This window comes from Maribacter sp. R86514 (assembly GCF_044597005.1).
Taxonomy (GTDB): domain Bacteria; phylum Bacteroidota; class Bacteroidia; order Flavobacteriales; family Flavobacteriaceae; genus Maribacter.
In genome coordinates this window covers 1,160,931-1,218,601 of record NZ_CP138999.1, presented here as the reverse complement: position 1 = coordinate 1,218,601, position 57,671 = coordinate 1,160,931, and the positions used below count along the sequence as shown (strand labels likewise).

The 57,671-nt window shown below is 34.3% G+C and carries 59 protein-coding genes and 2 pseudogenes (2 of these 61 cut by a window edge); 36 read left to right on the top strand and 25 right to left on the bottom strand.

What is annotated here, in order from left to right:
- The 4 genes from SJY30_RS05530 to SJY30_RS05515 all read left to right on the top strand — a co-directional run.
- On the top strand, positions 1–439 hold the end of the coding sequence (locus SJY30_RS05530; RefSeq protein ID WP_396634596.1) for a DNA topoisomerase IV subunit B. The gene continues 1,427 nt to the left of window position 1, outside the view; only the last 439 of its 1,866 coding nucleotides appear in the window; its start codon lies beyond the left edge, outside the window; the stop codon is at positions 437–439.
- A 25-nt stretch (positions 440–464) separates the two neighbouring features.
- Positions 465–3,125 carry a DNA gyrase/topoisomerase IV subunit A gene (locus SJY30_RS05525; protein WP_396634595.1) on the top strand — a complete coding sequence of 887 codons (2,661 nt, stop codon included), beginning with the start codon at positions 465–467 and terminating at the stop codon, positions 3,123–3,125.
- Positions 3,126–3,133: 8 nt separating this feature from the next.
- A complete protein-coding gene (mscL, locus tag SJY30_RS05520) occupies positions 3,134–3,565 on the top strand; it encodes a large-conductance mechanosensitive channel protein MscL (RefSeq protein WP_396634594.1) in 432 nt (143 codons plus the stop codon).
- Positions 3,566–3,668: 103 nt separating this feature from the next.
- Positions 3,669–4,625, top strand: a complete 957-nt coding sequence (locus SJY30_RS05515; protein ID WP_396634593.1) for a sterol desaturase family protein — start codon at positions 3,669–3,671, stop codon at positions 4,623–4,625.
- A 113-nt stretch (positions 4,626–4,738) separates the two neighbouring features.
- On the opposite strand, the gene SJY30_RS05510 is transcribed toward SJY30_RS05515, so the two are convergent.
- The 3 genes from SJY30_RS05510 to SJY30_RS05500 form a co-directional block, all read right to left on the bottom strand.
- Positions 4,739–5,548 (bottom strand): TerC family protein, encoded by an 810-nt coding sequence (locus SJY30_RS05510; RefSeq protein ID WP_396634592.1) that lies wholly within the window; start codon positions 5,546–5,548, stop codon positions 4,739–4,741.
- Positions 5,549–5,550: 2 nt separating this feature from the next.
- On the bottom strand, positions 5,551–5,928 hold the full coding sequence (locus SJY30_RS05505) for a hypothetical protein (protein WP_396634591.1): 378 nt from the start codon (positions 5,926–5,928) through the stop codon (positions 5,551–5,553).
- A 69-nt stretch (positions 5,929–5,997) separates the two neighbouring features.
- On the bottom strand, positions 5,998–6,354 hold the full coding sequence (locus SJY30_RS05500; RefSeq protein WP_396634590.1) for a helix-turn-helix domain-containing protein: 357 nt from the start codon (positions 6,352–6,354) through the stop codon (positions 5,998–6,000).
- A gap of 261 nt (positions 6,355–6,615) precedes the next feature.
- Between SJY30_RS05500 and SJY30_RS05495 the strand changes: the two genes are divergently transcribed.
- The 3 genes from SJY30_RS05495 to SJY30_RS05485 all read left to right on the top strand — a co-directional run bounded on the left by SJY30_RS05495 (position 6,616) and on the right by SJY30_RS05485 (position 8,922).
- The gene (locus SJY30_RS05495; protein ID WP_396634589.1) at positions 6,616–7,716 is read left to right on the top strand and encodes a M14 metallopeptidase family protein; all 1,101 of its coding nucleotides are present in this window, start codon (positions 6,616–6,618) and stop codon (positions 7,714–7,716) included.
- Positions 7,717–7,835: 119 nt separating this feature from the next.
- The gene (locus SJY30_RS05490) at positions 7,836–8,315 is read left to right on the top strand and encodes an Lrp/AsnC family transcriptional regulator (RefSeq protein WP_027066901.1); all 480 of its coding nucleotides are present in this window, start codon (positions 7,836–7,838) and stop codon (positions 8,313–8,315) included.
- A gap of 85 nt (positions 8,316–8,400) precedes the next feature.
- Positions 8,401–8,922: a DinB family protein gene (locus SJY30_RS05485; protein ID WP_396634588.1), complete on the top strand. Its 522-nt coding sequence runs from the start codon at positions 8,401–8,403 to the stop codon at positions 8,920–8,922.
- Here SJY30_RS05485 and SJY30_RS05480 read toward each other — a convergent pair.
- The gene (locus tag SJY30_RS05480; RefSeq protein WP_396634587.1) at positions 8,919–9,248 is read right to left on the bottom strand and encodes a hypothetical protein; all 330 of its coding nucleotides are present in this window, start codon (positions 9,246–9,248) and stop codon (positions 8,919–8,921) included. The two genes, SJY30_RS05485 and SJY30_RS05480, sit on opposite strands and share 4 nt — an antisense overlap.
- Positions 9,249–9,356: 108 nt before the next feature.
- Positions 9,357–10,418, bottom strand: coding sequence for a 3-dehydroquinate synthase (gene aroB / locus SJY30_RS05475; RefSeq protein WP_396634586.1), 1,062 nt, complete (start codon positions 10,416–10,418; stop codon positions 9,357–9,359).
- 110 nt (positions 10,419–10,528) lie between these two features.
- On the opposite strand from aroB, the gene SJY30_RS05470 reads away from it, so the two are divergent.
- A complete protein-coding gene (locus tag SJY30_RS05470; protein ID WP_396634585.1) occupies positions 10,529–11,695 on the top strand; it encodes a proline dehydrogenase family protein in 1,167 nt (388 codons plus the stop codon).
- Positions 11,696–11,702: 7 nt separating this feature from the next.
- On the opposite strand, the gene SJY30_RS05465 is transcribed toward SJY30_RS05470, so the two are convergent.
- The 6 genes from SJY30_RS05465 to SJY30_RS05440 form a co-directional block, all read right to left on the bottom strand.
- Positions 11,703–12,092 (bottom strand): DUF4258 domain-containing protein, encoded by a 390-nt coding sequence (locus SJY30_RS05465; RefSeq protein WP_396634584.1) that lies wholly within the window; start codon positions 12,090–12,092, stop codon positions 11,703–11,705.
- A 70-nt stretch (positions 12,093–12,162) separates the two neighbouring features.
- Positions 12,163–13,362, bottom strand: a complete 1,200-nt coding sequence (locus SJY30_RS05460) for an alanine dehydrogenase (protein ID WP_036154187.1) — start codon at positions 13,360–13,362, stop codon at positions 12,163–12,165.
- Between the two features lie 97 nt (positions 13,363–13,459).
- Positions 13,460–14,071: a hypothetical protein gene (locus SJY30_RS05455; RefSeq protein WP_396634583.1), complete on the bottom strand. Its 612-nt coding sequence runs from the start codon at positions 14,069–14,071 to the stop codon at positions 13,460–13,462.
- 149 nt (positions 14,072–14,220) lie between these two features.
- Entirely contained in the window at positions 14,221–14,352 is a 132-nt protein-coding gene (locus SJY30_RS05450) for a hypothetical protein (RefSeq protein WP_396634582.1), read from the bottom strand.
- A 229-nt stretch (positions 14,353–14,581) separates the two neighbouring features.
- Positions 14,582–14,995 (bottom strand): tRNA (adenosine(37)-N6)-threonylcarbamoyltransferase complex ATPase subunit type 1 TsaE, encoded by a 414-nt coding sequence (gene tsaE, locus SJY30_RS05445; protein ID WP_396634581.1) that lies wholly within the window; start codon positions 14,993–14,995, stop codon positions 14,582–14,584.
- Between the two features lie 10 nt (positions 14,996–15,005).
- Positions 15,006–16,550, bottom strand: coding sequence for a PglZ domain-containing protein (locus SJY30_RS05440; protein ID WP_396634580.1), 1,545 nt, complete (start codon positions 16,548–16,550; stop codon positions 15,006–15,008).
- Between the two features lie 86 nt (positions 16,551–16,636).
- Here SJY30_RS05440 and SJY30_RS05435 point away from each other — a divergent pair, with 86 nt between their 5' ends.
- The 20 genes and pseudogenes from SJY30_RS05435 (at position 16,637) to hisIE (ending at position 36,095) form a co-directional block, all read left to right on the top strand.
- Positions 16,637–17,866: an HD domain-containing protein gene (locus tag SJY30_RS05435; protein WP_396634579.1), complete on the top strand. Its 1,230-nt coding sequence runs from the start codon at positions 16,637–16,639 to the stop codon at positions 17,864–17,866.
- 23 nt (positions 17,867–17,889) lie between these two features.
- Positions 17,890–18,907: pseudogene (gene lpxD / locus SJY30_RS05430) on the top strand (UDP-3-O-(3-hydroxymyristoyl)glucosamine N-acyltransferase).
- 2 nt (positions 18,908–18,909) lie between these two features.
- Positions 18,910–20,310: a bifunctional UDP-3-O-[3-hydroxymyristoyl] N-acetylglucosamine deacetylase/3-hydroxyacyl-ACP dehydratase gene (locus SJY30_RS05425; RefSeq protein ID WP_396634578.1), complete on the top strand. Its 1,401-nt coding sequence runs from the start codon at positions 18,910–18,912 to the stop codon at positions 20,308–20,310.
- 1 nt (position 20,311) lies between these two features.
- Positions 20,312–21,097 (top strand): acyl-ACP--UDP-N-acetylglucosamine O-acyltransferase, encoded by a 786-nt coding sequence (gene lpxA / locus SJY30_RS05420; RefSeq protein WP_036154201.1) that lies wholly within the window; start codon positions 20,312–20,314, stop codon positions 21,095–21,097.
- A 43-nt stretch (positions 21,098–21,140) separates the two neighbouring features.
- The gene (efp, locus tag SJY30_RS05415; protein WP_396634577.1) at positions 21,141–21,707 is read left to right on the top strand and encodes an elongation factor P; all 567 of its coding nucleotides are present in this window, start codon (positions 21,141–21,143) and stop codon (positions 21,705–21,707) included.
- A 41-nt stretch (positions 21,708–21,748) separates the two neighbouring features.
- Complete coding sequence (locus SJY30_RS05410; RefSeq protein ID WP_396634576.1) at positions 21,749–22,684, top strand: UDP-3-O-(3-hydroxymyristoyl)glucosamine N-acyltransferase; 936 nt, start codon at positions 21,749–21,751, stop codon at positions 22,682–22,684.
- A gap of 72 nt (positions 22,685–22,756) precedes the next feature.
- Positions 22,757–23,629 carry a succinate--CoA ligase subunit alpha gene (gene sucD, locus SJY30_RS05405; protein WP_396634575.1) on the top strand — a complete coding sequence of 291 codons (873 nt, stop codon included), beginning with the start codon at positions 22,757–22,759 and terminating at the stop codon, positions 23,627–23,629.
- A gap of 106 nt (positions 23,630–23,735) precedes the next feature.
- A complete protein-coding gene (gene fabG, locus SJY30_RS05400) occupies positions 23,736–24,485 on the top strand; it encodes a 3-oxoacyl-[acyl-carrier-protein] reductase (RefSeq protein ID WP_396634574.1) in 750 nt (249 codons plus the stop codon).
- Positions 24,486–24,552: 67 nt separating this feature from the next.
- Positions 24,553–26,580: a VWA domain-containing protein gene (locus SJY30_RS05395; RefSeq protein WP_396634573.1), complete on the top strand. Its 2,028-nt coding sequence runs from the start codon at positions 24,553–24,555 to the stop codon at positions 26,578–26,580.
- 10 nt (positions 26,581–26,590) lie between these two features.
- Positions 26,591–27,406: a prohibitin family protein gene (locus SJY30_RS05390; protein WP_396634572.1), complete on the top strand. Its 816-nt coding sequence runs from the start codon at positions 26,591–26,593 to the stop codon at positions 27,404–27,406.
- A gap of 235 nt (positions 27,407–27,641) precedes the next feature.
- On the top strand, positions 27,642–28,499 hold the full coding sequence (hisG, locus tag SJY30_RS05385) for an ATP phosphoribosyltransferase (RefSeq protein ID WP_396634571.1): 858 nt from the start codon (positions 27,642–27,644) through the stop codon (positions 28,497–28,499).
- 24 nt (positions 28,500–28,523) lie between these two features.
- Complete coding sequence (hisD, locus tag SJY30_RS05380; RefSeq protein WP_396634570.1) at positions 28,524–29,807, top strand: histidinol dehydrogenase; 1,284 nt, start codon at positions 28,524–28,526, stop codon at positions 29,805–29,807.
- Positions 29,808–29,850: 43 nt separating this feature from the next.
- Positions 29,851–30,897, top strand: a complete 1,047-nt coding sequence (hisC, locus tag SJY30_RS05375; protein ID WP_396634569.1) for a histidinol-phosphate transaminase — start codon at positions 29,851–29,853, stop codon at positions 30,895–30,897.
- A gap of 1 nt (position 30,898) precedes the next feature.
- A complete protein-coding gene (gene hisB, locus SJY30_RS05370; protein ID WP_396634568.1) occupies positions 30,899–32,041 on the top strand; it encodes a bifunctional histidinol-phosphatase/imidazoleglycerol-phosphate dehydratase HisB in 1,143 nt (380 codons plus the stop codon).
- 84 nt (positions 32,042–32,125) lie between these two features.
- Positions 32,126–32,707, top strand: a complete 582-nt coding sequence (gene hisH / locus SJY30_RS05365; protein ID WP_396634567.1) for an imidazole glycerol phosphate synthase subunit HisH — start codon at positions 32,126–32,128, stop codon at positions 32,705–32,707.
- 52 nt (positions 32,708–32,759) lie between these two features.
- A complete protein-coding gene (locus SJY30_RS05360; RefSeq protein WP_396634566.1) occupies positions 32,760–33,110 on the top strand; it encodes a four helix bundle protein in 351 nt (116 codons plus the stop codon).
- 116 nt (positions 33,111–33,226) lie between these two features.
- The gene (hisA, locus tag SJY30_RS05355; RefSeq protein ID WP_396634565.1) at positions 33,227–33,958 is read left to right on the top strand and encodes a 1-(5-phosphoribosyl)-5-[(5-phosphoribosylamino)methylideneamino]imidazole-4-carboxamide isomerase; all 732 of its coding nucleotides are present in this window, start codon (positions 33,227–33,229) and stop codon (positions 33,956–33,958) included.
- Positions 33,951–34,523: a DinB family protein gene (locus SJY30_RS05350; protein WP_396634564.1), complete on the top strand. Its 573-nt coding sequence runs from the start codon at positions 33,951–33,953 to the stop codon at positions 34,521–34,523. The genes hisA and SJY30_RS05350 overlap by 8 nt, the downstream gene beginning before the upstream one ends.
- 66 nt (positions 34,524–34,589) lie before the next feature.
- Positions 34,590–35,345, top strand: coding sequence for an imidazole glycerol phosphate synthase subunit HisF (gene hisF, locus SJY30_RS05345; protein WP_396634563.1), 756 nt, complete (start codon positions 34,590–34,592; stop codon positions 35,343–35,345).
- 141 nt (positions 35,346–35,486) lie between these two features.
- Positions 35,487–36,095, top strand: coding sequence for a bifunctional phosphoribosyl-AMP cyclohydrolase/phosphoribosyl-ATP diphosphatase HisIE (gene hisIE, locus SJY30_RS05340; RefSeq protein ID WP_209435184.1), 609 nt, complete (start codon positions 35,487–35,489; stop codon positions 36,093–36,095).
- Between the two features lie 188 nt (positions 36,096–36,283).
- Here hisIE and SJY30_RS05335 read toward each other — a convergent pair whose 3' ends face one another.
- The 3 genes from SJY30_RS05335 to SJY30_RS05325 form a co-directional block, all read right to left on the bottom strand.
- Positions 36,284–36,697: a GNAT family N-acetyltransferase gene (locus tag SJY30_RS05335; RefSeq protein WP_396634562.1), complete on the bottom strand. Its 414-nt coding sequence runs from the start codon at positions 36,695–36,697 to the stop codon at positions 36,284–36,286.
- A gap of 45 nt (positions 36,698–36,742) precedes the next feature.
- On the bottom strand, positions 36,743–36,931 hold the full coding sequence (locus SJY30_RS05330) for a hypothetical protein (protein ID WP_396634561.1): 189 nt from the start codon (positions 36,929–36,931) through the stop codon (positions 36,743–36,745).
- Positions 36,932–36,997: 66 nt separating this feature from the next.
- Positions 36,998–37,318, bottom strand: coding sequence for a winged helix-turn-helix transcriptional regulator (locus SJY30_RS05325; protein WP_396634560.1), 321 nt, complete (start codon positions 37,316–37,318; stop codon positions 36,998–37,000).
- Between the two features lie 118 nt (positions 37,319–37,436).
- On the opposite strand from SJY30_RS05325, the pseudogene SJY30_RS05320 reads away from it, so the two are divergent.
- Together SJY30_RS05320 and SJY30_RS05315 are read left to right on the top strand one after the other, a co-directional pair.
- Positions 37,437–37,949, top strand: a pseudogene (locus SJY30_RS05320) (VOC family protein).
- A gap of 194 nt (positions 37,950–38,143) precedes the next feature.
- Positions 38,144–39,109, top strand: coding sequence for a hypothetical protein (locus SJY30_RS05315; protein WP_396634559.1), 966 nt, complete (start codon positions 38,144–38,146; stop codon positions 39,107–39,109).
- Positions 39,110–39,144: 35 nt separating this feature from the next.
- Here the strand turns inward: SJY30_RS05315 and SJY30_RS05310 are convergent, their stop codons facing one another.
- On the bottom strand, positions 39,145–39,333 hold the full coding sequence (locus tag SJY30_RS05310) for a hypothetical protein (RefSeq protein WP_396634558.1): 189 nt from the start codon (positions 39,331–39,333) through the stop codon (positions 39,145–39,147).
- Positions 39,334–39,485: 152 nt separating this feature from the next.
- Here SJY30_RS05310 and SJY30_RS05305 point away from each other — a divergent pair, with 152 nt between their 5' ends.
- Both SJY30_RS05305 and SJY30_RS05300 read left to right on the top strand, forming a co-directional pair.
- Positions 39,486–41,894: a TonB-dependent receptor domain-containing protein gene (locus SJY30_RS05305; protein ID WP_396634557.1), complete on the top strand. Its 2,409-nt coding sequence runs from the start codon at positions 39,486–39,488 to the stop codon at positions 41,892–41,894.
- A 4-nt stretch (positions 41,895–41,898) separates the two neighbouring features.
- Positions 41,899–42,744, top strand: coding sequence for a DUF4249 family protein (locus SJY30_RS05300; RefSeq protein ID WP_396634556.1), 846 nt, complete (start codon positions 41,899–41,901; stop codon positions 42,742–42,744).
- 220 nt (positions 42,745–42,964) lie between these two features.
- Here the strand turns inward: SJY30_RS05300 and SJY30_RS05295 are convergent, their stop codons facing one another.
- Both SJY30_RS05295 and SJY30_RS05290 read right to left on the bottom strand, forming a co-directional pair.
- Positions 42,965–43,234 carry a hypothetical protein gene (locus SJY30_RS05295; RefSeq protein ID WP_396634555.1) on the bottom strand — a complete coding sequence of 90 codons (270 nt, stop codon included), beginning with the start codon at positions 43,232–43,234 and terminating at the stop codon, positions 42,965–42,967.
- A gap of 497 nt (positions 43,235–43,731) precedes the next feature.
- On the bottom strand, positions 43,732–44,517 hold the full coding sequence (locus tag SJY30_RS05290) for a transglutaminase domain-containing protein (RefSeq protein ID WP_396634554.1): 786 nt from the start codon (positions 44,515–44,517) through the stop codon (positions 43,732–43,734).
- A 36-nt stretch (positions 44,518–44,553) separates the two neighbouring features.
- On the opposite strand from SJY30_RS05290, the gene SJY30_RS05285 reads away from it, so the two are divergent.
- Positions 44,554–45,609, top strand: a complete 1,056-nt coding sequence (locus tag SJY30_RS05285) for an IS110 family transposase (RefSeq protein ID WP_396632131.1) — start codon at positions 44,554–44,556, stop codon at positions 45,607–45,609.
- Between the two features lie 279 nt (positions 45,610–45,888).
- Here SJY30_RS05285 and SJY30_RS05280 read toward each other — a convergent pair whose 3' ends face one another.
- The 6 genes from SJY30_RS05280 to SJY30_RS05255 form a co-directional block, all read right to left on the bottom strand.
- Entirely contained in the window at positions 45,889–46,815 is a 927-nt protein-coding gene (locus SJY30_RS05280; RefSeq protein ID WP_396634553.1) for a hypothetical protein, read from the bottom strand.
- A 48-nt stretch (positions 46,816–46,863) separates the two neighbouring features.
- The gene (locus tag SJY30_RS05275) at positions 46,864–47,721 is read right to left on the bottom strand and encodes an IS3 family transposase (RefSeq protein ID WP_396632138.1); all 858 of its coding nucleotides are present in this window, start codon (positions 47,719–47,721) and stop codon (positions 46,864–46,866) included.
- On the bottom strand, positions 47,721–48,092 hold the full coding sequence (locus tag SJY30_RS05270; RefSeq protein WP_024479941.1) for a transposase: 372 nt from the start codon (positions 48,090–48,092) through the stop codon (positions 47,721–47,723). The genes SJY30_RS05275 and SJY30_RS05270 overlap by 1 nt, the downstream gene beginning before the upstream one ends.
- 252 nt (positions 48,093–48,344) lie before the next feature.
- The gene (locus SJY30_RS05265; protein ID WP_396634552.1) at positions 48,345–48,866 is read right to left on the bottom strand and encodes a hypothetical protein; all 522 of its coding nucleotides are present in this window, start codon (positions 48,864–48,866) and stop codon (positions 48,345–48,347) included.
- A 222-nt stretch (positions 48,867–49,088) separates the two neighbouring features.
- Positions 49,089–49,844 carry a hypothetical protein gene (locus SJY30_RS05260; protein WP_396634551.1) on the bottom strand — a complete coding sequence of 252 codons (756 nt, stop codon included), beginning with the start codon at positions 49,842–49,844 and terminating at the stop codon, positions 49,089–49,091.
- A gap of 679 nt (positions 49,845–50,523) precedes the next feature.
- Positions 50,524–51,264, bottom strand: coding sequence for a DUF1853 family protein (locus SJY30_RS05255; RefSeq protein ID WP_396634550.1), 741 nt, complete (start codon positions 51,262–51,264; stop codon positions 50,524–50,526).
- Positions 51,265–51,884: 620 nt separating this feature from the next.
- On the opposite strand from SJY30_RS05255, the gene SJY30_RS05250 reads away from it, so the two are divergent.
- Positions 51,885–53,045, top strand: a complete 1,161-nt coding sequence (locus SJY30_RS05250) for a VWA domain-containing protein (protein WP_396634549.1) — start codon at positions 51,885–51,887, stop codon at positions 53,043–53,045.
- A gap of 15 nt (positions 53,046–53,060) precedes the next feature.
- Positions 53,061–54,530, top strand: a complete 1,470-nt coding sequence (locus SJY30_RS05245; RefSeq protein ID WP_396634548.1) for a magnesium chelatase — start codon at positions 53,061–53,063, stop codon at positions 54,528–54,530.
- Positions 54,531–54,598: 68 nt separating this feature from the next.
- Here SJY30_RS05245 and SJY30_RS05240 read toward each other — a convergent pair whose 3' ends face one another.
- Positions 54,599–55,954 carry a kelch repeat-containing protein gene (locus SJY30_RS05240; protein ID WP_396634547.1) on the bottom strand — a complete coding sequence of 452 codons (1,356 nt, stop codon included), beginning with the start codon at positions 55,952–55,954 and terminating at the stop codon, positions 54,599–54,601.
- A gap of 272 nt (positions 55,955–56,226) precedes the next feature.
- On the opposite strand from SJY30_RS05240, the gene SJY30_RS05235 reads away from it, so the two are divergent.
- Positions 56,227–57,405 carry a hypothetical protein gene (locus tag SJY30_RS05235; protein ID WP_396634546.1) on the top strand — a complete coding sequence of 393 codons (1,179 nt, stop codon included), beginning with the start codon at positions 56,227–56,229 and terminating at the stop codon, positions 57,403–57,405.
- Between the two features lie 101 nt (positions 57,406–57,506).
- Here SJY30_RS05235 and SJY30_RS05230 read toward each other — a convergent pair whose 3' ends face one another.
- Positions 57,507–57,671: the 3' end of an ATP-binding protein gene (locus tag SJY30_RS05230; protein WP_396634545.1), read on the bottom strand. 1,332 nt of this gene lie beyond the right edge of the window; only the last 165 of its 1,497 coding nucleotides appear in the window; its start codon lies off the right edge, out of view — the gene reads right to left on this strand; the stop codon is at positions 57,507–57,509.

Genomic DNA, 57,671 nt, shown 5'->3' with positions numbered 1-57,671 from the left:
CAATAATATCATAATCGCAACCGATGCCGATGTTGATGGTATGCATATTCGTTTGCTATTAATAACCTTCTTTTTGCAGTTTTTTCCAGAACTGATCAAAGAGAATCATTTGTACATTTTGCAAACTCCATTATTTAGGGTTAGAAATAAAAAAGAGACTATTTATTGCTATAGCGATGAAGAGCGACAAATGGCAATAAACAAGCTAAGCGGCAAACCTGAAATAACCCGATTTAAAGGGTTGGGTGAAATATCGCCAGATGAGTTTAGACATTTCATTGGTGATGATATTAGATTAGAACCAATTATGCTTGACAAGGCGATGTCTATTGAAGAGTTATTAAGTTTTTATATGGGTAAAAACACCCCTGATAGACAAAAATTTATAATCAATAACCTTAAAGTGGAGGTTGATTTGATAGAAGATAAAGTAGTATAAATTAAGTTAATACGATTGCTTCTGAATGGAAGAAAATGACGATTTGAACGAGGAAATTAACGACAACCTTTCCGAAGAGAATAATGAGAATACAGAATCTTCTGAGGCACTGACAAGAGTCTCTGGTATGTATAAGGACTGGTTCTTAGATTACGCATCTTACGTAATTTTAGAGCGAGCGGTACCTGCCATTGAAGACGGATTCAAACCTGTACAACGTCGTATCATGCATTCGTTGAAGGAACTTGATGATGGTAGATACAATAAAGTTGCCAATGTAGTTGGTCATACCATGCAGTATCACCCTCATGGAGATGCTAGTATTGCTGATGCCATGGTGCAAATTGGTCAAAAAGACCTGTTAATTGATACTCAAGGTAACTGGGGTAACATTTTAACGGGAGATAGGGCGGCTGCATCAAGATATATTGAAGCGAGATTATCAAAATTTGCCTTAGAGGTTATTTTTAGCCCCAAAATTACAGAATGGCAGGCTTCATATGATGGTAGAAAGAAGGAGCCGGTAAACTTGCCGGTTAAATTCCCTCTGTTATTGGCTCAAGGGGCAGAAGGTATTGCTGTTGGTTTATCTACTAAGGTACTTGCTCATAATTTCGTTGAGCTAATTGATGCTTCTATTAAGCATCTAAAAGGGCAGCGATTTAAAATCTATCCTGATTTTCCTACAGCTGGTATTATAGATGTTACTAATTATAATGATGGACTTAGAGGTGGTAAAATTAGAGTCCGTGCAAAGATATCTCAGTTAGATAAGAATACGCTAGTAATCAATGAAATACCTTATGGTACCAATACTGGTAGTTTAATAGATTCAATTTTAAAAGCCAATGACAAGGGCAAGATAAAAATCAAGAAAATAGAGGACAATACTGCTGCCGATGTTGAGATTTTAATACATCTTCCATCGGGTATTTCACCTGATAGAACTATTGATGCCTTGTATGCTTTTACCGCTTGTGAATCTTCTATATCTCCTCTTGGGTGTATTATAGAAGACAATAAGCCTTTATTTATCGGGGTAACCGAAATGCTCAAGCGATCTACCGATTCAACGGTAGATCTGTTGAAACAAGAGCTGGAAATTCAACTTAAAGAGTTAGAAGAGCAATGGCATTTTGCATCTTTAGAGCGTATTTTTATTGAAAATCGTATTTATCGTGATATCGAGGAAGAGGAAACTTGGGAAGGGGTAATAAATGCTATTGATAAAGGTTTGGCTCCTTTTACGAAACACTTAAAACGTGCGGTAACTGTAGAGGATATTACTAGACTTACAGAAATTCGTATTAAAAGGATATCTAAGTTCGATTTAGATAAGGCTCAGCAGCATTTAGAAAGTCTTCAAGAACGAATTGCGGAAGTAAAGCATCATTTGGCCAATCTTATTGACTTTGCAATAAATTATTTTAAGAATCTTAAGGATACTTATGGTAAGGATAGAGGTCGTATGACTGAAATTCGTGTTTTCGATGATATTGAAGCTACAAAAGTTGCTATCAGGAATACGAAACTTTATGTAAATAGGGAAGAAGGTTTTGTGGGTACTTCACTGAAGAAAGATGAGTATGTGACCGATTGTAGTGATATTGATGATATTATTATGATTACCAATTCAGGTAAGATGATGGTGTCTAAAGTAGATTCTAAAATATTTGTGGGTAAAGGTATTATCCATGTCGCTGTATTTAAGAAAAAAGACAAGCGTACTACTTATAACTTAATTTACAAAGATGGTAAGGGTGGCGCTACATACATTAAACGTTTTAATGTTACAAGCATAACTAGGGATCGGGAGTATGATTTAACTACGGGTAAACCGGGGTCTCAAGTATTGTATTTTTCCGCTAATCCAAATGGTGAAGCTGAGGTCATTACGGTTTTACTACGTCAAGTCGGTAGTATTAAAAAATTAAAATGGGATATCGACTTTTCTGATGTCCTTATCAAAGGAAGGGCTTCAAAAGGAAATATTGTTACCAAATATTCTGTTAAGCGTATAGAATTAAAGGAAAAAGGGGTTTCTACCCTTAAGCCAAGAAAAATTTGGTTCGATGATGTTGTACGAAGGTTGAATGTAGATGGAAGAGGTGAATTATTAGGAGAATTTAAGGGGGATGATCTAATCTTGGTTATAAATCAAAAAGGGGTTGCAAAAACCTTTCTGCCAGTACTTACTTCTCATTTTGATGATGAAATGATCGTATTGGAGAAATGGATACCTGAAAAGCCTATTTCAGCTATTTATTGGGAAGGTGAAAAAGAACGATATTACATCAAGAGGTTCTTGATCGAAAACGAAAACAAAGAAGAATTGTTTATTTCAGAACATCCAAAATCATATTTGGAGCTTGTTTCTACCGATTGGAAACCAATGGTTGAAGTTGAATTTCCTAAGCCAAGAGGCAAGGAGGCAAAAGAAAATGAATCTGTTGATGTTGAAGGTTTTATATCGATTAAGGGAATAAAAGCTTTAGGTAATCAATTTATTACAGAGAAGGTCAAGAATATAAATCTTCTTGATCCCCTACCTTATGAGCCAGAGGTTCCTGAAGAGGTTGAGAATATTGAAGTGGTAGATGAAGAATCTGTAGCGTCTGGTGATGATGAAGGAAAGTCCAAAGATCAAGATGCCGGGTCAGCAGATGAACCAACATTATTTGATTAGTCCGTATTATGAAAAAGTTTTTCGAAGAGTTTAAGAACTTTGCCATAAAAGGCAATATGATAGATTTGGCGGTAGGTATTATTATTGGTACTGCATTCAATAAAGTGGTTAGCACAATTGTTTCGGCTATTATTATGCCACCACTTTCTTTATTGACCGATGATGTTAATCTTTCAAATAAAAAGTGGGTTCTTAGGGAAGCTGCAGAATCCATAGAAGAGGTTGCTATAGGTTATGGTGAGCTTATTGAATCATTAATAGATTTTGGTATTATAGCGTTTACCATATTCGTTATGGTCAAATTTATAAATAGATTTAAAGAGAAATCAGAAGATCCTTCCAATAAAGAAGTGGAAACTCCTAAAAACATTGTTTTATTATCTAATATGGAGAAATTGCTGCAAGAACAAAATGCTATACTTAAAAAGAAAAATAATTAATTTGTTTAATTATTGAGAAGTCTTATTGTAAAATAGAATGTTAAGATTAGACAAATTTTAAGAATAATTGCTTTTATAACTACCTTTACAAAAATTTCGATTAATGGATTTCACTAACCCCCTGGTGTATGGCGCACCAGCCTTTATTGCCTTTATTTTATTAGAATTGACCTACAGCAAAACTCATGGAGATGATGATCTTTATGATTGGAAAGATTTTGCGGCAAGTAGTGCAATGGGAATTGGATCAGCTATTATTGGTCCTTTGCTTAAAGTAATTTTATTAGTTGTTCTTTTTGAATATGCTTATGAGTTGTTTAATCCAATGGTAGACGGTGTAAGAAATAATATCATGGGTTATGAATCTTTTGGATACGCTTGGTACGTTTGGTTACTTTGCCAATTGGCGGATGATTTTACATATTATTGGTTTCATAGGGCTAATCATGAGATTAGAATTCTTTGGGCGGCACATATTGTACATCATTCATCTGACAACTTTAATTTAGGTACCGCTATTCGTAATGGATGGTTCACGTTACTTTACAAGCCCTTTTTCTATGTTTGGATGCCTATTATTGGTTTCCCGGTAGAAATGGTTGTAGTGTGTTTGGCTATTGAGTCGTTCTGGCAATTTCAACTGCATTCGCAGTACGTTCCTAAAATGGGATTCATTGAGAAAATATTTAATACGCATACCATGCACCAGGTGCACCATGCTCAAAATGTGGAGTATTTAGATAAAAACCATGGTGGATTCTTAAATTTCTTTGATAAGATTTTTGGTACTTGGAAAGAATATGATGAAAATATTGATGTGAAATTTGGTGTTATACATGCTCCAAACTCTAATAATCCCATTGTTATTCTAACTCATGAGTTTAAGGATATTTGGGCAGATACAAAGAAGTCTAAAAAGCTTAGTCATAAGTTGATGTACATTTTCGGACCTCCGGGATGGAGTCATGATGGAAGTACAATGACAGTTAAACAGCAACAGCGCTTGTTTAAAGAGCAAAAAGAAGCTAATCCAGGTGTTTCCTTTGATAGACCTAATTAAAGCAATATAAAAGACTAAAACGGTTTATCTGTTTTCGGTTCTTCAAAGTATAAATAAAAATCCCGATTGAGCATAAGCTTAATCGGGATTCTTTTGTTAGAATTGTAAAATATTTAATCTTCTACTTCGGTAACTGGTTTTTTATTCTTTTTCATTCGTAGGTCAAAGAACTCAACCATTAAAGAGAATGCTATTGAGAAATACAGATAACCTTTTGGTATGGTACCAACTTCGTTGCCAAATACTACCAAGTGACATAAATGTGCTGATTCTGCTATTAACATAAAGCCAATCAGTATTAAGAACGATAGCCCAAGAATTTGTATGGAAGGGTGTCTGTTAACGAACTCACCCACAGGGTTGGCAAATAGCATCATAATAACTACAGAGATAACTACTGCTACAATCATTAATACTAGTGCATCATTTGGGTTAGGTGATATTCCGTTAGTCATCCCTATTGCCGTTAGTATAGAGTCAAATGAAAACACAATGTTTATTACCGTTATTTGGAGTATAGCATTGGTTAATGATGTTGATCTAGCCTTTTTAACTTCACGTTCATCGTGACCTTTATCTTCAACTTTTTCATGAATTTCCTTAGTACTCTTGTAGAGTAGAAACAATCCACCCAAAAAAAGGATAATACCTTGTCCGCTTATTCCGCCAGTGATCCAGTTACTATCAAATACCCAAAACGGCTTTTTCATTGAAGTAAGTAGTGTTATTCCGAATAGTAATATTATACGCATAACCATTGCCAATACAAGACCTATATTGGTTGCTTTTTTTCGTTGTGCAGGATCTAGTTTCCCTGCGGCTATGGAAATGAAAATGATATTGTCTATTCCTAAAACAATTTCAAGAAAGGTTAAGGTAAGTAATGCAATCCAGGCATCTGGATTAGTGAAAATTTCGAACATGGTTAGTTGGTTTTAATTGCGGTTCCGGTTTTTACTATTAGTTTTTTATTGGGGTCTTTTACGGCGCTTTTGTATTGAAATGTGTATGAAGAATCTGTAGTGCTGATAATTTTGTAGTGTATAGCTGTCTTACCATTTATATCCTGCAAGACGAATTCACAATCGTTGAACCAACGTACGGTTGCGCTGTCAACTTTATTTTCATAATAGTCTATACTGTAATCTTCTGTCCTTATAAATTTCCCTTCCTTTAAGGTGTCATTAATTTCATAATTAAACTTGAAAGCGCCTGTTTTATACTTTTCACAATCACGTTCAGGTTCATAACACGAGCCTAATATTAAACATAATGCAAGGGTCGAAAATATATTTTTCATCATGCTGCAAAATAATGAAAATAGGGGTGATGTAATTAAAAAATAAGAGAATACTTCATCTTTTGCTTACAATCAAATTTCAGAATATGTCTTAAAAGTGCCATCAGTAAAAAATATAACAATGCGATCAACCTTCTTGTCGGTCGTTACTTTTTGTAGTGGTTCTTTGGGTGTGTCTTGTGTTACATTATTTCTTTGCGTAGATTTTGGATATGTGCCTTTGCCGTAAAGAAGCCATTGTAAATCTACCTCGGTAAAAGCATCGTCTACTTTCATAATAAACTCCAAGCTTGGTTTGTTTCTTCCGTTTAATAAATGAGAAATACTAGATCGCTGCACGTTAATTAAATCTGCAAATGCAGCTGAAGAAAGTTCGTTGTGCACTAAAATTGTCTTTAATCTAGTAAGGAAAGAAGTGGGGTCTAGCATGTTTACAAAGTTAATATATTCTATAATCTAGAATTGTTAATTTGGCTAATAATTATCCTTTAAATATAGATTATTAATTAAGTTTTTCTTTAAATTTAATTTTTCAAATTACTGATTTAATGTGTTTTATGTGTTTATTGGTCATATTGGTTAAAATTGTAAATTCTGTTCTATTGTAAACCAGCGTTGTTATATCATTGAATGTTTACAATTGTAAACAACACCTGTAGTATTTTTGTATTTTATAAAAGTTGAATGTTAATGGAGGAATTGAATTATAACAATGTTTATGTCTCGGAAATTTCGGGGCAATATATTAATTACGATCATTTAAATGATTTTATAAATACACTGCCCCCAACATTTAAAATTAAAGAAGAAGGGAAATCTGTACGCAGTGAATCTATAAAAAGTATCGAGTTTGGAAATGGTTCTCATCGCATTTTAATGTGGTCACAAATGCACGGTAATGAATCTACCACTACCAAAGCTACTATAGATTTATTGAACTATTTTAAAAAAGATTCTACACATGTAAATGAAATTTTAAAAGCATGCACTATTAAAATAATACCCATTTTAAATCCTGATGGTGCTCGGGTCTATACCAGGGTCAATGCAAATAGAATTGATCTTAATAGGGATGCGCAAGATTTAACTCAACCTGAAAGCCGTATTTTAAAAAGAGTGTATGAAAATTTTAAACCAGACTTTTGTTTTAATCTTCATGATCAGCGTACTATTTTCAATGTAGGGAATACGAATAAACCAGCAACCGTTTCATTTTTGGCTCCTGCTTTTGATGTAGAGCGTAATAATTCTCCATCACGCAAAATAAGTATGCAATTAATCGCTGCAATGAATAGCATGTTGCAAGAAGAAATTCCCGGGCAAGTTGGTAGGTATGATGATAGCTTTAATGCCAATTGCGTTGGCGATGCCTTTCAAATGAAAAAAACACCTACCATATTATTTGAGGCTGGTCATTATAGTAATGATTACAATAGGGATATCACCAGGGGTTATATTTTTAAAGCTTTGATAAAAGTTTTAGATACTATTGTTTTTGACAAAATTCAAGAGTATACGGTAAAACAATATGAAGCTATTCCAGAAAATGGAAAGCAATTTGTAGACATTTTAGTTCTTAATCCAGATTTTACTGTAAATAAATTGACTAAAAGCGGTATTGTTGCCATACAATTTAAAGAAGTATTGAAAGCTAAGAAATTGGAGTTTGTGCCAGGTTTATATGTTTTTGAAAAAGAACCAATAGAGATTTTTGGTCATAAAACATTGAACTGCAATGATGAAAATGATATTTTGTGGCTTAAAGAAAGTGGTTTGGAGCATCTGCTATAGTGAATTTTATTGTTTTATTTCTTTGAAAATGTAATAATGTTTACGTTTTCATTAAAAAAAATCAAGTTTCAATGAATTTAATGTGATTATTTTTTATTTTTGGCAAAAATTTTACAACTATGGGCAAAGTCAAATTAGACGAAATAGACCACCAAATTCTGGATATGTTGATTGACAACACCAGAACTCCTTTTACCGATATCGCAAAAAAACTTCTTATATCTGCTGGTACAGTACACGTTAGAGTTAAGAAAATGGAAGAAGCAGGAATCATAAAAGGTTCTTCGCTTACTTTAGATTATGTAAAGTTAGGTTATGCTTTCATAGCATACGTTGGTATTTTTCTTGAAAAAACACACCAAACTAAATTTGTGTTGGAGCGTTTAAATCAAATACCTAATGTAACCATTGCACATATTACAACAGGTAAATTCAATATTTTCTGTAAAATTAGAGCTAAGGATACTACACATGCTAAAAATATTATCTTTAAAATAGATGATATAGATGGTATTAGTAGAACAGAAACAATGATTTCATTAGAAGAAAGCTTTAACGATAAAAAACGTTTGATGCATACAATATTTAATGAGTTATAGAAATAGGTTATTCAACTAACTTAAAAAGAGCCCGGTTATATCTTATGATTGGGCTTTTTTAATTTGAAATATTTAAATTTTTAGAATGACGGTTAAAGATTTACAAGAAAACGAACTGCAATTTTTTTATAGTACTTATTTAAAAACCCTTGATGAGAAAGAAGATTTAAAATCTGCTTTATTGAAAGGGAGAAAAAGTTTTGAAGATTTGGTTCATGGATTAAATGATGAACAATTTCTATATAGTTATGGAGAAGGTAAATGGACTGTTGCTGAAGTTTTAGTGCACTTAATAGACACTGAGCGCGTATTTCAATATAGGGCATTTAGAATATCTAGAAATGACAAAACCCCTTTGCCAGGGTTTGACCATAATATCTTTGTTGAAGAAAGTAATGCCAATAAACGTACTAAAGAAGATATATTAAAAGAATACCTTTCTGTTCGAGATGCGTCAATTAGTTTATTTGATGCAATGTTAGATCAAAATCTTAAACGTGTTGGTACGGCCAGTGATATTTCTTGGTCAGTAGCTGCTTTAGGCTTGGTAATTAGCGGTCATCAACAGCACCATGAAAATATACTGCAAGAACGATATTTCAATTAATAAAGTTCTTCTTCATTTTCTGTTTCAAAACTAAAAGATAGTGCTTTAGACATATCTTCAGATTTCATTACTTCCTCTGCGGTTTTAGATTCTAGCTCTTTTTCAATGTTTTCTTCAAAGTTAGCAATGAAGTTAGAAAGGCTTTTGCTTATTTTAACCAGATACAGTGTGTCGTCTGTTTTAATTTCAACAGCTTCAACATAATCGCCTTTAATGTTCTTGAAAGATATGATGTCTTCATCACCATATCCATGTGGGTAAGTTTCTATTAAAAGGGCTGCTAATTGGTGATCTAATTTACGGTAATCGATAAGGCGTCGTGTCATAACTATTTTATTTATAGAAGGTTGTGTATATCTATAACTAAACTAGTCATTAAACTCAGATTACTGTTTATAGAGTTGTGAAAGTGCTATTTTTGGTATGTGAAGTTTTTAAACTTTGTAGTAAGCGAATGCTTCGGCAAATAATTCTACGGGAATTTCAACATCTATTATTGGCTCACCAACAGTTTTTAAGAGTACAAAATTTACTTTTCCGTGAGAATTTTTCTTGTCATATTTCATCAACTTTAAAATATTTTCAAAATCATCATCAGAAAATTCAACTTTTTCGTACTTGTCTAAAAAAGTCGTTTTGATATCATTTAATGATTGCTCTGATAGTCCTAAAAGTTTGTGTGAAAGATATCCTTCTAAAATCATACCTACTGCAATAGCCTCGCCATGTAATAACATTTCTTTTGATTCGCTCTCTAGAAAATAAGACTCTATAGCATGACCTAGGGTATGACCGTAGTTTAAAATCTTGCGTATATTTTGTTCCGTAGGGTCTTGCAGTACTACCTCATTTTTTATTTGGATAGAAGTAAGAATATGCTTTTTCATATCCTCTAAGCTATTTGCTTCTTTTAGAGCTTCCCAATAGCTATTACTCTGAATAAGTCCGTGTTTAAGCATTTCTGCAAAACCACTGATAACTTGCCTATTTTCTAGGGTATCTAGAAAATCAGGAATGACTAATACCATTACCGGTTGATTTATAACACCTATTTGGTTTTTTAAAGCGCCTAGATCTATTCCGGTTTTACCGCCAACAGAGGCATCTACCATAGATAATAGGGTAGTGGGTACGTTAATGAAGTCTATGCCTCTTTTAAAGGTTGAAGCAATAAAGCCTCCCATATCCGTTAATACTCCACCGCCTAAATTGATCATAACGCTTTTTCGGTCGGCTCCTAATTCTGATAAGGCTTCCCATACGCCAACACATGTTTCAATGTTTTTATTAATCTCGCCCGATTCTATTTCAATAATTTCAAATTGATAATCCCCATTAATCTCTGCCATAAAATTTGGTAAACAAAGCTCGTGGGTGTTCTCATCAACCAGAATAAAAACTATAGAATATTTTTTATCCGCTAAATGAGCATTTAAAGCTTTAAAAGCTTCCTCGTTAAAATGTACTGCGTAAGAATCTGAAATTATAGAATCCATTGAAAATATGGCTTTTTGTGTTTGTAATTCTACCGCAAAATAAAGGTTATTTTTAGTCTTAGGATTATAAATTCTGTGATTATATTTGATCGTTATTGAAATTATAAAGAATGGACCAAATTTTTGAAAATACTGCAACTGCATTTGCCTTAAAAACCGATTCGGAATTAGAAAGAGCATACTTTCTTTTTAAAATGATTTCCAATGAACCGTTAGTGAAAATGGGTTCGGTAATTACAAACTTCGCATTTAAAGCCCATTTGCCAGTTGAAAGTTTAATAAGAGCTACAGTTTTTGACCACTTCTGTGGTGGAGTGAACGAACGTGATTGTTTACCTGTGGTAGACCGTATGTGGGAGAAAGGAGTATGTTCTGTACTCGATTATTCTGTTGAAGGCAAAGAGGAGGAAGATCCTTTTGATGCGGCTACTGAAATTATTTTGACAATTTTAGATTTCGTGAAAGAAAAAGAAGCAATACCGTATGCCGTTTTTAAACCAACGGGTTTTGGTCGTTTTGCGCTTTATCAAAAAATAAGCGAAAAGAAAAAGCTTACCTCGTCTGAAGAGGCGGAATGGCAACGTGTTGTGAATAGATTTGATAAGGTATGTAAGAAAGCACATGATTTAGAAGTTTCCCTTTTGATCGATGGAGAAGAAAGTTGGATGCAAGATGCGGCAGATAACTTAGCCGAAGATATGATGCGTAAGTACAACAAAAAGAAGCGTATTGTTTTTAATACTTTACAGACTTACAGGTGGGATCGCTTACCTTATTTAAAGTCATTGCATGAACGTGCCGTTAAAGATGGCTTTTTGGTAGGTATGAAAGTGGTACGAGGTGCTTACATGGAAAAGGAAAATGACCGTGCGAAAGAAAAAGGGTATGTTTCTCCAATATGTAAAACCAAAGCAGAAACAGACGATAATTTCAATGCTACAATAGAATACATGATTAATCATTTAGATACGCTTTCCATATTTGCCGGTACACATAATGAAGAAAGTTGTTATCGTTTAATGCAATTGATGGAAGATAACGGGGTTGATAAGAATAACACACATATTTGGTTTGGCCAGCTTTATGGTATGAGTGATCATATCTCTTATAACTTAGCGGCTAATGGGTATAATGTTGCTAAATATTTGCCATTTGGCCCTGTACGCGATGTTATGCCATATTTAATTAGAAGGGCAGATGAAAATACATCCGTTGCCGGACAAACGAGTAGAGAGTTGTCTTTATTAAAAAAAGAAAGAAAGCGTAGAAAAATGTAAAAAGATTTTATTCTCTTTCTACTTTCTGTATTGTGGCTTTTTCTCTGCAATTTCTAACAGTAAATGTATAATCGCGTTCCTTGTATTCAGACTCTATAATGTATGTTTTACAGGGAACGGATTTTGTATCACTTTTACTAAAATCAACATCTCCTTCGGTTAATATATAAGTAACACCTATAGAATCTAATTCAAACGCTTTAAGTTTTTGTGTAGCTTCATCGCTGTAGTACATAGATTTAGATCTAATATCTTTTAATGTTCTACAATCTGGTAGGTAACAGAAATATACTCCCGTTTCTTGAGATTTCTTTTTCAGAAAAAAAGTTAGAAACACAATACCAATTGATAAGCCAACTAAGAAAAAACCTAACCTTTTAATAAAATCCATATTCATGCTTCAATACTTTTAAGAGCGCAAAATTATGCCTTTTAAAATGGATAGGAAAAGGAATGTCTTTTGTATTCTAAAAAATAAGGAAATTTATGTCACTGTATTGTAAATCGAACCATTCGCCTACAGACTTGTTGGTTAAAATACCGTGGTACATATATAGTCCGTTACGAAGACCTTTATCAAAGCGAAGTGAATTTTCTAATCCGCCATCTTCTCCTATTTTTAGTAGGTATGGTGTAAAAATATTGCTAATGCTTACCGATGCTGTTTTTGGATATCTAGACGGAATGTTTGGCACACCATAATGTATAACATCAAATTTCTTTCTAGTTGGCTTGTTGTGGTCGGTTATTTCACTGGTTTCAAAACATCCACCTGTATCAATACTTACATCAATAATGACAGCACCTTTTTTCATGTGCTCTACCATAGTACTGGTCACAACAACGGGCGATCGATCTTTCCCTCTAGTTGCTCCAATTGCTACGTCGCAACGTTTTAAGGCTTTTAATAGGTTTTTGGGTTGAATGGTAGATGTGTAGACTGTTTGTTTTAAGTTGGTCTGTATATTTCTAAGCTTGGTTATGGAATTGTCAAAGACTTTGACATTTGCTCCAATTCCTATAGCTGATCGAGCTGCGAACTCACCGACTGTTCCTGCGCCTATAATAACTACTTCCACAGGTGGTACACCGCTAATATTACCAAACATGAGTCCGTTACCATTGTTATTGGCAGCCATTAATTCTGCTGCAATTAGAACTGAAGAAATACCGGCAATTTCACTAAGTGATCTTACAGCAGGGTACTTACCTTCTTCATCTCTAATATATTCAAATGCAATAGCAGTAATTCGTTTTCTTGCTAATTCTTCAAAATATTCCTTATACTGTGTCTTAATTTGAAGTGCCGATATAATTGTTGTCTGTGGGTTTATATATTCTATTTCCGTAAGGGTAGGAGGCTCAACTTTTAGAATTAAAGGGCAAGCGAAAACTTTCTTGGTGTCTCTAGTAATTTCTCCACCTGCAGTAACATAATCTGCATCAGAGTAATGTGCGCCTTCACCAGCACCAGATTCTATTAAAACACGATGACCGTTAGCGGTAATGGCATTTACGGCATCTGGAGTAAGACAAATTCTTTTTTCTTGGTATTGATTTTCCTTTGGAATACCTATAAATAATTCTCCTTTTTGACGCAAAACCTCTAGGGTTTCCTCTTGTGGAATTAATTGGTGCTTACTAAAAGGTGAAGTGGGTTGGTTCATAACTTAATAATGAGTTGTTCAAATCAATGACCTGAATCTCAAATGTACAATTTTTAAAGAAATGAATGATTTGTACTTTTTTAAAGATATTGAATAGTTACGATTTTAATTGTAACCAACCTTGAATTCGATTTTGAACATTTTTATAAATGTTCTCTAAGTTTCCAGTAGATAATTTTTCGTTTATATCTTCCGATATTGTAGTAATCTCAGCAGTTTGGTCATTTGTAGGGTTGTTACTTGTGTCATTAGTATTATGAATCCCCTTTGCCTTTAATTCTTCCAATTCAGCTTCAATTGCTTCCAAATCAATGCCATGTACATGCTTGTCGTACAATTTGACACGGATAATATAAACAAAAGGAATGGTTATCATGCAAATAGGAATCAACCACCAAATATTATCAGTATCTACGACATCATCTGAATCATATAAGACTTCAAATAATTGAAAAGCATACATTGCAATTGGTATGATAATAATGTGATACCACCAGTCTCTAGAAGTTAAAAACCAAAAAATCATTAAATAAAGAGGAACAATTTTAGTTGTTAAAAACCAAACATAGGTTTTAGCATCAGAAAAACCGTTACCTCCTAATATAAAACCAAAAAAAGTTAAATCACCATTGGAATTATAAGGTAGGTATTCATAGCCTTTGTATAAGAAAGGTGAAATTGCTATAAAAAAAACTAAAAGAGACTCCATAAAAATCTTCTTTTTAGCTTTCTTTTTTTTGACTTTCTTTATCATTTGCATTATAGTATTACTATATGCTAACGATGTAATGAGTTAAATATTATATATAAAAAAAGAGCAATAAAATTGCTCTTTAAATTTGATAGAATAATTTTGAATTATATTCTCTTAGTAATCTTTTTCTTTTCAATATTCAAATCTTGATTATCAATATCAATAATCGGTGCAGTCATAGCTAAAAGAAATACGCCTAAAGCGATTGATGCTAAGAATGTTTTTTTGTTTTTCATTTTCAAGGGGTTTTTGGTTATACTAAATATTTCGTTCTCCTACAAACGTAAGAAAAAATATACAACTAAATACTCTTTTGTCGTTAAAATTATGTATTTAAACCGATTTTTTGAACATTTTATCGAATTCTTCGTTTTTCATCGAAAAAATGCAATAAATCTTTGCTTAGAACGATGTGCGAATTGCTAATTCAGAATAATCATTAAACTCCATGATTTGCGATAGCTTTTATTTTAAGATAATTAGCTTCCTAGTAGTTTCATCTAAAATTTCAATTTTTATGTTCTGAACATCTTTGGGTATTAAACTTGGAATTTTTTCTGGCCATTCCATAAATATCCATCCGCCGGAGGCTAAATAATCATCTAGACCCATGTCCATAGCTTCTTCTTCATCTTCCAACCGATAAAAATCGAAATGGTGACCTAATAGCCCACCAGACTCTAATGCGTATTCGTTAACCAAACCAAATGTAGGGCTGCTTACATTGTCACTACTACCTAATTCTTTTACGAGTGTTTTGATCAATGTTGTTTTCCCTGCACCCATAGGAGCATAAAAAGCAAGAGTCTTGCTGCTGGCGTGTTTAATAATCTGCTTAGCAATATTCTTTAATTCACCTTCTTGATAAATGAATTCCATAATCTGTAATTTATTTTGGTTCCAAAACTACAAAAGGTATGATCATTTCTTCGAGTGAAACGCCGCCATGTTGGTAAGTATTCCTGTAATAACTAACATAGTGATTGTAGTTATTAGGGTAGGCAAAAAACAAATCGTTCTTGGCAAAGATATAAGAGCTGCTCATATTTATACTTGGTAAGTGAATAGATTTTGGGTCTTTCGCTGCAAGAACATCGTTTTTTTCATAGGTAAGGCTTCTGCCTGTTTTATAGCGTAAGTTTAGACTGGTGTCTCTGTCGCCTACCACTTTTGAAGGGGATTTCACATTTATAGTTCCATGATCTGTTGTGATAATCAGTTTCATTCCCAAAGTTTGGGCTTGCTGTATGATTTCTAACATCGGCGAATTCTTAAACCAACTGGTAGTCAGTGACCTGTAAGACTTATCATTTGACGCCAACTCTTTAATTACTTCCATTTCTGTTTTTGAATGAGAAAGCATGTCAACAAAATTGTATACAATTACGGTTAGGTCGTTGTCTTTTTGTGCTTTGAAATTCTGGCTAAGATGCTTCCCTTGCTTTAAGCTACTAATCTTGTGATATTCCCATTTTAAATCTAAACCCAATCTTTTAAGCTGTTCTCCTAGAAACTTATCTTCAAATAAGTTTTTGCCTCCTTCATCAGTATCGTTTTTCCACCATTCTGGATATTTTTTTTCCATGGCAAGCGGAGTAAGCCCTGAAAATATGGCATTTCTTGCATATTGGGTAGCTGTTGGGAGTATGCTATAATATGAATCTTCCTTTTTCTTTTTGTAAAAGGTGTTAACCGTATCTTCAAAAGCATACCATTGATCATAACGTAAATTGTCTACCACTATCAACAATGTCTTTTGGTCTTTAATTTCTGGCGCAATCCATTCCTTAAATAAGGTGTGAGACATTACTGGTGCATCAATATCTGTAAACCAATCCTCATAATTTCGATCTACAAACTTTCCGAATTGTTGATTTGCTTCGGTCTTTTGAGATTCTAATATCTCAAACATTCCGCTGTCCTCAATTTCTTCTAACTGTAATTCCCAATAAATCAATTTTTTATATAAATCTGCCCACTCTTGGTAAGTGCTTACCATAGAAAGGTCCATCGCAATTTTTCTAAATTCTTGCTGATAATTACTTGTAGTCTTTTCAGAAACCAATCTTGAGTGGTCTAAATTCTTCTTTAGGGAAAGTAATATCTGATTAGGATTTACTGGTTTTATAAGGTAATCTGCAATTTTAGAACCAATGGCTTCTTCCATTATGGATTCTTCTTCACTCTTGGTAATCATGACCACAGGCAAAGAGTTATCTATTATTTTAATTTCCGAAAGTGTTTCAAGTCCAGAAATACCGGGCATGTTTTCGTCCAAAAAAACGATATCCACTCTTGTTTCCGCTAGCTCCTCTATGGCTTCTTGACCGCTTTGACAGGTGATTACGCTGTAATTTTTAGATTCTAAAAAGATAATATGAGGCTTGAGTAAATCGATTTCATCATCTACCCACAATATTTTTATTTTGTTCATTGAATTATTATTTGACGATAATCAAATTCTATGCTAATGCTTTTGTATAACTTTGAAATGTTAATCTCAGAAAAGACGACATTATCTTGAAGACATCAAACAAATTGAAAATCTTTAATGATCCAATTTACGGATTTATTAGAATTCCCAATGCGCTCATTTTTGACCTCATTGCAGATCCTTACTTTCAAAGGCTTCGTAGAATCTCACAGATGGGCTTATCCTATTTGGTTTATCCAGGGGCGCACCATACTAGGTTTCATCATGCGTTAGGTTGTATGTATTTAATGCAAAAATCTATTCAAGTGCTTCGTTTTAAGGGAGTTGAGATTACAGAGACTGAAGAAGATGGACTTCTGTGTGCTATTCTTTTACATGATATAGGTCATGGACCTTTTTCTCACGCTATGGAGCACAGTATAGTTGAAGGTGTAAGTCATGAATTTATTTCACTGCAATTCATGCATGAGCTTAATGAACGATTTAACGGAAGTTTAACGGAAGCCATCTCCATTTTTACCGGTAATCATTCAAAAAAGTTTTTAAATCAGTTGGTTTCTAGTCAGTTAGATATGGATCGATTAGACTATCTGAAAAGAGATAGTTTTTACACCGGTGTTGCTGAAGGGAATACAAACGCAGAGCGTTTAATTACCATGTTAAATGTAGTCGATGGTAATTTGGTAATTGAGGAAAAAGGAATTTATTCTGTAGAGAAGTTTCTAATGGCACGTCGCTTTATGTATTGGCAGGTTTATCTTCATAAAACCGCTGTAGTTGCAGAGCGGTTACTGATCAGTATTTTAAAGAGAGCTCGTTTCTTAATAGAAAAAGGTGAAACTTTAAATTCTAGTGATGCGCTGCATTTTTTTCTGACGAACCATATCGATATTAATAATTTTGATAACGAAACCTTGGCTAGGTTTGCAAAGCTTGATGATATAGATATTCTTTCTGCGTTAAAGGAATGGCAATATTCAGACGACTTTGTTCTGGCTTCTTTGTGTGAAATGATTATCAACAGAAAACTTCTTCATATCAAGGTAAAGAAAGAGCCTATTACTGAAAGTAAGTTTTTAATGCATTTAAATAAGGTAAAAGCTCAGTATAATCTTACAGATGAAGACGCCTCATATTTTGTCTTTAAAGGCGAGCTTAAAAATAAAGCTTACGATAGGCAAAATCAGACTATCAACATTTTAAGGAAAAACGGAAAGATTACGGATGTTGCGAAATTATCTGACCACCTTAATTTAAATGCACTTTCAAAAACGGTGACCAAATATTATATGTGTTATCCTAAAGAAGGGGTTTAACAATTTTTCTTACTTTTACGCTCATGAAATTTACAGCAGGTCAGATTGCAGGTATCTTAGAAGGAGAAGTGCATGGAAATCCAGAAATAGCCGTACATAAACTTGCTAAAATAGAGGAAGGTGAAGAAGGTTCCCTTACTTTTTTAGCTAATCCGAAGTATACTTCATTCATTTACAAGACAAAAGCATCAGTTACTATAAGTAAATAAGAGTTTTGTTCCAGAACAAGACTTAGATACTACCTTAATTAAAGTAGAAGATGCCTATAAGTCTTTTTCTAAGTTGTTAGAATATTATAATCAGGTTAAAAACAATAAAGTAGGTATTGAAGAGCCTGTTTTTAAATCAGATACCGCTACATATGGTGCTGATGTATATATTGGTGCTTTCGCTTATTTAGGGAATAATGTTTCTTTAGGTGATAACGTAAAAATTTACCCTAATGTTTATATAGGTGATAATGTAAAAATTGGCGACAATGTTATCATTTTTGCAGGAGCCAAAGTATATTCAGAAACAATTATCGGAAATAATTGTGTGGTAAATAGCGGGTCAGTGCTTGGTGCTGACGGATTTGGTTTTGCACCCAACGAGCAAGGAGAGTTCGCTAAGGTTCCACAGACCGGTAATGTTATACTTGAAGACAATGTAGATATTGGTGCAGGTACTACTATAGATAGGGCTACTTTAGGTTCTACTATCTTAAGAAAAGGAGTAAAGCTAGATAATCAAATACAAATAGCGCATAACGTTGAAATTGGCGAGCATACCGTTATTGCAGCTCAAACCGGAATAGCTGGTTCAACTAAGATTGGCAAGCATTGCATGATTGGTGGGCAAGTGGGTATCGTTGGTCATATCGTTATTGGCGATAATGTGAAAATACAGGCACAATCGGGTATAGGTAGAAATGTGAAGGATAATGAAGTGCTACAAGGTTCGCCCGCGTTGAATTATGGTGACTATAATAAATCATATGTTCATTTTAAGAATTTACCAAGAATAATAAGTAGAATCGACACCTTAGAAAAGAAAGATTGACGATGAGCACAACAACCATTAAACAAAGAACAATAGGTAAGGAAGTAAGTCTTACGGGAGTAGGTTTACATACCGGAAGTGACGTTACCATAAAATTCGTTCCTGCGGATAAAAACCATGGCTATGCCTTTAAAAGGGTAGACCTTGAAGGTGCCCCAGTAATACCGGCAGATGCCGCTTTGGTGAACAATACACAAAGAGGAACAAATCTTGAGAAGAACGGAGTAAAAATTCAAACTTCAGAGCATGTTTTAGCCGCTTTGGTAGGTTTGGAAATAGACAATGTTTTAATTGAATTGAATGCCGCTGAACCGCCGATAATGGATGGTTCTTCTAAATTTTTCGTAGAAGCTTTAGAAAAAGCCGGTATTGTAGAACAAGAAGCATTCCGTGAAGAATATGTAGTCAAAGAAGTAATTTCTTATAGAGATGAGAAAACAGGTAGCGAAATAACCATCATTCCTTCAGATACTTACCAAGTTACTACTATGGTAGATTTTGGTACAAAGGTTTTAGGTACTCAAAATGCTACTTTAGAGAAACTTTCTGATTTTAAAGCTGAAATTGCCGACGCTCGTACGTTTAGCTTTTTACACGAATTAGAAGCGTTATTGGAAAACGGACTTATTAAAGGTGGTGATTTAAATAATGCCATTGTATATGTTGATAAGGAGATTTCTGAGGAAACAATGAAAAAGCTGGAGAAGGCTTTTAATAAAAAGAAGCTTTCTGTTAAGGCAAACGGTATTTTAGATAATTTAACTCTACACCAGCCTAATGAAGCTGCACGTCATAAATTATTAGATGTAATTGGTGATTTGGCATTGGCAGGTACTAGAATTAGAGGTAAGGTAATTGCTAACAAACCAGGTCATTTCGTAAATACCCAGTTTGCTAAAAAAATTGCACAGATCATTAAATTAGAGAAGCGTAATAACGTACCTAAATACGATCTTAGTTTACCTCCATTAATGGATATTCATAAAATTATGGATATGCTGCCACACAGACCTCCATTTTTATTGATCGATCGTATTTTGGAGCTTTCAGATTCTCATGTTGTGGGGATGAAGAATGTTACCATGAACGAACCTTTCTTTGTAGGTCACTTTCCTGGAGCTCCGGTAATGCCAGGAGTTTTGCAAGTTGAGGCAATGGCACAAACAGGCGGAATTTTAGTGTTGAGCACTGTTCCGGATCCTGAAAATTATTTGACCCTTTTCATGAAAATCGATAAGGTAAAATTTAAGAGACAAGTACTACCTGGAGATACTTTAATTTTCCATTGTAGTTTAATTACTCCGATAAGAAGGGGAATATGCCATATGCAGGCTTATGCCTATGCCAATGATAAATTGGTTAGTGAAGCGGAAATGATGGCTCAAATTGTAAAAAGAACATAGAATGAATCAACCTTTAGCCTATATACATCCGGGAGCTAAGATTGCTAAAAACGTAGTAGTTGAACCTTTTACAACTATTCATAACAATGTTATTATTGGCGATGGCACTTGGATCGGGTCTAATGTGACAATAATGGAAGGTGCTCGCATTGGTAAAAATTGTAATATTTTTCCAGGTGCAGTCATATCCGCATCTCCACAAGATTTAAAATACGATGGTGAGGATACTACTGTTGTAATCGGTGATAATACGACTATTAGAGAGTGCGCTACTATACATAAAGGTACATCTGATCGTATGAAAACCGTAATAGGTAAAAACTGCCTTATTATGGCCTATTGCCATGTTGCCCATGACTGTTTAGTTGGTGATAATTGTATTTTCTCGAATAATTCAACTTTAGCTGGTCACGTAACCATAGGTGATAATGTTATTCTTGCAGGCTTGGTTGCAGTGCATCAATTTGTATCTGTTGGTCAACATGCTTTTGTAACAGGTGGTTCTTTGGTAAGAAAAGATGTGCCACCATACGTAAAAGCGGCAAGAGAACCGTTATCTTATGTAGGTATCAATTCTGTCGGATTAAGACGTAGAGGATTCATTTCCGATAAGATTAGAGAAATACAGAATATTTATAGAATTCTTTATCAGAAGAATTACAACAACACGCAAGCAGTTCAGATTATAGAAGCTGAAATGGAGGCAACTCCAGAACGCGATGAGATATTACAATTTATACGCGATTCTCAACGTGGTATCATGAAGGGATATTTCAGCAATAATTAAACTATTTTAAAACTTAAGTTAACCATATTAATACTCATTACGAATGGCATCTACATCAGATATACGAAAAGGACTATGCATTAGATATAACAATGATATCTACAAAATAATTGAATTTTTACACGTAAAACCTGGTAAAGGTCCTGCCTTTGTGCGTACTAAATTGAAAAGTGTTTCTACTGGTAAAGTATTGGACAATACTTTTTCTGCAGGTCATAAAATTGAAGATGTTCGTGTAGAAACACGTTCTTATCAATACTTGTATCCTGAAGGTGAAACTTATCACTTCATGAATACAGATGATTACAATCAGATTACTTTAGAAGAGAGCTCTCTTGATGCACCGGGTCTTTTGAAAGAAGGAGAAGTGGTTAAGATTATGTTCAATACTGAAGATAGTATGCCTTTATCTGTTGATATGCCCGCTAGTGTAATTCTAGAAATTACTTATACAGAACCTGGTGTTAAAGGTAATACGGCAACAAATGCTACAAAACCTGCAACTGTAGAAACAGGAGCAGAGGTAAATGTTCCTTTATTTATAAACGAAGGTGATAAGGTTAAAATAGATACTGCTACCGGTTCTTATATGGAACGTGTTAAGGAGTAGGGGTATTTTTATAATTCACTAATTAGACATAAGACAGTCAATTGAAATTCCCGACTACTTTTTCGTTAAAACAAATCGCAGATATTATATCTAGCGATTATGTGGGTCATGATGATTTTCCGGTATTGGGTATGAACGAGATTCATGTTGTAGAATCTGGAGATATCGTATTTGTAGATCATCCAAAGTACTATGATAAGGCATTAGAGTCTAAGGCAACAGTTATCTTAATCAATAAAAATGTAGAATGCCCCGAAGGTAAGGCATTGCTGATTTCTGATGATCCTTTTAGGGATTTTAATAAATTGACGACTTTCTTTCAGCCTTTTGTACCAAGTAGTCAAACTATTGCGGCAACGGCTAAAATCGGTAAAGACACAGTAATTCAACCAAATGCATTTATTGGTAATAATGTTGAAATAGGTGATAATTGCCTAATTCATTCTAATGTTACAATTTATGATAATTGTATTGTTGGTAATAATGTGACCATACATGCTGGTAGTGTTTTAGGTGCCGATGCATTTTATTATAAAAAGCGACCAGAGGGATTCGATAAACTAATTTCTGGAGGAAGGGTTGTCTTAAAAGACAATGTTGATATAGGTGCCCTTTGCACAATTGATAGAGGTGTTACAGGTGATACCACTATTGGCTTTGGAACTAAATTGGATAATCAAGTTCATGTTGGTCATGATACCGTTATAGGAGAAAAGTGTTTAATAGCTTCACAAACGGGTATTGCTGGTTGTGTTATTATTGAAGATGAAGTTACCTTATGGGGTCAAGTAGGTACGAATAGCGGAATAACTATTGGTGCTAAAGCTGTAATAATGGGGCAGACAGGTGTTACAAAATCTGTGAAGGGTGGCAAGAGTTATTTTGGTACTCCCATAGAAGAATCTAGAGAAAAATTGAAGCAATTGGCTTATTTAAAGCAAATTCCACAAATAATTAAAAAAATGGATAAGAAATAAGGGTTTAAATGCTAGAAAAGTCATTAACAACTTTTATTTTTGTTCTAACAAAAAAAATAAAACTACAGTAGTATGAGCGTATTAGTAAATAAGGATTCAAAAATAATCGTACAAGGTTTCACTGGTAGTGAAGGTACTTTCCATGCTGGACAGATGATTGAGTACGGTACTAATATCGTAGGTGGTGTTACTCCGGGTAAAGGAGGGCAAGAGCATTTAGGTAAACCGGTTTTTAATACGGTTGCTGAATCTGTTGAGAAAGTTGGTGCAGATACTACTATCATTTTTGTTCCGCCAGCATTTGCGGCAGATGCAATAATGGAGGCTGCCGAAGCTGGTATTAAAGTTATTATTACAATTACAGAAGGTATTCCTGTTGCCGATATGGTGAAGGTTGCTAATTATATAAAGAGTAAAGATTGTCGTTTAATCGGTCCTAACTGTCCAGGTGTTATCACTCCGGGTGAAGCTAAAGTTGGTATTATGCCAGGTTTTGTTTTTAAAGAAGGTAATGTAGGTATCGTTTCTAAATCTGGTACATTGACTTACGAGGCTGCTGATCAAGTAGTACGTCAAGGTTTAGGTATTACAACTGCAATAGGTATTGGTGGTGATCCAATTATTGGAACAACTACCAAAGAAGCTGTTGAGCTTTTAATCAATGACCCTGCAACCGAATGTGTGGTTATGATCGGTGAAATTGGTGGTCAATTAGAAGCGGATGCTGCACAATGGTACAAAGCTAGCGGAAGCAAAAAACCAGTTGTTGGTTTTATTGCTGGTGAAACTGCTCCTGCAGGTAGAACAATGGGTCACGCAGGTGCTATTGTTGGTGGTAGCGATGATACCGCTCAAGCTAAGAAGCAAATTATGAGAGATTGTGGTATTCACGTAGTAGATTCTCCTGCTGAAATTGGTTTGAAAGTAAAAGAAGTAATGGGTTAAGAACTCATATTTTTCATATAAAATCCCGTTTAAAGCGGGATTTTTTTTAGCCTATAAATTAAACAAAAGGTATATTTGGTAAACTTCGGTTTTAAAAAACGGACTTATGAAATTATTAGAAGATAAAAACGTCATCATAACAGGAGCAAGTAGAGGAATTGGTATGGGTATTGCCCAAGTATTTGCCGATCATGGTGCAAATGTTGCATTTACATATAGCTCAAGTGAAGCTCCGGCTTTAGAATTGGAAAAACAATTGACAGCAAAGGGAGTTAAAGCAAAGGCTTATAAAAGTAATGCTGCTAGTTTTCAAGAAGCTGAAGAATTAGTTGCTAAAGTTTTGGAAGATTTTGACGGAAGAATAGATGTATTGATCAATAATGCAGGTATTACAAAAGACAATCTTCTTATGCGTATGTCTGAAGCTGATTTTGATGCCGTAATAGATATTAATTTGAAGTCTGTTTTTAATATGACCAAGGCTGTGCAAAGAACATTATTGAAACAACGTAAAGGGTCTATCATCAATATGAGTAGTGTTGTAGGTGTCAAAGGTAATGCGGGTCAGACAAATTACGCGGCTTCTAAAGCAGGTATGATCGGATTTACAAAATCTGTAGCTTTGGAATTAGGTTCTAGAAATATTAGATGTAACGCCATTGCTCCAGGTTTCATTGAAACTGAAATGACAGATAAGCTTGATGAAAAGACTGTTCAAGGATGGAGAGATGGTATTCCATTAAAAAGAGGTGGCACTACTGTAGATATCGCAAATGCTTGTCTATACTTTGCATCAGATTTGTCTAGCTATGTTACTGGTCAAGTATTGAATGTTGATGGTGGTATGTTAACCTAAGTCAGCATAGATTTTCTTTGGAACAAGTTTATATTGTTCCTTTTTTAAGTTCAACTTTATAACATACATGGAGAGCATAACGGTATTGTATATTATTCTTGCTGCGATAGTAGCGCTGGGTATCGTTGTTTTTCAATACATATATAAACAGAAGGCTAAAAGCAATATTCACTGGCTTTTAGCCTTTTTGCGTTTTGTTGGTGTTTTCGGACTGCTATTACTTCTTATTAATCCTAAGTTTTCGCAAAAATCATATACATTAGAAAAACCTAATTTGGTTATTCTAGCTGATAATTCCACTTCTATTTCTGAGAGCCAAAATGATTTACGACGTTTAATTTCTGAATTGAAAGATGCTGAAGAAGTTAACGACAGATTTAAAATTACATCCTATAAATTTGGGTCTAAGTTAGATATTCTTGATAGTCTTTCGTTTACTGATAAGAATACTAATATTTCCAAATCACTTTTGGCTTTAAAAGATATTTATGCTCGTGAGCAAACTGTAACTGTATTATTATCAGATGGTAACCAAACAATTGGCGAGGATTATAGTTATTTAAAAGCAGATCAGAATAATACTATTTATGCTATGGTCATAGGGGATACTACAAAGTATAAAGATATTTCGGTGGGTCCCATTCTAACAAATAAATATGCATTTCTAAAAAACAAATTTCCTTTAGAATCATACATTTCATACCAAGGGAATACGCCAGTATCGGCAACTGTATCGGTAAAAATGAATGATAAGGTAGTACATAAAGAAAACCTAAGATTAGACGCTCAGTCTAATTTTAAAACGATTACCATTGAAGTCGATGCTAATTCCGTTGGAATAAAAAATCTAATTGTTGAAGTAAGTAAATTACCAGAAGAGCGAAATATTGAAAATAACCGCAGAAGTACAAGTATTGAGGTTATAGATGAAAAAACTAAGATTGCATTGATATCCGATATTGTACATCCAGACTTGGGTGCACTTAAAAAGGCTATTGAAAGTAATGAACAGCGAGAAGTAACTATTTTTAAATCAAGCACACCAAACAGTTCTTTAGAAGAAATTGACTTATTTATATTTTATCAACCAACCATAAGGTTCAAAAATTTATTCACATTTGCTAAAAGTAAAAATGCCAACACATTTATTATTACTGGTACGCAAACTGATTATTCATTTTTGAACAATAGCAATGTTGGCTTTGAAATAGAAAATGGTTATCCTGAACAAGAAGTATTCGGGTTGCTAAATAATGGTTTTACGAAATACGATATCTCTAAGTTTAACCTTACTGATTTTCCTCCGTTAGTCAGTGATGCCGGTCCTATTTTAATAACTACGCCCTATGAAACTTTGTTAGGCACGGAAATTAAAGGACTTGATGTGCAACAACCACTAATGGGCGTTATGGAACAAAATGCTGGGAAACAAGCGTTTTTAATGGGGGAGAACCTATGGAAATGGAGAATGCAAACATATAGGAATGAAAATGATTTTGTCAATTTCGATGAATTTATCGGGAACTTAATTCGCTACTTAACCAGTTCTAAAAATAAGACGAGGTTGAATGTCGATTATGAGAAAGTATACGAGGGTAGTAACAATACAGTAATTACCGCTACTTATTTTGATGAGGCATTTCTATTTGATCCAAACGCAAAAGTTACTATTAAAGTAACCAATACATCATCTAAAAACGTTCAAACGAACCCAATGGTCTTAAAGAACGGATATTTTGAAGCTGACCTTTCTAACTTAATTGCAGGTTCTTATGAATTTGTTGTTTCCGTAGAAAAAGAAAAGAAGTCAGTGTCGGGCAGTTTTGTCATTTCTGAGTTTGAAATGGAAAATCAATTTGTATCTAGCGATAATGAAAAAATGGAGAAGCTGGCAATGAGTACTGGTGGTAAGTTGTTTTATCCTTCTCAGATGAATGTACTATTGCAAGACTTGAAAGAAAACGATGCGTACGTACCTACAGAGAAAAGCACCGAAAATATCGTATCTTTGATTGATTTTAAACTGCTATTAGGGCTTATAGTTTTAGCCTTTGCAATAGAATGGTTTATCAGAAAATATATCGGATTAATTTAAATAAACACTAATGGATAAGTTACCTAAGATTGCGTTGCCCGCGATTTTTATTTTTATTGTAGTAGTAATTGCAATTTCTAAATCAACAGTTACAATAGATTCTGGTAAAGCGGGAGTATTGTACAAAACATTCGGAGATGGTGTAGTAACAGACGAACCCCCAATGGGTGAAGGTTTTCATATTGTAGCACCATGGAATAAAGTTTACATATATGAAGTAAGGCAGCAAGAAGTTTTTGAAAAAATGAATGTACTATCTAGTAATGGACTAGATATAAAATTAGATGCATCGGCATGGTTTCAGCCTAAGTTTAATGATTTAGGAAAATTACATCAAGAAAAAGGTGAAGACTACGTTCAGCGTGTTCTCTTGCCTACCATACGTTCAGCTGCCCGTTCTGTTGTTGGGCGTTATACACCCGAGCAATTGTATTCTAGTAAAAGAGACGCAATTCAAGCAGAGATTTTTGAAGAAACAAAAAAAATTGTTGAAGACGAGTACATTCAATTGAACGAAATATTGGTACGCGATGTAACCTTACCTCCAACAATTAAAGAGGCAATTGAAAGAAAGTTACGTCAAGAACAAGAGTCGTTAGAATATGAGTTTCGTTTGGTTACCGCTAAGAAAGAAGCTGAAAAAGTAACTATTGAGGCACAAGGTAAGGCAGATGCGAACAGAATTTTAAGTGCGTCATTAACTGATAAAATTCTTCAAGATAAAGGTATCGATGCAACATTAAAATTGTCTGAATCCCCTAATTCTAAAGTGATTGTAGTAGGTGGTGGCGAATCTGGTCTTCCTTTAATTTTAGGGAATAACTAAAACACGGACTTAATTATTTTTGTTTCATTTTAAACTTTTGTTTTGTGAAATGAAAAATACCTTTTACTTTTACATTATAATGAAAAATAGAACTACACATCATCATTTCCATATTCACGCTCAGGCGAGGTAGGAATGTATTGTAGTAGAACAACATATTTTAAAAACCCGTTTGAGCAATCAAACGGGTTTTGTATTTAAATCTCTTTTGGTTGCCAAGCATTAAATAAAGAAAATGACTAAAATTAGAATTGCTATTCAGAAATCGGGAAGACTAAATGAGGAATCCCTTCAAATTTTAAAAGACTGCGGTATTTCCATAGATAACGGAAAGGATCAATTAAAGGCATCTTCTAGAAATTTCCCTATCGAAGTATTTTATTTAAGAAACGGAGATATACCTCAGTATTTAAGAGATGGAGTAGTAGATATTGCCATTATTGGAGAAAACGTCTTAATTGAAAAAGGGGAAGATATTTCTATTGCCGAAAGACTTGGATTTTCTAAATGTAAAGTGTCATTGGCAGTGCCAAAATCAGTAAAGTATAATTCTGTTCAAGATTTTGAAGGAAAACGTATTGCAACATCTTATCCGAATACAGTACTTAACTATTTGAAAGACAAAGGGGTTAAGGCAGATTTGCATATTATTAACGGTTCTGTTGAGATTGCACCAAATATCGGACTTGCAGATGCTATTTGCGATATCGTTTCTAGTGGTAGTACCCTGTTTAAAAATAACTTGAAAGAGGTAGAAGTAATGCTTACTAGTGAAGCTGTGCTTGCTGTTTCTCCACAAATTTCTTCTGAGCGAAAGGAATTGCTTGAAAAATTACAATTTAGAATTCAATCGGTATTACGTGCCAGAGGGTCTAAATATGTATTGCTGAATGCACCTAACGATAAATTAGATGATATTATTAAACTATTACCAGGTATGCGTAGCCCAACGGTATTGCCTTTAGCCGATGAAGGTTGGAGCTCTGTACATACTGTTATCAATAAAGATAAGTTTTGGGAAGTTATAGACGAATTAAAGAAAGCCGGTGCAGAAGGTATTCTTGTTTGCCCAATTGAGAAAATGGTATTGTAATTAAGCTTTTAGCTAGATAAAGAAATGAACAAAATATATAATCCAGAGAAATCCGATTGGAAAGAAGTCTTAAGGAGACCTACCCAAACCGTTGCCGATATTGAAGGATTGGTAAATGGTATTTTTAAAGAGGTTGCCAGTAATGGTGATGATACATTAAAAAAATATACGGCACAATTCGATAAGGTAAACTTAGATAATCTATTAGTGTCAGAAGCTGAAGTTGAAGAAGCTAAAACTTTAGTCTCTGAGGAATTGAAAGCTGCTATTCAATTGGCGAAATCTAATATCGAAGTTTTTCATACTGCTCAAAAAACGGAAAGGGTTGAAATAGAAACTGCTGCTGGAGTTTCTTGCTGGCAGGAAAAAAGACCTATTCAAAAGGTGGGACTTTATATTCCTGGTGGAACGGCTCCTTTGTTTTCTACGATTTTAATGTTAGCTGTACCTGCTGCTATTGCAGGCTGCTCAGAAATAGTTTTGTGTTCACCACCGGATAAGGAAGGGAAATTGAATCCGGCTATTTTATATACGGCAGATTTATGCGGAGTAACGAAAATTGTAAAGGTTGGTGGCATACAAGCTATTGCGGGAATGACTTTCGGTACGGACACCATACCACAGGTATATAAAATATTCGGACCAGGGAATCAATATGTAACCGTAGCAAAGCAAATTGCAACAAAACACGGTGTTGCTATAGATATGCCTGCAGGTCCGTCAGAACTTCTTGTGGTGGCTGATGATTCTGCAAACGCTGCATTCGTTGCTTCGGATTTGTTGAGTCAGGCTGAACACGGTGTAGATAGCCAGGTTATTCTGGTATCTATCTCTAAAGAAATGATAGATGCCGTGGAGAAAGAAGTGGCTGTGCAATTAGAAGATTTACCACGTAAAGAAATAGCGAAACAGGCAATTGCTAATAGTAAATTGATTTATGTTGATAATGATCAAGATGCTATTGATTTGATTAATGAATACGGACCGGAACACTACATTGTTTGTGTAGAAAATGAAGATTTTTATATTGACAATACTCAAAATGCAGGTTCTGTTTTTATAGGGAATTATACTCCGGAAAGTGCTGGAGATTATGCTTCTGGTACGAATCATACTTTACCAACTAACGGTTATGCCAAACAGTATAGCGGTGTTAGCTTAGATAGTTTTATGAAAAGCATGACTTTTCAAAAAATAACAAAAGAGGGCATTCAAACTATTGGTAATGCTATAGAACTGATGGCAGAAGCAGAAGGACTAGAGGCTCATAAAAATGCAGTTACTTTAAGATTAAATAGTTTAAAATAATGTCATTTCAGCTACGCTCAATGACCAACACCGTATTGAACTGATGAGTTTCAATTTAGATAAAATAACAAGAGAAAACGTTAAAGGTTTAAGTCCTTATTCCTCAGCTCGTGACGAATATGTTTCAGATGGTTCCACAATGGTTTTCTTGGATGCGAATGAGAATCCGTTTGAGAATGGAGTCAATAGATACCCTGATCCTCAACAGCGAGGTCTAAAGGCTATTTTAGCGGAAGAGAAAGGTATTAAAGAAGAAAATATTCTTTTAGGAAATGGTAGCGATGAAGTCTTAGATTTATTGTTCAGGGCTTTCTGTGAGCCTAAGCAAGATAATATTATCACCTTGCCGCCAACATACGGAATGTATAAGGTACTTTCTGGTATTAATATGGTTGAGAATAAAGAGGTCTTATTGACAAATGATTTTCAGCCTAACGTTGAGGAGATATTAAAGACGATTGATAGCAATTCCAAACTATTGTTTATATGTTCTCCAAACAATCCCACTGGAAATAGTCTCTCCACAAAAAAAATAGAAGAGCTATTGAATTCATTTAATGGACTAGTAGTCATTGATGAAGCCTATATTGACTTTTCATCAGAAGAAAGTTGGACTTCTAGACTATCTGAATTTCCAAATCTAATCATTACACAGACTTTGTCAAAAGCTTATGGTATGGCTGGTATACGACTGGGTATCTGTATAGCATCCGCAGAAATTATTGCTGTTGTCAATAAAATTAAACCTCCCTATAATGTAAATCAACTTACGCAAGAGAAGGCAACTTTGCGTGTGTTGGATAGAGATGCTGTAAAGAACGAGGTGAGGCAAATTTTAACGGAAAGGGTAAAATTAGAAGAGGCTTTAAAAACAGTTTCTTTTGTTGAAAAGATATATCCATCAGATGCCAATTTTATCTTGGCAAAAGTAGATGATGCCTCACTTAGATATGATCAATTATTGGAAAAAGGGGTCGTGGTAAGAAATAGAACCACCCAACCATTATGTGAGAATTCATTGCGCTTTACAGTAGGAACAGAAAAAGAGAATGTATCATTAATTAATGCTTTAAAAACATTATCGAACTAATATGGAAAGTAAAAAACGTGTATTGTTTATTGATCGTGATGGCACTATCATCAAAGAAACCGTAGATGAGCAGATAGATGCATTTGAGAAAATGATTTTCTACCCTAAAGCATTTACTTTTCTAGGCAAAATCGCTAAAGAATTAGACTACGAATTGGTGATGATTACCAACCAAGACGGGTTAGGAACAGATGTTTTTCCTGAGGACACCTTTTGGCCAGTTCATAATTTTATTCTTAAATCTTTTGAAAACGAAGGTGTTGTTTTTGATAAAGTGTTTCTTGATCGAACTTTTCCGCATGAAAATGCTGATACAAGAAAACCTGGTACAGGGCTGTTGACCGAGTATTTTTCGGATGATTATGATTTAGAAAATTCTTTTGTTATCGGTGATCGATTAACCGATATGGAATTGGCTAAAAACTTAGGTTCAAAAGGGATATTCATCAATGATGAAACCAATTTGGGTACTGGGGAAATTACGGTTAAGCGTGATGAACTAGATAGCCATATTGCTATTGAAAGCAATGATTGGGAGAAGATTTATGAATTCTTGAAGTTGAATGATAGAACGGCTGAAATTCATAGAAAAACCAATGAGACAGATATTGCCATAAAACTGAACCTAGATGGTACTGGTAAAAGTGATATTAAAACCGGATTGGCATTTTTTGACCATATGCTGGACCAATTGGCTCGTCATGGGCAAATGGATTTAATGATCAAAGTAGATGGTGATTTAGAAGTTGATGAACACCATACGATAGAGGATACGGGCATTGCACTAGGTGAAGTATTTCATTCGGCTTTAGGAAACAAACTTGGTATAGAACGCTACGGATTCTGCTTGCCAATGGATGATTGTTTAGCACAATCCGCTATAGATTTTGGTGGTAGAAATTGGCTGGTATGGGATACAGACTTTAAACGTGAAATGGTAGGCGACATGCCAACTGAAATGTTTCATCATTTCTTTAAATCGTTCACGGACGGAGCTAAGGCAAACTTAAATATAAAGGCAGAAGGTACCAACGAGCATCATAAAATTGAAGCTATTTTTAAAGCATTTGCAAAGAGCATAAAAATGGCGGTAAAAAGAGATGTTGAAAAAATGGTGTTGCCAAGTACAAAAGGAGTTCTTTAAATAGTAAAAAGTATTGAGTACAAAGTATTTAGTCTTTATGATATTTACTTTGTACTTCTTACTAACTACTTAATACTAGTTTTAATGAAAATTGTAATTATAAATTACGGAGCAGGAAATATTCAGAGTATCAAATTTGCAATTAAACGCTTAGGTTATGAAGCTGTTTTAAGCAATGATGTTTCTGAAATACAGCGTGCCGATAAAGTGATATTCCCAGGGGTAGGTGAGGCAAGTAGTGCCATGAAAATGTTGTTAAACAGTGGTTTGGACAAAGTAATCCCGACTTTAAAACAGCCTGTATTAGGTATTTGTTTAGGTATGCAATTAATGTGTCATTCGTCTGAGGAAGGTAATACTACTGGCCTAGGAATTTTTGATGTTGATGTCGTAAAGTTTGATAATACAGTAAAGGTTCCACAGATTGGATGGAATCAGATTACAAATTTGAAATCTGAATTATTTAATGGTATTGAAGAAAAAGAGCATATTTATCTAGTGCATAGTTTTTATGCGCCATTGTGTTCTGAAACAATTGCTGAATGTACTTATGGTTTAGATTATAGTGCTGCATTGAGAAAAGATAATTTTTACGGTACTCAGTTTCACCCAGAGAAATCTAGTGACGTAGGGGAGAAGATTTTAGAGAATTTTTTAAAAATGTAATGTTTAGTAGCAATTACAAAGTACAAAGTAATGAGTACTAAGTATTAAGTGGATGAATAATTTTAGAGAACTACATATTTGGAAAAAAGGGATGCAGCTTGTTGAGGAAATTTATTTCTTATCAAAGAAATTACCAGATGATGAAAAATTTGGATTGACCTCTCAAATTAAAAGATGTAGTGTTTCTATACCATCTAATATAGCTGAAGGAGCTGGAAGAAATTCAAATAAAGAATTTGTACGTTTTCTTAGTATCGCAAATGGCTCAACTACAGAACTTGAAACACAATTGATTCTTTCTGTAAACTTGAAATTTTTATTAGAAACAGAGATAAATAATGCTTTGGTATTATGCAAAGAAATAAAAAACATGAATTACGCTTTACAAAAAAGCTTAAAATAATTAAAGTTAACATAAGTAAGATGTATGTAATTTAGTAAGGAACTAAAAATTAATACTTAAGACATAGTACTTAATTCTTAATACTCTTTGCTTAATACTTAATACGACCATATAATATGAGAATAATACCAGCTATAGATATCATTGATGGTAAATGTGTCCGCCTTTCTAAGGGAGACTACGATACCAAAAAAATATATAATGAGAACCCGTTAGAGGTAGCTAAAGAATTTGAGGCACACGGAATTCAACATTTACATTTGGTAGATTTAGATGGTGCGAAATCAAAGCATATTGTAAATCATAAAGTACTGGAGCAAATTGCTTCACAAACCAATTTGAATATTGATTTTGGAGGCGGATTAAAAACCGATGATGATTTGCGTATTGCTTTTGAAAGTGGCGCAAAGCAGATTACTGGTGGTAGTATTGCGGTCAAAGATTCAGATACGTTTTTGGGATGGATTGAAAAACATGGTTCAGAAAGAATTATTCTTGGAGCAGACGCTATGGATGAAAAGGTAGCTGTATTCGGTTGGTTAGAGGAATCTAAGGAAGAACTGATTCCATTTATACAATCGTACCAAGCAAAAGGCATACAATATGTTATTTGTACAGATATTAGTAAAGATGGTATGCTAGAAGGTCCGTCTTTCGACTTATATTCCAAAATTATAAGTTCAACAGACGCAGGATTAAAGCTAATAGCTAGTGGTGGAATATCTACTTTTGAGGAGTTACCAAAACTAGCAGAAATGGGTTGTGAGGGTACTATCATCGGTAAGGCGATTTATGAAAATAGAATCAGTCTAAAGCAATTGGAATCGTATATTTTAAATAATGGATAAGGAAGATCGTTTAGTGCAAGAAATTGTTGAAAATGCCATGTATCGTATGGACGAAAGCACGCGCATGATCAAGAAAAGTCTTGCTGAAATTTCAGAAGAAGAAATTTGGCAGAAGCCTAACCCTTCTTTAAATAGTATGGCTAATCTTATTTTACATCTATGTGGTAATATGACGCAATATGTAATTTCTTCTATCGGTGAAATCGAAGATAATAGAGATAGAGACGCCGAGTTTTCTGTTAATTCAGGTCTAACGAAAGCTAAGTTGATACATAAGTTAGAAGATACAGTAGATTCCGTAAAACGGGTCATATTCGATTCTACAGCCGATAAGTTGATAAAAGTTAGGTCTGTTCAAGGAATGTCTTTTTCGGGAGTCGGTGCTATTATGCATGCCGTTGAACATTATTCATACCATACCGGTCAAATTGCTTTTTATGTGAAACTGATTAAAGAAAAGGATTTGGGGTTTTATGATGGGGTCGATTTGAATATTAAAAATGGAGTAAAGAGAAAAAAGTACAAAGTACAAAGTACGAAGTACGAAGTACTGGGAGAGCAGTAATTGACAACTTGATGTTAACAAATAATACTTAGTACTTAATACTAAGTACTTAATACTTTAAAAATAATGCTTGCAAAAAGAATAATACCTTGTTTAGATATTAAAGATGGTAGAACCGTAAAAGGTGTCAATTTCGTTGATTTACGTGATGCTGGCGATCCTGTTGAGTTGGCTGAAATTTACAGCCGAGAAGGGGCAGATGAATTGGTGTTCTTGGACATTTCTGCTACGGAACAAAAACGTAAAACTTTGGCAGACTTAGTATATCGCGTAGCGGAAAAGGTAAATATACCATTTACCGTTGGTGGCGGAATTTCTTCTGTTGAAGACGTTGATGTTTTATTACATAACGGAGCTGATAAGGTTTCTATTAATTCATCTGCAGTAAAGAATCCGCAGTTAATTAATGATCTGGTTGCTAAATTTGGCTCGCAATGTATTGTAGTTGCTATAGACGCCAAACGGATAGATGGTGAGTGGATAGTCCATTTAGTAGGTGGAAAAGTACCTACAGAGCGCAAATTATTTGAATGGGCAAAAGAAGTTGAGGAACGCGGAGCTGGTGAAATTTTATTTACTTCTATGGATAATGACGGTACTAAAGACGGATTTGCAAATGAAGCTTTAGCAAGATTATCTTCAGAATTAAATATTCCGATAATTGCTTCGGGCGGAGCAGGTAATAAACAACATTTTAGCGATACTTTTAGAGAAGGTAAAGCAGATGCAGCATTGGCAGCAAGTGTTTTTCACTTCAAAGAAATTGGTATACAAGAATTGAAACTTGAGTTACAAGGAAATGGGATTCCTGTGAGGATTTAGTTACAGTGTTCAGTTTCAGTTGGCAGTACCAATGTTCAGTATCAGTACCAGTTTACAGTTATGACAAACGAAATGTCACTTCGGTTACGCTCAGTGATCGATTTTAAAATAGAATAAAAATAAAATTAGAATACAATACATATGGAGTTTAATACACCGAATTGGGAGAAAATGAGTGACGGATTAGTACCTGCAATCATACAGGATGCACGAACTAAAAATGTATTAATGCTTGGTTATATGAATGCAGATGCATTAGCTAAGACTACCGATACTGGAAAAGTAACTTTCTTTAGTCGCTCAAAACAGCGGTTATGGACAAAAGGAGAGGAGAGTGGAAACTTTTTAAACTTGGTCTCCATTAAAAACGATTGTGATAACGATTCCCTTTTAATTAATGTAAATCCAGTTGGTCCAACCTGCCATACAGGAACGGATACCTGCTGGAGTGAAAAAAATAATTCTAACTTTGGATTTTTCTCTGAATTGGAAAGCACTATCGAAGAACGTAGAACTACTGCAGATGACAGTACATCTTATGTAGCTTCTTTATTCAAGAAAGGTATCAACAAAGTTGCCCAAAAAGTAGGGGAGGAAGCTGTTGAAACTGTTATAGAGGCTATGGATAATAATGATGAATTGTTCTTATACGAAAGTGCAGATTTATTGTTTCACTACTTAATGTTATTGCAAGCAAAAGGTTTTACGCTAAAAGATATTGAGGCGGAACTAATGAAGAGGAAAAAGTAATTTAAATACTTTACTAAATTAAAACAATACCTATTTAATAGCTTAAAGGCAATTAAATAGGTATTTGCTTTTAGGAGAACCGTTGTTAACCTATTCTATTTTGGAGTTGATCTGTTGTACTAGTATGCTTAATAGACCTTTATAATAATCCTTGACTAAAGTTAACATCTAAACATATTATATTTGGTTTAAGAAAAAGTTCTCTCCATAATTACGAAATCTATTCCACCTTTCATATAAGTTTTGTTGGTTACTTTCATCCCGAATTTAGTGTAATAATTAGTCTTGCTCTGTCTAGCATTACACCAGATTTTTGTTAGTGATTCTGTAGCGGCTATTTGCATTATTTCATTTAATAATATACTACCATATCCCTTGCCTTGGTGACTTTCTAATGTAGCAAATTTTCTAAATTGGGCTTCCTTATGATGTATGAACATAGAGATTACCGATATTAATTGGTCTTCTAAAAATAGACCGTAATGCCTTCCCTCGTTGTCTTTAGGTAGTTTTATATAATCTAATGGCTTGTTTGGCCACATAACCTGATGTCTAATGGCTAATGTTTCCTGAGAAGTAATTTCAATGATTTTGTATGACATAATCCAGCAACTACAAGTTGCTCAAATGTAATCAGGTTTTATGGGTTATTCAAACACTAATTTGTCTTGAACCTTATCTACTGATACCCACTTAAATTTTATAGGAGACCAATTGTCTTTACTTTCGGTTGACGCGTTATTTTTTATGTAAACGGTATCATCTTTTGTAAATACATGCTGGGTGTCAATTACTTCTTGCGAATAGATTTTAGTAGGTTTTTTATTTTCGATCAAACCGATATTTTTTTAATAAAACCCAATATTCTGTATTTTGTTGTGTTAAGGAATAGTTAATTAGTTTTATACTAGATTGTTAGGGGTATCTTTCGCACCCCATGAATCTAAGCTCAATAGAATATTTTCCAGTGATTTTCCACGCTCACTTAAGCCATATTCTACTTTTGGAGGCACTACTGGGAAAACCTCGCGTATAATCAATCCGTCTTTTTCTAACTCTCTTACGGTTTGGGTAAACATTTTGTTTGATATGCCTGGTACTTTTTTTTGTAGTACACCAGACCGAACCGGACCCTCCAAAAGATGAAAAAGTACAATGGGTTTCCATTTCGTACCAATTAAATTCATGGTATGGTCTAAGGGACAATAATTTTTTGAATTCATATGAAATATAACTTACTAATAATCAACAATTAACTCTTTTTGGTAACTATGGCACTTTTAGGTAAGTTATTGTCAATAAGGCAAATATAATTTTATTTTGTACTATAAAATAATAGATATGAAAACAAATACAGCATACCCCAAATCATTTTCACATATTGGCATTACAGTTCCTAATATTACAGAGGCTGTAAAATTTTACTCAGAAGTAATGGGCTGGTATGTTATTATGGAACCATCAAAAATTAAGAAAGAGAAAGAAACTGCTATCGGTCTTATGTGTATTGATGTCTTTGGCGATGATTGGGAAGAGTTTGAAATTGCCCACATGTCAACTTCTGACGGAATAGGTGTTGAGTTATTCTCTTTTCCTCATGGCGTTAAGGAAGCTCCGGAGTTTAATCCGTTTAATACCGGTTTGTTTCACTTTTGTATTCAAGACCCTAATATTGAAGATTTGGTAGCCAAAATTGTTGAATATGGAGGTAAACAATGAATGCCCATTCGTGAGTATTATCCAAAAGACAAGCCATACAAAATGTGTTATGTAGAAGATCCTTTCGGGATTGTATTTGAAGTATACACGCATAGTTATGAATTAACATATTCTTCTGGTGCTTATACGGGATAAATTTAAATTTCATGCTGAAAAAGCGATTAATGTTAAATTAAACATTAATCGCTTTTTTTATTTCAATGCCTTAATTATTAGATTTTTATAAATTTTATATCTTTAACTATCCCTCAGACTGTTTCATTTTAAAACCACCACCAAACTATGAAATCATCTGCTATTTTTCTTAGAGTATTCTTATTATGTCTCATATGGCTGCTTTTTACTTCATTTTTAAATCACATTATTCTGAACCCATATCTGTAGAAAATAAATCGGAAGTTTTAGAATTAAATACAGACGGACTCTATTACGCTGAGTTTTACGATTATATTTTCCGTGGTCATTTTGAGGAGATTGATGTTAGCAGGGATGATATGCAATTTCTGTTGATTTTTGATCAGTACTTAAGGGCTTACGGTGCACAATGTTCTGGTTCTTTGCCCACCAATAAAGTGCAAATTATGAATGAAGAATGTGCTACGGAAGAGGTTACAAAAAATGGATGGGGAGATGTTATCAGTAGGGTGTGTGTGAAGTATGTTTGGGTAGGCAGCGGACTTTACGCAAAAACTGCGTTGTATGAGGCTTATGGTGAGATTGATAAAATACAACGATCAAAAGGACTAGGAACCATGATGGATATGATTACCGACCCCAATAGTATGGGAAATTCGGTTGATATGATTCATAAAACCAACGGACTTAAAGGTGATATGCTGAAAATTTTTAAGCTTAATGCTTGTGGTAGTACGGGTTTAAAACGTTTTGAAGAAAATTTAAGATTGTTTGCTTTGAACAAACAGTCTATACGAATGGAGAAGGCTAGTAAGTATACCACTATGAAAAAGTCTGGCGGACCAACTGGTGACCAGAACTATCATAAACTTATTGATGATTTGGTATATGACCAGTCTAAAACATGGTCTTTTAACAGATATACTAAGGGAAGTATTTCTGGTGTAACAACATCATCTCGTGATAGTGAAGGCAGACCAATGGAGCTAAGTGCTAATTATAGCTTTTCTGGGTTTAGCGGGAATAGTAAAGGATCTGTGCGTATTACTTTTAAAAACGGACTTCCTAAATGTATCTATTTCTATGATTTTCCACAAAATTGTAAATCACCGAATAGCAGTATAATATCTTCGTATGCAGAAGGAAAATATGCTAACTGAAAGTGTTATAATCTCAGTTAGAATATCTAATAGTATTATTTCTTATCCATATCAAGATAATACTCTTGTAAAGTAAAAAACGCTTTCTTTTTCATGCCTTGTTCAGAGATCAATCCTTTTCTATTGAAATCATCTTGTATTCTTCGTAGCGGTCGTCTAGGTGAACGAAAATCCATCAAAATCCAAGGAGATAATCCTGCCATAAAATCAATGTTCTTCATCATTTCAATATTGGATTTGAATAGTGCATTTTGGTATTTTGTGTTTAAAATATGACCGTCAATGTTAGCATTTTCTTAAATATTCATTTTTGGTGTAACATTTTTAAAAGGATATAGTCATATTGCGGTATTCATCAATCAATTATACAAACAACATGATTAAAAAAGGAAAGCGTAAAGTACGCTTAAGGTGGCTTAGCGTCACAAGTATTATTATTTTATTACTTAGTTATACTCCAGTTTTAGCTCAAGAAAGCTATACCATAAGTGGTAAAATAACCGACATTGAAAATGGGGAAACCCTTTTTGGGGCATCGGTATTTTTAGAGGGAACCACAATTGGTGTAGTAACCAACGAATATGGGTTTTATTCCATTACCGCCCCAAAAGGCGAATATCGCTTACTTATTACTTATATGGGGTATGCCGATATTAAACAAGATGTAAATCTTGATCGAAACCAAAACTTCAATTTTGAACTATCGGAAATATCTACACAGCTAGATGAAGTAGAAGTTACGGCAGAAGAATCTGAGATTGCCGTGTTACGTAAACCGGAAATGAGTGTTCTTAAAATGAACATTGAAACCGTAAAGCAAATGCCAGTGGTTTTGGGCGAAGTTGATATTCTAAAGTCTTTACAGATGTTACCGGGTGTTACCAATAATGGTGAAGGTACAGGCGGATTTCATGTGCGTGGCGGTGCAGGGGACCAAAACCTAGTACTGTTAGATGAGGCTATTATTTATAACACATCACATATGTTCGGTTTTTTCTCTGTCTTTAATGCTGATGCCATAAAGGATGTAAAATTGTATAAAGGTGGTATACCTGCTAGATATGGCGGTCGTGTATCTTCAGTTTTAGATGTGCGTCAAAAAGATGGGAACAGTAAGCGGTTTGCAGCCACGGGTGGTATAGGTATCATATCTAGCCGATTGGCTTTAGAAGCTCCGCTATTTAAAGAAAAAGGTTCTTTTTTAATTGCCGGTAGAAGTTCATATGCCAATCTATTATTAAAAGCGGCAGGGCAAGATAATAGCGTTGGTTTCTATGATTTAAACCTAAAAACCAATTATAAGATCAATGCAAATAACAGGCTTTTTCTTTCAGGTTATTTTGGAAGGGATTCTTTTGAACTAGGAGATACTTTCAGTAATTCTTACGGTAATGCTACCGGTAATCTACGTTGGAATCATATATTTAACGACAAGCTTTTCTCAAACCTTTCTGCTATTTATAGTAAATACGATTATAAGTTAGGTCTAACTTTTGCTGAATTCGACTGGGTTTCGTCTATTACCAATTACAATCTTAAATATGATCTTAAATATTATTTCAGCGATAAATTTAAACTAGATTTTGGCGCAAGCGGAATATATTATCAGTTTGATCCCGGCGAGATAAAGCCAACTTCTGAAACCTCGGCTGTAAATCCTTTATTGTTAGATAATAAAAAGGCTATTGAAAGTGGTGTCTACGTAAATGCCGAACATAAATTGACAGATAAACTAACGGCTCAGTACGGGTTGCGTTATAGCGCGTTTACAAGATTGGGTGGTCAACCCATGACGGAATATGAAAATAACCAACCAGTAGTCTACAATTCAGACTTAGGTATATATGAGCGCGGTACAGCGGTAGGGGAGACGGTTTACGATAATGGAGATGCCATTAAATCTTTTGGCAATCTAGAACCTAGAGCTTCACTTGCCTATACAATTGATGATAATTCTTCATTAAAAGCTGGTTTCTCTAGAGTGGCGCAATACATTCATTTATTATCGAATACTTCTTCTGCAACTCCTTTAGATGTTTGGGCACCAAGCGGACAATATATCGACCCTCAACTATCTAATCAATATGCTTTGGGTTACTTCCGTAATTTTAAGAACAAAGCTTATTCTATGGAAGCTGAAGTGTATTATAAGAATACCGATAATAGAATTGATTATATAGATGGTTCAGACCTTATTGGACAGAATACGATCGAGACCGAAATACTAAAAGGGGAATCTAGAGCATACGGATTAGAGCTATTATTCCGTAAAAATGAAGGAAAATTTACAGGGTGGATTGCTTACACCCTTTCTAAATCTGAACAAAGAACTCCTGGTGGTACTGCTGGCGGACTAGGTATTAACGATGGCAATTGGTATAATACTCCGTATGATAGAACTCACGATATTTCCATTTCCGTCTCCTATCAATTAAATGACAAATGGAGTTTTGGAACCAATCTTGTTTTTCAAACAGGTAGACCGGTGACATACCCTAATGGGCAATATGAGTATGAAGGCGTTTCCATCGCCAGTTATTCCGACAGAAATTCTGATAGATTACCGGCTTATCATCGTCTAGATCTATCGGTTAATTATAAACCGAACAGAAAGCCAAATGCGAAATTAAAAGGAGAATGGGTATTAGGGCTGTACAATGCGTACAACCGTAAAAATGCAGCTTCCATATCATTTGGTCAGAATATAGAAACAGGGGTTAATGAAGCTACTAGAACCGCCATTTTCGGTATTGTGCCATCTATTACTTATAACTTTAAATTTTAAATCGATGAAAAACTATATAAAACTATTTTTAGTGGTATTTTCTATAATCATAATAAGTTGTGAAGATGTTATCGATGTTGAAGTACAGACCGATACTATTCGCTTAGTTGTAGAAGCTTCTCTAGATTGGGAAAAAGGTACTACTGGTAATGAGCAATGTATAACGTTGCGTACTTCTACACCATTTTTTGATACTCAAAGTACCGATGTAGTAGGTGCAGAAGTTACGGTAACTAATGATGTTAATGGCGAAGTTTATCTCTTTACGGACCAAAATGATGGAACCTATACAACTACGACATTCAATCCGCAACTAGAAGCTAGTTATACATTAGAAATTATTTATGACGGACAAACATATACTGCAAATGACACCATGAACCCGGTTGCAGATATTATAGATGTTTTTCAAGATACAGAAGATGGTTTTGATGATGAAACCATTGAATTACATATTGTTTTTAACGATTTTGAGGCGGAAGGGGATAATTACTTTTTTAAGTATGAAAGACCACAAGATCTTTTACCAATACTAGAATCAGGTGATGATGACTTTATAAACGGTAACGAGGTAGATTGGTGGTTCGAGATAAATGAAGATGATGATGAAGAGGGAGAAATAAAACCATTAGCCCCAGGTGATGTGGTAACCATAAATATGCACAGTATTTCTAGACCCTACTACAATTATATTGACATTGTAATCGATCAACTTGGTGGTGTCGGTCTTTTTGAGTCTACGCCTGTAGCAATAAAAGGCAATTGTATTAACACGACAAATCCAGATAATTACGCACATGGCTATTTTAGGGTTACTCAGAAAAATACGGTAATCTATACGGTAGAGTAGAAAGGGTATTGATATCAAAAGAAAACCAAGCGCTAAAGGATTTAGGGCTTGGTTTTTTATTCTCAAAAGAGTTTATAGGTTATGTGTCTAGAATAGAATTCTTTTAGTTTTAAGAAGACTATGTTTGCTTTTGATTTAGTTCTTTGTTATCAATAGTTATTTTAACATTTCTATTGATTGCAACCTTTGATAAATCAAACATTGAATCAAAATGTTTGTTTTAATATTCAGCCCTCAAGAGATTCGTAATATTTTCTCCTATTTGATTTTTCCATTCTCCATTTTGAAATTCAATAACTCCATACTCTGTATGATAAAATTTATTACTATTTATAGAAGGTTTTTCAATCCCAACTACATAATCAGGAAGACAGACCTCAATTCCGTCATCTAACACCACTTCAGTATAACCTTCATCACATCGGTCTGAGTCACACGAATAAGTAAATAAAATGGTTAATAGCCCTATAAATAATTTTTTGTTTTCCATATGTTAATCTCTTTTAATTATTGCTAACGGTTTAGCTATGAACAGTACGGGAGCAAACCAGCGTTTGCTTTCCGACACGCACATAGCGAAATCTTTGTGTTTTGTTTTTTCTTTTATTTGTGTAAAAGCGAAATCCCAAAGATTTCGCCACCTCATTAAAATACACAAACCTTTCTTTTAAGCCCGAAACCCATATTGTTTATAGGTGTTGTTGGCACAAGTTGCGGTACTTTGGTGCAAGCGCAGGCTATTTACGCAGATTACTTATAAATTAGATAATCATTCCTTTACGATTAGATTGCGATTCCGTAGATTAACACATACATCTCAAAGCTGATTCGGTACGAATGAAGACCGTTTAGAACTGGTTTTTCAAATTCACACTATTATCTAAAACTAAAATTTTAGAAGATTTTTTCATGCGTTTAATATTCAAAAAATTATATACAATAACAGGTTACAATATGTTTTCAACATTAGGTGGAAAATTTGTACTATTATGAGGATTCTCTTTTTATTTTGAACCTTAAAATAGCACCGTTTTTTTCCCAAATGGTTAGGTATTGGTCTTGGGTCTCTTTGAACTTTAGTTTGGCTACATAACCATTATTCTTTTTAATGAATTTTATTTTGCGAATTTGTTTTTTACTTTCTATAAAATAATAAGCGTCAATATCACTTTGAATTTTATCAAATTCGAGAAATATTTGATTAGTATTTGAAACGGATAACGTTCCTTTTGTATTTTTTGATAATTTTAATTGAGAATCAAAATAGTTTGGAAAAAATAATGGAGCACTAAAAAATGTATCTAAATCAATAGGTTTCTCAAGTAATTGCCAATGATTTTGACTGGGATAATGTGTTTTTACAAAATCTTCTGGAGGGGTTAAATAACAAATTTTAATATACTTTTTGGTTGAGATATTTTTTAGGTAATAAGATGCCCATGTTGGATCCAAAAGTTTCCATTGTTCATCAATTTTAACTGCGTTCCATGAATGATTTTTTAATACGGGCTTCTTTTTTATTTGTGTAATAACATTTTTTGAAACGCCATGAATGATTTTGGATTCAAGACCCATTTTCACTAATAGCTCATGTAATATTAATGAGTAATCTTCGCATATACCTTCTCTTTTTTTGAATGCTTTTTTTACACGATTCGTTCGATATTTATTAATATTATATTGTCTTCCACTTTCAGAATAATGGACAAATCTTGGACTAGAGTTAAATGTGTCATCTAAAGATTTGAAATAGCATCGATGAAAAAGCAGCAAGTCGAGTATCTTTAAAGTTCTCTAAAACAATAAGATATGAACACTCAACAAACTGCTTGCCCGAAGTTATACATTGGTATCGATATTCACAAACGAAGTTGGAAAGTACATTGTGCAACAGATCTGTTCGCTGGTAAGTCTTTTAGTATGTCACCCGACCCAAAGCAATTACATAGTTATGTTTCAAAACATTTCAAGGAGTATGAAGTTACCGTAGCTTATGAAGCTGGTTGTTGCGGTTACCACGCTCATCGTTGTTTTGAGAGTTACGGTTGGCGAAGTCTGGTAGTCAATCCAGCAGACATTCATAGAAAGGGCAAAGAGAAACATACCAAGACCGATAAGATAGATGCGCAGTTGATAGCGAGAGAGTTGAAGGATAACCGATTGCAGAGTATCATAGTGCCGGACAGGAAACGTGAAGAACTTCGTAGTCTGTTCAGACGCAGAAATGACCTTGTAAAGGATTTCAGAAGGGTCAAGAGCTATATAAAGATGCAATTGTTGTATTTCGGAATCAGGGAACCTGAAGAGTTCGACAATGACCATTGGAGCCATAAATACAGAAATTGGTTGGATGATATAATGTTCGAGTACCCAACGGCGAAGGCCACATTAGAGAGTAGAATGCGTTTCTTCCGTTTTGTGGACCAAGAGCTTCGCGATGTGTCCACACAGCTAAGAAGGTACTGTAAAGTGAATTATAAGAAGGATTATCTATTACTGAGAAGTATACCTGGTATCGGAGGTATCGTGGCCTGTGGCATATTATGTGAACTAGGGGATTTAAGACGTTTCAAAAACATTAAACATTTGGCAGGTTACGTAGGTCTGGCACCAAGTATGTATCAAAGCGGAAACAGTCAAAGGACAATGGGAATGACCCCACGTGCAAACCGCTTATTGAGAAGTTATTTTGTAGAGGCATCTTGGCAAGCGATACGTGCAGACCCCGTAATGCAGGCCTATTATCGTAAACATCAAGGCAAGAACGTAAAAAGTATCATTGTCAAAGTAGCTAGAAAGCTACTAAGTAGAACCTTGGCGGTAATTAAAACAGAAGTTCCATATACCATTGGGGTTATTGAATAATAAGCAGAAAAACTAATAAAATAAAAATCATAACAAAGCTCTAATATAGTAGTGAGAACCGTATCACAAAACAAAACCCGTGACCTGTACTATTTAGGATCACATTTTTAGCAAGTGACCGGTTTTATTATAATTTATAATCATACAGATGCCGGTGACGTTTCAAGTTTCGAACCGATCACACATAGGAGTGCGAGCAAGTTATATTAAAAGAAAAAAAGGTGGTTTAAGGCAAAAAAGAAAATATTAATTAACTTTAAGAAACTGGACTAAGGCTTTTCATAGGAGGTATTGTTGTGGTGTCGTACTTTTTGCGCAATCTAATATTGCTGTCACAAAATCAGTCCCTAAATTGTCCAAAAGTCCCGAATAGTGGCAGTAAAAAATAGTTCCGTTATTATCTTCTTCCTTTACAGCTATAACTCCATCATCGAATTCCACCAAATGATAATAATTACCGTCATCAAGTCCAGTCGTATATATTTCGGATATTCCCAGTATTTTAAAATACCCAAAATCAACACCTTCCGATTCTTCTATAATTTGGAGATATTCATCAGGTAATTTGGAGTCAATTCTTTTCGTGTAATTTTTTAAGAACCTTTTTTCAATCGGATGAAAAACTTGATTTATAGATTTAATAGCATTTAGTTCTCCGAGTAACCCTTCGTATTTTGGAATAGATTTAATTTTCTTTTTCTTGAATGTAGTTTGAGCAAAGCTATTGGGGTCATTATTTATTTTTTTACTCGTAACCTCAATGGAAGTTGTTTTCATAATCTTTTTTGGATTCGGTCTAATCTTCCAACCCCAAATACGACCATCATAGTTATCGAATTCTATATAGAATTTCTCATTGCTTGCCTTAAATCTAATTGTTGCTAACTTACTTTCATCTTTCCTTTTATATTTGAAACTATCAGAAAGCGGATTTACATTATCTCCGTAAAGTTCAATAGACATGCTCTTTTCCCAATATTGTCGCCATTTTCTTATTGGTTCAAAATATTTAATTTGAGCTTTTAATTTGGTTTGAGTTTCCGAATCAAAAAGTCCATAGAGTTCAATGAGAAGTATATTTTCTAAATCCGTAAAACCTTTGTTATTGAATTTCGGTCTTCTTCGATAAGAAGCAATATATAGAACTGCTAAAATTACTATAGCAGTTAGGACAAGAATAAATATTATTTTAAGAATGAATTCCATTTTTTAGTATGTCACGTCCTAAAATACGGCTACAGGTTAATATTAGTTTTAGGCGGCATATTGATGCACGTAATTAGGTGTTTTATAATCTAAAGATAAATGCAATCTTTTAGAGTTGTATAGTTTGATTGCATTTTTGGCTGCTTTTTTAGCATGAACCACACTGGTAAATGTCTGGTCAAGAAAAAATTCATCTTTTAGAATACCGTTTACCCTTTCGGCCAGGGCGTTTTCGTAGCAATGGTTTTCTTCGGTCATACTGATCTTGATTTTCTTTCTTTTTAGTATTTGGGTATAGACATTACTGCAATATTGAATACCTCTGTCCGAGTGATGAATAAGTCGGTCAATGTTCTTGGCATTGTAAATAGCCTTATTTAAAGCTCTGACACAACCTTTTAGTTCTAGGCTATCACTTAGGTCATATCCAACGATTTTACGTGAGTACATGTCCGTTATCAATGCTAGGTAACAGAATCCTTTAATGGTTCTGATATAGGTTATGTCGGAAGCCCATACTTGATTGGGTCTATTGATTTTCAAGTCTTTTATGATATTGCCATACTTGTAAAAGCGGTGATATGAATTGGTGGTTCTAGAGGAGTATTTCTTTCTTCTAATGAGCAATCGATTTTCTCTTAGGATACGGAACAGCTGGTCTCTGCCTACTTTTAAGTCGTACTTATGAAACTCATCTTTTAATGATCTCATGAGTTTCCTGGTACCTTCTCTAGGTAGTGTTCTTCTGCTTTTCCGAACAAGTTCGATTATATCCCGTTCTATCTGTTTTTTGATAACAAAACGTTTTTGGTATTTGTAATAGGCATCTCTTTTCAGATCAAAGGCATTACAGATAGTACCAATTGAATACAGCCTTTCATTACGGTTTATCGGTGCTACTTTCATCAAGGCTTTATGTTTAAGTTTTTTTTTAATTCTTCAACATCTCTATAGCCCAGGTTCTCGGCAGCTACCTCGAGATAGCTATCGGTCACCAGTTTGTCCAGGTCCTTTTTAATAAGAAGGTCCTTAAGTTGTTTCAACTCTTTTTGAAGGGCTTTGATACGGGAAAGTTCGTCGTCTGTTTGCACGGTTACACGGGTGTTCATTAAATCTTTACGGTCATACTTCTTGATCCATACGTTTATAGTACTGGATTGTATACCGTAAGTTAATGCAATTTGTCTTTTTGAATGGTTTCCTTTGGTAAGTTCTGCCAAGACTTTGAGCTTGAAGCTCTCACTATAGCGTTTTACATATCCATCATTTTTATACATATACTTGAAGTGTTTTGTATACATATTTCAGGACGGGTCAGTATGCACCACAACGCTTGAGCTAAGCGTAGTGCGGTAGTAAGGAAACTTTTCGTTTCCGTCTGCGCACGAAGCTAAAGCTTATTGTTTAGTTTTATTCTTTCTTTTCCAAAGCTAAATCCATAAGATTTAGCGACATTATAAATAAACACAGACCTTTCGGTTTTGACCTAAACTCTGCATTACGTTTAGGTTTTGTTGGCAAATCGTTTTTTAAATCCGGAAATACTTAATCGCTGATTTTTTAATCTTTTCAATATCAGTAAAATCTGTTTTAATTTTCCGCTCTTTCAAAATTCTAATTATCAGATTTAGGTGGAAGTCAGCTAAATCAATTTTATCTTTTTTGCTAGCCAAAATTTCTATTTGGTTTGAAATTGTTATTTGGTCTGCTTTAAAAGTTGCATATTTTAAAATTGAAAAAAGAATCAGAATTAATAGGCAAACTAAAATTCCAAGAATGTAATTCCCATATGATATTTTTTGACTTCCTAATTCTTTGAATATGTATGGAAGTAATAAAAAAAATGAGCCAACTATTATAAAAAAGAAGCTTGAAATATTGAAATATTTTTGAGCAATCATTGATTTATAAAACTCTTCATTTCCGAATGATGCTCCAGTTCGGTTCACAATGTCGCTATTTTTTTCGGTAAAACTACTCATTAGTCCTAAAGCACCAGCATACATAAGCATTATGATGCCAATAATATTTAGAATATCTGATATAGTCATAATTTATTGCTTTTTTTAAATGTTTGCCAACGTTAAATATATGGCAAGTTGGGCAGAAAATAGGCGATTACTTTCGGTTTAGCCACAAGCCAAATCTTTTTATTTTGTTTTAATTTTTCTCTTTTAAACCAAATCAAAAGATTTGGCGACTTTGCAAATAGACAACAACCTTTCGATTAAAAACTAATCGCCCTATTTGCTATATATAGTGTTGTAGGCAGTTTATTTTAAACCAAATAACTTTGACTCCTCAAGGTTTAAGTTAAATAATTTACGCAAAGTTTCGGTAACAATATCTGCTCTTGTTCCTATTATCCTTTTACGATTTTTTATAGGCCAATCTGTCATAATTGCTATAAGTTTCACATCTTCGTAATCATATAAATTCCATAAACCACATCCACTTATCCCATATAGTTCCGGTCCATTACTTAATGATTTTGTTTTAGCGTTCAAAGTGGATTGTTTATCATATGTTAATATAATATTTAGATAGTGTTTTCGATCTAAACTTTCATACTCTGATTTATCGACTGGGTTGGCTAAATTGAAAAATGGACGAACATGGAATTCATTTAATTTATACTTCTCTTTTGACATTGACGAGGGAAAGCCATAAATAAAATAATCTTGATCTTTTGAAATTTCTTGATTTATTAAAATATGTTTTTCATCCAAGAATGAGTAAGATTTTTCTAGTTCAGCCTTACTTTCTTCGTCCAGTTTTATTATACCAATATCAATACCATCCTCTTCTCTAGAGGTAACTATTTCATTGCTTATGAGTTGACCACCAGGTTTAAATTTATAGCTTCCATTCTCGATTAAGACAAATAATTCGTCGAATTTGTCTAAAACATGTGCTGCAGTCAGAATAAGATATAAATTCTTAATACGTACTAAGATACCACTACCTATAATTTTATATCCATTTAAATCATTAATAAAATAAATTGAATGCCTTTTAAGCGCTTCCATCTTTAGCGATATGTTCGAAGTCAAATTATACATTTCAAAAATTGCCTACAACGACAGGGCTATAAGTAGTGTCCTTTTTCAGGCTAATATGTTTTTAGGACATTACTTATAGGACCTGTTGTAAGTGGTTTTATTTTAATTTTACTTTTGTCTAAAATTAGGAATAATAACCATGTATAGTTTGCCATAAGAGAATAATAAAGACTCTTTTTGTTGAGCCTCCCGTTTTATATTAATTTATACATTCGTGTATGATTAGTGTAAAACGGAACCTGAACACCTCTAAATGAGCAGAAAAACAATAAAATACCGTTTAAAATTTGACTTTCTCAAAATTTTTACCGTCCTTTTACAAGTAGTTTTTAACGTGTCAACGTTCTGAGAGTACACTCTCAACGCTGAAAGCTAAACTACTTGGGAAATATCCGCCGAAAGAGTCGAATATTACCTTAATCCTTTTCTGCTCATTTAGAGATTCCGACTTTTTATATCCACAATATAACTCAGGTAATCCTCAGCAAAAAGAACATTGGCGATGGCAAATTACTTACAACAATTGTATATGTGCACAATTACACATATTCCATCTATAAAAGTAATCTAATTCTCACCTACATAAAAAAAGACCTATCAACAGTTATTAACAGTTATATATGGTATTTAAACTAAGGAATAAGGCTTACCACCAAACCACAAAAAGCTTCTCAAATTCAGTACAACTTTTCTTCACCCAAACCATGGGAGCACTTTTATTATTTAGACGTTCTGTAATGGTTATAACAATTTCATCGTGAGAAACCCATGCGACTTCTTCAAATGGATAAAATACCCATTCACTTTTAGTAGGTATATAGAATTGAAATGAAGAAAATCTATTTTCCTTAAACTCCGCCATTCGCAACCAATAACCTACAATACAATTTGCATTAAATGGGTTTAGTTGTAAATTATCTGCTTTATAAGGTTTAAAAAGTTGTGCTTTAAAACAAACCTGTTGTTTAATATTCGTAGTATCTATTTCTTTCTCTAAAAGTACAGAAAGTCCAATTCCAGTATGTACTAAAGAGAATTGATTGTTTTTGATTTTCTGTAGTTTTTTATAAAATGCATCACTTCTATTTGGTCCTATTAATTGATGAATAGGATTCTCTATGTCATTGTCAATTAAGTAAAACTTATAGGTAAGTTCTACGTGTATCAATTGCCGTGTTCCGGTTTCTTTTAGTATAAAATCTATTTCACCAATGGTTTGTTTACCATCTCGTATGGGTAAATTATGAACAAGCACATCATATGCATCACTTTGGTCTAGAAACTGCTTACACACATATTCCATCTGATGCCCCAACCGTAAATTCTCTGGAATGGGACTGGGTACAAAACCGTCTATTACCACCTCCGGAAATTGAAACTGAGGCACACCAAACTGTTCACCTTCCCAAAGCGGCGGCGTGCTTAAATAGCCTTTGAATTTTTGAAGTGTAATCGGTTTTTTGTTGATAGTTTATTCTTTTAGTTGTTCATTGTTTGTAAATAGTGTTGCCGAATACCAGTGACTGAGCGTAGCCGAAGTTACTTTTTAAAACGCTATGCGCAAAACGCCGCGCGCCTTTCGCTTACATGCATTGCAATCTGTAGCTTAGGTACACGAAACAAACAGATTGCTTCTTCGCTAAAAAACTCCTCGCAAAGACGAATCCTTTTGTGCTATGTGCTAATCGCCGTAAGCTATTCGCTATATGTTAATCATTGTTAGTTGTTCATAAATCGTATTTTTGAATACTGGTAACTGAGCGTAGCCGAAGTTACTTCATTGAAACAACTATGCGCCACGCGAAAAGCGCTCAGCGTATTGCGTTCAGCGATAAGCGTACAGCGTCCAACTCAACACGAACAACGAAGAAGCATTAACCAACAACCATCAACCATCAACGAACAACGAACAACTATCAACGGTCAACAAACTACCAACATCAAACAACAACGTTAACATTTCCCAAAAGACGTGGGCATCCAACCTAAAAGTGTTAATTTTATAGTATGGCTATGAATATAAGAAAGGGGTTCCGCTTTGAAACTTACGAAGCACCCGAACAATCAGTTTTTGATAGACTGTTCGATATTTTCCAAGAGCTTATTACACACACTTCTGGAGATTTTGACGAAGCAATTGATTGGTTACGAGAATTGGACAAGGAGTATGAACTTACTACTGAAAACTATACCATTGAAGACTTTATTGAGGATTTAAAGGCTAAGGGATACATACGCGAAGAGTTTAAAGATGGCGGTGGCGACGCGCAAGACGGGGAAGACGGGGAAGAAGGTTCTGGTGGCGGAGATATCTCCATTACCGCGAAGATGGAACGTATCATTCGTCAGCGTGCTTTAGACCAAATTTTTGGTAAACTTAAAAGAAGTGGTGCCGGTAACCACAAAACTGGTAAATCTGGACAAGGAGATGAGCATACGGGTGACCTTAGGGAATACCGTTACGGCGATGGTCTAGAAAACATATCTATGACCGAGAGCCTTAAAAATGCTCAGATTAATCATGGTGTAGGTAGTTTTCATTTAAGTGAAAATGATTTGGTGGTAGAAGATACCCAGCACAAAGCGCAGATGAGTACCATACTTATGATTGATATTAGTCATAGTATGATTTTATATGGTGAGGATCGTATTACTCCTGCTAAAAAAGTAGCTATGGCATTAGCGGAACTAATTACTACTAGATATCCTAAAGATACTTTAGATATTCTAGTTTTTGGTAATGATGCCTGGCCTATACCTATTAAAGATTTACCGTACTTAAAAGTGGGTCCATATCATACCAATACAGTGGCTGGTCTGCAATTGGCGATGGATATGCTTCGTAGAAAACGAAATACCAATAAGCAAATATTTATGATCACCGATGGTAAGCCAAGTTGTCTTCGCATGCCAGATGGAACATATTATAAGAACAGTGTTGGTTTGGATGATTTTATTGTGGAGAAATGCTATAATATGGCGCGCCAGGCTCGTAAACTTCATATACCGATAACAACATTTATGATCGCTCAAGATCCTTACTTAATGCAATTTATTCGCCATTTTACCGAGGCTAATAAAGGCAAGGCATTCTTTACCGGATTAAAAGGTTTAGGAGAAATGATTTTTGAAGATTACGAAGCAAATAGAAAAAAAAGATTGAAATAAGACTAAGAAAATTTTATGAAATTAGATTATAAAAAAATACACACACTAGGGGAGTTAAAAGCTGCCGGATACGAAACTAAAAGTGTAAAAGATGAGTTGCGAGACAATCTTGTAGAAAGAATTAAGAAAGGCGAAGATGCTTTTCCTGGGGTTTGGGGTTATGAAGATACTGTAATTCCGGAGTTGGAGCGTGCTATTCTATCTCGTCATAATATTAATTTATTAGGATTGCGTGGTCAGGCAAAAACACGTTTGGCGCATTTGATGTTAAATCTGTTAGATGAATATATACCCGTTGTAGAAGGTTCTGAAATCAATGATGACCCTATGAAACCGATGTCTAGATATGCGATGGAGCTTATCAAAGAAAAAGGCGATGATACGCCTATTACTTGGATGCATAAAGATGAACGTTTTGCAGAGAAATTGGCTACGCCAGATGTTACGGTGGCAGATTTGATTGGAGACGTAGATCCTATAAAAGCGGCAAACCTAAAATTGTCATATGCAGATGACAGAGTGATTCACTTTGGGATGATCCCTCGTGCCAACCGCTGTATTTTCGTGATTAACGAACTACCGGATTTACAGGCACGTATACAAGTATCTTTATTCAATATTTTGGAAGAAGGAGATATTCAGATACGTGGATTCAAATTAAGATTGCCATTGGATATTCAGTTCGTATTTACGGCTAATCCAGAAGATTATACGAATAGAGGTAGTATCGTTACTCCGCTGAAAGATAGAATTGGGTCTCAAATTTTAACCCATTACCCAGATGATATTGAGATAGCTAGAAAAATTACCGAGCAAGAAGCGAAGTTAGATTCTAGACAAACAGATGCAGTTTATGTTCCCGATTTAGCAAAAGACTTATTAGAGCAAATTATATTTGAAGCTCGTGATAGTGAATACGTAGATGCTAAGAGTGGTGTCAGTGCACGTACCAGTATTACTGCTTTTGAAAACTTGTTAAGTACCGCGGAGCGTAGATCTTTATTGAACGGTGGAAATAGTACCATGGTTCGTTTGAGCGATTTCTTAGGAATTATTCCTGCTATTACCGGTAAAATAGAATTGGTTTATGAAGGAGAGCAGGAGGGAGCCGACGGAGTTGCTGGTATTCTTATAGATGATGCCGTAAAAACATTGTTTCCAAAGTATTTTCCGAAAATCAATAAACTTGAGCGTAAAGATGAAGAAACGGTTTATGATGAATTGTTACATTGGTTCTTTCAAGGAGAAGGTTTTGAATTGATGGACGACTTCACCGATGAAGAATATAAACGTGCTTTAGATGGTATTCCTGCTTTAAATCAGTTATTAAAAGACCATCAGCCAGATTATGATGCTAAAGATGTTTATTTCTTAAAAGAACTTTTACTCTGGGGTCTGGTTTCTTACAAAAAACTGAACAAACAACGCTTTACAGACGGGTATGAGTTTAAAGATCTGTACAGTAGTTTCTTGAAAGGAATTTAAATTCCATATAAAATAGAAAAGCCCGTTCAAACTTGAACGGGCTTTTTTTTGTACTAAAAATGAGTTGGTTATTCTATTACCCAAATATCATTAAAATAATCACGATCGTTAGGCGAAGGACCTATTTTAAATCCGCCCATAATATAAAGTTTGTCTTCAAAACTAACTGAAGCATGGTCTAACCTTCCTTCATAATTTTCGTTAGTTTCTAATTGTTGCCAAGTAGCCCCATCAGCACTAAACCATACATCGTTAAAAGAAGTTATTTGTTGTTCACCAGTCATATCATTAGAAGTTACTTGCCAGCCACCTGTAACCCATATTTTATTATCAAAGGCAATGGCTGTATGCGCTTCTCTTGGCTCAAATATTGAAGAAGTTTCTACTTTAGTCCAGTTAATACCATCTACAGAAGAATAAACTTCATTAGAATAACCAGGCACAAAATCACTTGAAACACCGCCGCCTCCAATAAGGTAAATTACACCATTTAACACGGTTATAGTATGGTTTGCTCTTGGAGAAAATTGTGCATTTGCCGTTTCTTGAGTCCATTCTATACCATCTGAAGAAGACCATACATCGTTGTAACTTTGATATTGATTATCTCTACCACCAACAATCCACATTTTATTGTTAAAAACGAAACTAGCATGCCCTTCTCTAGTATCGAAGCCTAAATCAGAGGTTGTGCGTACCCAATCAATTCCGTTAGAAGAAGACCAAACATCATTAAAAAAACCTGAAATTGCCCATAATTTATTATCAAAGACTAAAGAAGTATGCCCTTTTTTAGGCAAGCCAAAAGGTGTTTCGGCTACCAAAGTCCAATTTTCACCATCTTCTGAAGACCAAACATCACCTAAATTATAGTTTTCATCAGATCCTCCAATTAACCATAATTTTCCATTGAACTCAACAACAGTATGTTGATCTCTAGCGGTAAATGAAGTATTGCTTTCTACCGCTGAAGCAGAAAAGACGATACCCGAAGTTGTAAAACTAAAAATACTATTACTTGAAGTTTCGGCATTATTTTCATCTTTAGCAACAACGTTCCAATAATATGTTCTTTCTCTATCTAGCGCATCTACAACAGTAAATGTTGTTTCCGTAAGATTTTCAGCAATTTTGTTTTGTGGTGCCATTTCTGTATCTAAGTAAACGTCATAAGTAACTTCATCATTATCTATATCGGCACTTGCTTCCCATGTTAAAGTAGGGGTTCTAGAGGTATTTGTTGATTCGTTTTCAATAGTAAGTAAGTCAAACGCATCTGGAGCGCTATTTTCAGTCTCTTCAGTTTCTTCTGTTGTAGGTTCTTCGGTAACCGGATTTTCAGGCTCATTGACAATGTCGTCATCAGAACAAGATTGAATAAAGAAGGCTGACATGGAAATAAATAGTAAGTTTTTTAAGTTCATTTGTGAGGTGTTTAAGTTTTACCCTATAACCCAATTAAAAAACAAATATTGTAAAGTGAAATAGAAATGTATTGCAGTAAATAAACCGGTCTTTTTACTAATTACTACCAGAAAAAAAATTAATTATTCAAGAACTCTTGATTTTAAAGTACTTACAAAAATAACATAAGTTATTTCTTACATTAAAAATTATTACCGTTTTTGCTTATTAAACCATTAACATATCTTTATGGTATAATTTAAATTAACCATTAATTAATCTAAGTATTATTATGAAAAAAACCCTGATGTATTTATCAGTTGCTGCTTTGTTATTTTCGTGTACAAAAACGGAAGAAATAGAAGTAGAAAGAATCGTTGAAACAGAAGTAGAAGTTGAAAAAATAGTTGAAGTACCAACGCCTATCGACTTATCTAAAGTTTCGCTTGCTTCAAGTGCGTCTATGACCACTGAATCTGATGCGCAAGTTATAATTATCTCTGCTGCGATTGAAGCTGCACAAGAGGAAGATGTTACAATCCAATTAAATTTTGCAGGCTCTGCGGCTTTAGATTCAGATTATTCTGTTAGTTCAAGCGCTATTACAGTTGCTGCTGGTGAACTTACCGGCACAACAGAACTTACAATTATATCAGATGATGTTTTTGAAAGTGGTATCGAAAACATTGTAATCAGTTTAGCTGAATTATCTAATACCATTACGCCAAGTGATAGTGGTAGCTTTGTACAAATTGATATTACGGATGGTGAAGCTTTATTAGGTTTTGAAACTACATCTATTACCATTGAAGAAAATTCATTTTATACGTTATACTTTAATTTAAGTAAACCATTAAATGAAGATATTGTAGTTTATTATAGTAGCGTTACTAGTAATAATAGATACGGTGTTGGGGGTAATGGTGAATTAATTATTCAAGCAGGTCAAACTTCTAATTCGGTGACGGTTGACGCTAATGATGGTCGAATAACGGCTTCAGGAGATAAATCCATTACAGTCACTATAGATGGTGTTGAAAATGACGATGTTGCAATAGGGTCAAATGCTAGCATTGCCATAGCAACTACTGAAATAAATGAAGGCTTACAGATAATAAGTACATGGTCTACCCTAAGTGATCTGTTTGAATTAAGAGTAACCGATTCTAGTGGTAGTACAGTAGAATCATCATCATCTTCTGAACAAGGAAGTGAATCTTTATTTATTAATAAATTTGATTTTTCTCCTTTAGCAAATGGAACATATGATATAGAGTTGGTTGCATTCCGATTTGATGGTTTATCTTCAGAAACGGTGAATTTTAATTTCCTAGATGAATTTGGCGGTACGTATGGAGGTCCATATACCTTTGAAGCAAATAATAGATTTGTAGATGGTAGCGTAGCAGTATTTGAATTAGAAGTTTTAGATGGTGTTTATACAATAACGCAAATCAGTACTTCTAATTAAGAAGTTTATTTATGGTAGTTTATGCTAAGCTATCGGAATAATAAAAAAAGCCCTATCCAGAATTGGATAGGGCTTTCTCTTTTTCACAGCAATAATTAAATTCATTGTAATTGATAAGCAGGCAATTTAAATATGAAAGAACTTCCTTCATATGGTTTACTTAATACTACGATTGTTGTATCATGTAAATCCATTATTTTTTTGACTATTGCCAAACCAAGACCTAAACCTCTTTTTTGAGTATTCTTATTTACTTGCTTATACCT

Excerpts from the sequence above, each read along its gene's own strand:
- SJY30_RS05525 (WP_396634595.1), top strand. The coding sequence starts at position 465 with ATGGAAGAAAATGACGATTTGAACGAGGAAATTAACGACAACCTTTCC.
- mscL (WP_396634594.1), top strand. The coding sequence starts at position 3,134 with ATGAAAAAGTTTTTCGAAGAGTTTAAGAACTTTGCCATAAAAGGCAAT.
- SJY30_RS05515 (WP_396634593.1), top strand. The coding sequence starts at position 3,669 with ATGGATTTCACTAACCCCCTGGTGTATGGCGCACCAGCCTTTATTGCC.
- SJY30_RS05510 (WP_396634592.1), bottom strand. The coding sequence starts at position 5,548 with ATGTTCGAAATTTTCACTAATCCAGATGCCTGGATTGCATTACTTACC.
- SJY30_RS05505 (WP_396634591.1), bottom strand. The coding sequence starts at position 5,928 with ATGATGAAAAATATATTTTCGACCCTTGCATTATGTTTAATATTAGGC.
- SJY30_RS05500 (WP_396634590.1), bottom strand. The coding sequence starts at position 6,354 with ATGCTAGACCCCACTTCTTTCCTTACTAGATTAAAGACAATTTTAGTG.
- SJY30_RS05495 (WP_396634589.1), top strand. The coding sequence starts at position 6,616 with ATGGAGGAATTGAATTATAACAATGTTTATGTCTCGGAAATTTCGGGG.
- SJY30_RS05490 (WP_027066901.1), top strand. The coding sequence starts at position 7,836 with ATGGGCAAAGTCAAATTAGACGAAATAGACCACCAAATTCTGGATATG.
- SJY30_RS05485 (WP_396634588.1), top strand. The coding sequence starts at position 8,401 with ATGACGGTTAAAGATTTACAAGAAAACGAACTGCAATTTTTTTATAGT.
- SJY30_RS05480 (WP_396634587.1), bottom strand. The coding sequence starts at position 9,248 with ATGACACGACGCCTTATCGATTACCGTAAATTAGATCACCAATTAGCA.
- aroB (WP_396634586.1), bottom strand. The coding sequence starts at position 10,418 with ATGGATTCTATAATTTCAGATTCTTACGCAGTACATTTTAACGAGGAA.
- SJY30_RS05470 (WP_396634585.1), top strand. The coding sequence starts at position 10,529 with ATGGACCAAATTTTTGAAAATACTGCAACTGCATTTGCCTTAAAAACC.
- SJY30_RS05465 (WP_396634584.1), bottom strand. The coding sequence starts at position 12,092 with ATGAATATGGATTTTATTAAAAGGTTAGGTTTTTTCTTAGTTGGCTTA.
- SJY30_RS05460 (WP_036154187.1), bottom strand. The coding sequence starts at position 13,362 with ATGAACCAACCCACTTCACCTTTTAGTAAGCACCAATTAATTCCACAA.
- SJY30_RS05455 (WP_396634583.1), bottom strand. The coding sequence starts at position 14,071 with ATGGAGTCTCTTTTAGTTTTTTTTATAGCAATTTCACCTTTCTTATAC.
- SJY30_RS05450 (WP_396634582.1), bottom strand. The coding sequence starts at position 14,352 with ATGAAAAACAAAAAAACATTCTTAGCATCAATCGCTTTAGGCGTATTT.
- tsaE (WP_396634581.1), bottom strand. The coding sequence starts at position 14,995 with ATGGAATTCATTTATCAAGAAGGTGAATTAAAGAATATTGCTAAGCAG.
- SJY30_RS05440 (WP_396634580.1), bottom strand. The coding sequence starts at position 16,550 with ATGAACAAAATAAAAATATTGTGGGTAGATGATGAAATCGATTTACTC.
- SJY30_RS05425 (WP_396634578.1), top strand. The coding sequence starts at position 18,910 with ATGAGCACAACAACCATTAAACAAAGAACAATAGGTAAGGAAGTAAGT.
- lpxA (WP_036154201.1), top strand. The coding sequence starts at position 20,312 with ATGAATCAACCTTTAGCCTATATACATCCGGGAGCTAAGATTGCTAAA.
- efp (WP_396634577.1), top strand. The coding sequence starts at position 21,141 with ATGGCATCTACATCAGATATACGAAAAGGACTATGCATTAGATATAAC.
- sucD (WP_396634575.1), top strand. The coding sequence starts at position 22,757 with ATGAGCGTATTAGTAAATAAGGATTCAAAAATAATCGTACAAGGTTTC.
- fabG (WP_396634574.1), top strand. The coding sequence starts at position 23,736 with ATGAAATTATTAGAAGATAAAAACGTCATCATAACAGGAGCAAGTAGA.
- SJY30_RS05395 (WP_396634573.1), top strand. The coding sequence starts at position 24,553 with ATGGAGAGCATAACGGTATTGTATATTATTCTTGCTGCGATAGTAGCG.
- SJY30_RS05390 (WP_396634572.1), top strand. The coding sequence starts at position 26,591 with ATGGATAAGTTACCTAAGATTGCGTTGCCCGCGATTTTTATTTTTATT.
- hisG (WP_396634571.1), top strand. The coding sequence starts at position 27,642 with ATGACTAAAATTAGAATTGCTATTCAGAAATCGGGAAGACTAAATGAG.
- hisD (WP_396634570.1), top strand. The coding sequence starts at position 28,524 with ATGAACAAAATATATAATCCAGAGAAATCCGATTGGAAAGAAGTCTTA.
- hisC (WP_396634569.1), top strand. The coding sequence starts at position 29,851 with ATGAGTTTCAATTTAGATAAAATAACAAGAGAAAACGTTAAAGGTTTA.
- hisB (WP_396634568.1), top strand. The coding sequence starts at position 30,899 with ATGGAAAGTAAAAAACGTGTATTGTTTATTGATCGTGATGGCACTATC.
- hisH (WP_396634567.1), top strand. The coding sequence starts at position 32,126 with ATGAAAATTGTAATTATAAATTACGGAGCAGGAAATATTCAGAGTATC.
- SJY30_RS05360 (WP_396634566.1), top strand. The coding sequence starts at position 32,760 with ATGAATAATTTTAGAGAACTACATATTTGGAAAAAAGGGATGCAGCTT.
- hisA (WP_396634565.1), top strand. The coding sequence starts at position 33,227 with ATGAGAATAATACCAGCTATAGATATCATTGATGGTAAATGTGTCCGC.
- SJY30_RS05350 (WP_396634564.1), top strand. The coding sequence starts at position 33,951 with ATGGATAAGGAAGATCGTTTAGTGCAAGAAATTGTTGAAAATGCCATG.
- hisF (WP_396634563.1), top strand. The coding sequence starts at position 34,590 with ATGCTTGCAAAAAGAATAATACCTTGTTTAGATATTAAAGATGGTAGA.
- hisIE (WP_209435184.1), top strand. The coding sequence starts at position 35,487 with ATGGAGTTTAATACACCGAATTGGGAGAAAATGAGTGACGGATTAGTA.
- SJY30_RS05335 (WP_396634562.1), bottom strand. The coding sequence starts at position 36,697 with ATGTCATACAAAATCATTGAAATTACTTCTCAGGAAACATTAGCCATT.
- SJY30_RS05325 (WP_396634560.1), bottom strand. The coding sequence starts at position 37,318 with ATGAATTCAAAAAATTATTGTCCCTTAGACCATACCATGAATTTAATT.
- SJY30_RS05315 (WP_396634559.1), top strand. The coding sequence starts at position 38,144 with ATGGCTGCTTTTTACTTCATTTTTAAATCACATTATTCTGAACCCATA.
- SJY30_RS05310 (WP_396634558.1), bottom strand. The coding sequence starts at position 39,333 with ATGATGAAGAACATTGATTTTATGGCAGGATTATCTCCTTGGATTTTG.
- SJY30_RS05305 (WP_396634557.1), top strand. The coding sequence starts at position 39,486 with ATGATTAAAAAAGGAAAGCGTAAAGTACGCTTAAGGTGGCTTAGCGTC.
- SJY30_RS05300 (WP_396634556.1), top strand. The coding sequence starts at position 41,899 with ATGAAAAACTATATAAAACTATTTTTAGTGGTATTTTCTATAATCATA.
- SJY30_RS05295 (WP_396634555.1), bottom strand. The coding sequence starts at position 43,234 with ATGGAAAACAAAAAATTATTTATAGGGCTATTAACCATTTTATTTACT.
- SJY30_RS05285 (WP_396632131.1), top strand. The coding sequence starts at position 44,554 with ATGAACACTCAACAAACTGCTTGCCCGAAGTTATACATTGGTATCGAT.
- SJY30_RS05280 (WP_396634553.1), bottom strand. The coding sequence starts at position 46,815 with ATGGAATTCATTCTTAAAATAATATTTATTCTTGTCCTAACTGCTATA.
- SJY30_RS05275 (WP_396632138.1), bottom strand. The coding sequence starts at position 47,721 with ATGAAAGTAGCACCGATAAACCGTAATGAAAGGCTGTATTCAATTGGT.
- SJY30_RS05270 (WP_024479941.1), bottom strand. The coding sequence starts at position 48,092 with ATGTATAAAAATGATGGATATGTAAAACGCTATAGTGAGAGCTTCAAG.
- SJY30_RS05265 (WP_396634552.1), bottom strand. The coding sequence starts at position 48,866 with ATGACTATATCAGATATTCTAAATATTATTGGCATCATAATGCTTATG.
- SJY30_RS05260 (WP_396634551.1), bottom strand. The coding sequence starts at position 49,844 with ATGGAAGCGCTTAAAAGGCATTCAATTTATTTTATTAATGATTTAAAT.
- SJY30_RS05250 (WP_396634549.1), top strand. The coding sequence starts at position 51,885 with ATGGCTATGAATATAAGAAAGGGGTTCCGCTTTGAAACTTACGAAGCA.
- SJY30_RS05245 (WP_396634548.1), top strand. The coding sequence starts at position 53,061 with ATGAAATTAGATTATAAAAAAATACACACACTAGGGGAGTTAAAAGCT.
- SJY30_RS05240 (WP_396634547.1), bottom strand. The coding sequence starts at position 55,954 with ATGAACTTAAAAAACTTACTATTTATTTCCATGTCAGCCTTCTTTATT.
- SJY30_RS05235 (WP_396634546.1), top strand. The coding sequence starts at position 56,227 with ATGAAAAAAACCCTGATGTATTTATCAGTTGCTGCTTTGTTATTTTCG.